The following is a 57671-nucleotide window of genomic DNA, read 5'->3' on the forward strand; positions in this document are numbered from 1 at the left end:
CGCGGTTTCCCTTGGTTTCCCCCACTACATTTTAGATATTAGAGAAGAATTTGGTGATTCTGTCATCGATTATTTCACGAATGAATACATCGAAGGTCGCACGCCTAATCCTTGCGTGATGTGTAATACGCATATTAAATGGGATGCTTTATTGCGCCGTGCGGATCAATTAGGCTGTGAATTTATTGCGACAGGCCACTATGCCCAGATAAGAGAAGAGAATGGTCGGCATATAATTTCTAAAGGTGTAGACGTGTTAAAAGATCAGAGCTATGTGCTTTGGGGTGTCTCGCAAGAGAGTTTAGCCCGTACGATTTTACCTCTAGGTCATTTAACAAAAGCGCGCATACGTGAGATGGCGACAGAGCGCGGCTTTGTGGATTTAGTAAACAAGTCCGAGAGTTACGAAATCTGTTTTGTACCAGATAACGATTACCGCGGATTCTTAAAAAGACGCGTCCCTGAATTAGAGGAGCAAGTAAAAGGTGGAAATTTCATCGATACGGAGGGGAAAATTATTGGTAAACACGAGGGTTATCCTTTTTATACAGTAGGCCAAAGAAAAGGACTCGGAAAGGCTTTCGGCTATCCAGCCTTTGTCATCGAGATTCGAAAAGAGACCAACGAAGTGGTCATTGGTAAAGTAGAGGACTTAAATCGCACGGGGATGTGGGTAGGTCAATTAAACCTACAAAAATATGCTTCTATTCCAGCTGAGGGAATTGAGACCATCACTAAAGTACGTTATAAAGATGCAGGAACTGCCGGACACATCGAGCAGCAAGGGGATCGCATTAAAGTAGATTTCGCCTTTGATGTTTCCGGAATTGCCCCAGGACAAGCGGCCGTATTTTATGAGGGCGACGATGTCGTGGGCGGTGGCTGGATCTTAAAATCCTACCAGAAAGGTAGCATTTTTGAAAACATACAATCCTTTCAGACTACTTAATCTTCGTGTGAATGCGGGGCATTTGAATTAGCTCCATATCAAAAATCCGCTTACCATCAATCTTGAATTGTAATGCTGTTTGCTCGGAGTGAAACCCGTGTTGTCCGGCAGCGCCTGGATTCAAGAAGAGCATCTGGTTGCGATTCTGATCCCTTTTGACCTGCAAAATATGAGAATGGCCGCAGACAAAGATCATCGGAATCCCCATCGAAAACGTCTCTAAAGCGTCTGGTTTATAGGACGAGGGTGCCCCTGCTATATGCGTCATAGCGACAGTCACTTGCTCACAGGTGAATCTGGTAATTTTGGGAAACATATTCCGAATCGTTCGGTCGTCAATGTTCCCGTATACCCCGTAAACCGGTTTACCAAAACCTATCAAGGTATCAGCGACTGCCACAGAGCCCCAATCTCCCCCGTGCCAAATCTGATCGCAAGCTTCCACATGTGGAATCAAACGAGGATCAAGGTAGGAATGAGTATCTGAAAGGACTAAAATTTTCTGCATTTACTTTTTGTGCAAAGAGATTAATTGTCCTGTTGAAATCAAGGTATTAGACTTCCAAAGTGCTTTCTCTGACTCAAAGGCTGCCTTCTTTTCTGCGCTAATTTCCTTTGTTACCCAGGTAGGTGAACCTGCATCTTTCCAAGCTGAATACCAAAAAGACGCCACCCGATGGGAGGATTGAATCATACGTGATTGAATCGAAGTACCTAATTTAGCTGCATAGGCTTGGATAAATTCATCCGTATAATAACGTTGCATTTTGCCATAACGCTCCACCATTTTGAATGATTTATCTTCTCCTAAGGCTTGACGAACCTCCGTTTCTGCTTTAAACATTTCCGGTAGCATGGCATGAGATTCTAATAACACTTGGAAGATGAAATCCTGCGGTTTGGCAATATATTGAGCCGATTGTGGTTGGTATAAGGCATAATTCTTTAATTGAGCCTCTGGAACAAGGGATTCCCAAAGAACATGCATACCTTTTTGATTCGTTAATTGTCCATCGTGATTCTTAGTCGTATGTAACGGGACGTGCGCATCTGACACGTAATGACCTAAATCCGCTGCATAAAATAAAACAGAATCACGCATCTCCTTTTTAAACGCATTGACTAATAAACCATATACACGATTCACTTCCCAAGGCACTAAACCCTCTTTGCGTAAACTATCAATGGAGTATTTAGCCACGGCTTGTTTGAAATCATGCGGAATTTCTGTCCGGTAATTTGGGCCAAAAACCGCCGCATCCATATCCAAATAATGCTTCGAGTCTTCCGTCTTGTCGTCTTTTCGGCGCACATCTGGGCGAATCGATTGCTGAACAATGTAATCCTGATTCGCATAGAAAAATAGGCCTAAGTCTGCTGGCAAGGGATAAATAGCGATTTGTTGCAGTGTTTTGTGAGCTAGGAAGCCCCAAGACACTAAGAAACCACAAACCAGTACAAGTGATAATTTGCGCATATTAATTTTTAGTTATAAATGTTTTAGGAGAATGTCCATATTGTTTTTTAAAGGCACGGGTAAAATAAGCAGGGTCATTGAATCCTACCTGGTAGGCTACTTCTGACACATTTAATGAACCTTTTTCCAAAAGTAATCTAGCTTGTTGCAAACGAATAGAGCGAATAAATTCGTTTCCAGCCAACGAAGTTAGCATTTTCAATTTACGGTACAGCTGCATCTTGCTCATATCCATCGCCTGTTCTAAATGCTCTACATCAAAATCAGCTTCCTCTAAATGCTCAATAACCACCTGCGTCGCTTTAGCAAGGAATTCGTCTTCAAAAACAACCTCCTGTTGCAAATCTTGCTGTAAGATAGAATCTTGCCAACTTTTTCGCAAACGTTCCTTTGCCTCTAGCAATTTCGCCACACGTAACTCTAATATATCTGCATGGAAAGGCTTCGAGATAAAATCGTCTGCTCCGGATTGCATTCCCTCTATTTGGCTTTCTTGAGAGCTTTTGGAAGTCAAAATAACGACCGGAATGTGACTGGTTTTTGAATTCTTTCTAATCTCTTTGCACAAATTCACTCCAGACATGCCCGGCATCATCCAATCTGTTATGACTACATCAGGCAAGTAGGTTAAAGCCATCTCCAACCCAGTTTCTCCTCGATCCGCCTCAATGACCTGAAAGGAATCTTCAAAAATCTCCCGAATAAAGGCCCTCATTTCGGCGTGATCTTCTACAATTAATAAAATCTGCTTCTCTTGTTGAATAACCTGGGCTGAGTCGACTTTTTGACTTATTGACTCTTTGACTTCTTTCGACCCCGACTTCACCCACGCCGGATCAAAAGCCGATTCAGTCACAGGAAAATTAATTTTAAAGTCTGAACCAGCGCCTAAATCACTTTGAACCTCTATCGTCCCACGATGAACTTCCATTAATTCCTTGCATAACGAAAGCCCTATCCCTGTGCCTACCCGATCTACTTTCTCCGGAATTTGGTAGAATCGATCAAAAATATGCTGAATATGTTCCGTACTAATCCCCTTTCCGGTATCAGAAACGTGAATCGAAACTCGATTGATTGATTCTGATGAACCTTGGTACACCTTGTGCAACTCTAAACGAAGACCGATGATTCCTTCCTCAGGAGTGAATTTAAAGGCATTCGATAACAGATTCGTGACGCACTTTTCGATGATGTCAGCGTCGTAGTACACTAACAAAGATTCCACCGGTGCATCCCACTTTAGCTTAATCTGCTTTTGCTGAGCGTAAGCGTCGAAACTTTGTTTGATGGAATGCAATTGACGAATCAAATCGTGCTTCTCCACGAGGGGCTCTACGTTTCCTGATTCGATTTTAGACAAATCAAGTAACTGATTGATGAGTCTCAGCAGTTTTTGAGCATTTTGGTAAATCGAATTAATCTTGGTCTTTTGGTCTTTATTCAGGCTCGCATTCGAGATGAAATATTTTTCTAATGGACTGGTAATAAGGGTCAAAGGTGTCCGTAATTCGTGCGATATGTTTGTAAAGAAATGCGTCTTCACCTGCTCTAATTCCTGAATACGTTCCTTCTCGATCTCCTTTAAACGCAAATCCGTCCTAAAGGCTTCTCGTACCCTAACCTCTCGAACAAAGGCATAAATTATCGCTGCTAGGCTTAAAGCATATAATAAATAAGCCCACCAGGTACGATACCAAGGTGGTAAGACCGTAATCTTTAATTCATAGGGTTTTTCAGCCCAAATTCCATCCGAATTACTCGCCTTTACTTTAAATATATAATCACCCGGACTTAAATTCGTGTAGGTTACGCTTCGCTGGGTACCTACTACATTCCAGTCCTTTTCAAAGCCCTCTAAATAGTAAGCATATCGGTTATTCTTTGGCCTTTGGTATTCTAAAGCGACAAAATCCAAACTAAAGACCGTTTGATCCGGCTGCAGAATTAAGTGCTTAGTAGACAATATATCTACTAATAAAGGGGAATTTTCTTGTCCAGCTTCTACGTCTTTATTGAATATTTTCAGTTTTGTAAAATACACAGGTGGAACATCTAGTCGCATTCGCAAACTATCTGACTTCAAATAATTCAACCCATTAACGCCCCCAAAAAACAACCAATTCTGACTATTCTTTGCTACCGCATTAGTCATAAATTCTTTCCCCTGCAGTCCATCCGCTTCTTCAAAATTGACGAATTTCAATGTTTTGGCATCCATTTTTGATATACCTCCATTGGTGGTAAACCACAGATCCCCTTTCGCATCTTCCACCATTCCTCTCAAGGAATTACTGCCTAAGCCATCATTAACGGTATACACTTTAAACCCTTTATCAGGCCCTACATATTGATTTAAACCCCCTCCTTGGGTCATTACCCAAATACGCCCCTGACGATCTTGATGAATCTTATTAACATGATTATAGCTTAAGGCTCCTGCTTCTGTAGATTTCACATAGTGGCGCAATTTCCCAGACTTAATATCAAAGACATACAAACCAAAACCAACCGTTCCCACCCAAATTTCATTTCCATTCAACACGCGAATGGCTGAAATCGATTTATTTAAAAAATTTTGTTTGCCTAATTCCGGAAAAGGAACTCGGTATTTCTGAGTGAATGGGTTAAAGGAAACAACTCCTACACCTGCTGTTCCTAACAAAAACTCAGAATGAAAGGCTTCTAACGTATTAAAATTAGCTTCTCTTAGTCCTGGTTTGAATGGATAATCAATCAGCTGATGATCTTTCGTAAATAAATTAATCCCTTTACCCCACAAACCTACCCAAACCCCTCCGTCCCCTGCAGGATAAATAAAATTAACGTCATAGGTCTCGGTAGAATTCAATTTGTTCGTAGAAGCACTTTTTAAGTAATGCGTTACTTGACCTGTTTTATGGTTAAAATAGGACAACCCTACATTACTACCTACCCAAACTCCCCTTTCTCCATCCGCTAGTAACGTACTAACTTTATTGCTAAGTAAGCCTTGCAGCGTATTAGGTTTATAACGGAGAACGGCAAAACGCGGCTTTTGGAAGAACGAAATATTTAAACCCGCTTCCCAGGTTCCCACCCAGGTATTTTGATTCGAGTCCGTAAATAAACTCATGATGGAGTTAGAAGATAGACCTAATTCTGGATCTGGATTAGAAGGAATATTGGTATAAGAGTTAAAGTCTTCCCCTTTCAATTTATACACCCCATTATCCGTACCAATCCATAAATTTTTTAGCGCATCTTTCGCTAAAGATGTTACAATGTTTTGACGGGATAAAGGATCGGATGCCTGGTAAAAGACCACCTTAAATTGTTGCGTCTTGGGCGTAAAACGATAAATACCACGCCCGTCAGTCCCAACCAAAATATCCCCATTTTTAGCCTCAAGTAAGGCACGTACTCGGTAATTATTTGCCCCAAACTGGTATGGAATAAAACTATGTGCATTTAATTGAGAAAGCAGATATCCTGTCCTTGTTCCCATCCAAACTGTCCCAGATGAATGCCTGTGTAATCGCGAAACCTCTTTTACATATGGGTTATTCCATTCCGATTCCTCTTTTATCAGTTGATTCGTACGCACATTAAAAACTAAATAACCTAAACCCAATACAGCGACGCCTACCTTGCCTCTTCCCAAATTTAGGATACTAGGAATACTAGAATTAGACAAATCCTGCCCAGTAGGTCCTTTTGTAAATCGAGTAATTTTACCCGTCGCTAATTCTATTTTATTCAAACCAGAATTACGCGTTCCTACCCATAAATTCCCCAAATCATCCTCCGCTACCGTAAATATCTCACTCCCACTTAAGGTTGTAGGATCACTCGGATCATTGCGGTAAATCTTAAAGTTGTGGCCATCGTAGCGATTCAAACCATCGCCTGTCGCAAACCAAAGAAAGCCTTTCTTGTCTTGAATGATTTTATAAACCGAACTTTGGGATAATCCAGAAGCCGTACTTAAACGTTCATAGCGCGTCTGCTTTTGAGCCTGAAGACTCAAAACACTGCACAAAGCCAGGAAGAAAAATAGCCTTTTCATTCGAATCTTAAAATTAGGGAATTATACCAGGAAATTGGACGGATTTGTCCTGAAATACCTATTTGCAAGAATTGTCCTCGAATTTGAAAGATTCGTCCTATGCTACACCATGCCATCACTGTAATTTTGGGACAAGAATTTTTCTTCGATATGAATAAAACATTTGTTTCATTTAACGTAAAGAATTCAGGAAATAAAATCCCGAAATACCAGCAACTAGTGAATTCACTCTTGCAGGATATTGAGATGGGAGAATTAAAACCTGGCGAGCGATTGCCGTCCATCAATGAGGCATCGGAAGAATGCTATCTTTCTCGGGACACCGTGGAAAGAGCCTACACCGAGTTACATAAGATGGGTGCCATCACGTCCATTTTCCGCAAAGGTTATTTCATCTCAGAATCGAGCTTGAAGGTAAAGACGAAAGTTCTTTTCTTGATCGGTCGGATGACAGAAACAAACCAAACCTTGTACAATGCGTTTCTCGATCATTTTGGCAAAAATGTCATGGTGGATATTTATACCTACCAGTACAAGCCCAGAGAGTTTAAAGAGATCATAGGACAGCAATTAGGAAACTACCATTACTACCTAATTCAACCGCATTTAATCGATGAGGATGAGGAAACGGTGAAAATATTACAGAAAATAGCGGGGGATCGCTTGATTTTATTGGACCAAAACTTCGGAACCATCCGTCACTCTAGTCTCATCTGCCCACCTAACCCATCGCTAAAGAAGATTTTTAATACCCAACTAAACCTGTTTAATAAGTACCGCAGTCTTAATTTAGTGTTGAGCGAAGATGAATACTTCGATCCTGAATTAATCAATGCGTGTAGTGAATTCTGCGAAGCGAATTCATTGAAATTCCAAGTATTAGATGGCCTAGAAGAGGACGATTTTCAACAAAAGGAGATTTATTTCACTTTGTCTGATACCGATCTTTTCCAGGCTATCAAATACGCGGACAAAAAGAACTGGACTTTAGGAAAAGATATTGGCATCATCTCCTTGAATGATCATCCATTCAAGGAAATAATTGCCGGAGGCATCACAGTAGTGAGCACTCATCCGGAGAAATTAGGCCAGAAAGCGGCCGAAATGATCCTTAACAATCAAAAGACGGCAGAGGTTATCGAACCTAGCTTACTTATACGGCTATCACTTTAGGGTTTTATTTTGCTTGAAAAGGGCCGTGGTTTCACGGCCTCTTTTTTTTCAAGTAATCGATGTTTCGTTGAATCCCTTTCAGCTTGGTACGCTTTATCGCAGAATAGTGAAATAAGGTCTGAAAAACTTCTTCAGATAATCCCTCCCAATCGACATCGTGTAATTTAGTTTCAAATCTGGGCTCTTCATGCGGCTTCGAAAAGCGATTCCAAGGACACACATCTTGACAGATATCACAACCAAAAATCCAGTTTTGAAAATCCCCCTGCAAACTGGCCGGCATCTGATCCTTTAATTCGATGGTAAAATAGGAAATACATTTGCTCCCATCCACCACATAGGGCGTTATGGCATCCGTAGGACAAGCATCAATGCAACGAGTGCAAGTGCCACAAAAGTCTTTGATGGGTCCATCTGGACTTGCGGGCAAATCAATCAGTAACTCAGCTAGGAAATAAAAACTGCCCTTTTTCGGAATTATCAAATTCGCATTCTTCCCTATCCAACCCAAACCAGACTTCTTCGCCCACGCTTTTTCCAACACAGGCGCAGAATCGACAAACATTCGACCTGAGAACTCCCCTACCTCATTTTGCAAAGTATCCCATAATCCTTGCATTTTATCTTTGATCACCCGATGGTAATCTTCGCCATAGGCATATTTAGAAATCTTGAAATCATTTACCGCGATTTCTTCCGCTGGAAAATAATTGTAGACGAGAGAAATGACGGTTTGACAACCATCTACCAGCTTTCGAGGATCCAAGCGTTTATCGAAATGATTCGCCATATAGGCCATTTCACCGTGCTGATTCGAATTCAGCCAAGCTTCTAAATGAGGAGCCTCATCCTCTAAGAATCCCGCTTGTGAAATACCGCAAAAAGCAAAACCAAAAGATTGTGCTTTGGCTTTAATAAGACGTGAAATTTCTGCTGGACTTTTTGACATTAGGTTAAAATTACAAAGGCCAATTCATTTATGCCAAAGTGTCAGAAAATTGTTTTTGGTATTGAATTTGTAAAGGGAAGAACGCAATCGTAATTTTGTACCATGAAAAAGAAAGAAAACGAACAAACGCCTGAGGAAGAAATTATCAATCAACCAGAAGAAACAAGCACAGAAACGGAAGAAACAGCAGAATCTGCCCAAGTAGATGAATTAGCTGAGATGAAAGAGAAATACCTACGTTTGTATTCTGACTTCGAAAATTTCCGCAAACGTACGTCTAAAGAGAAAATAGAACTCATCCAAACCGCATCGGAACGTTTAATCGTTGACTTATTACCTGTCATCGATGACTACGAACGTGCATTAGCGAATGCTCCAGAAGGAGAAATCTCTGAAGGAACGCAATTAATCTTCACCAAAATCGGTAACATTCTACAGTCCAAGGGATTAAAGGAATTACCCGCGAAAGGCGAAGTATTCGATGCCGAAATTCATGATTGCATTACGCAATTCCCTGCGCCATCTGATGAGGAAAAAGGCAAAGTGGTCGAGGTAGTTGAAAAAGGATATACATTGAATGAAAAAGTCATCCGCTTTGCGAAAGTGGTGGTTGGAAATTAATAGATAATGGCGCAAAAAAGAGATTATTACGAGATTTTAGGAGTTTCAAAATCCGCATCGGAGGACGAAATCAAGAAAGCATACCGCAAAATGGCGGTCAAATACCACCCAGACAAGAATCCTGACAATAAGGAGGCCGAGGAGAAATTCAAGGAAGCAGCAGAGGCCTACGAAGTGTTAAGTAATTCCCAAAAGAAAGCACAATATGACCGATTCGGTCATGCTGGAATGGGTGGCGCTGCTGGCGGCGGTTTTGGTGGTGGCGGAATGAATATGGAAGATATCTTCTCACAGTTTGGAGATATTTTCGGTGGTGGCGATGATAGCCCATTCGGCAGCTTCTTCAACCAAGGTCGCGGGGGTGGAAGACGTCAACGCAGAGGAACAGATCTTCGTATCAAATTAAAGCTAAACTTAGAAGAGATCGCCAACGGCGTCGAAAAGAAAATCAAAGTAAAACGCCACGTAGCTTGTAAAACATGTTCTGGGAATGGCTCTAAAAACGGTACTGACCTAAAAACATGTGGCACTTGCCAAGGTTCGGGCCAAGTTCGTCAAGTACAACAAACAATGCTCGGCCAAATGGTCACTTCATCCACGTGTCCTCACTGTAGTGGAGAGGGTAAAACAGTAGGTTCAAAATGTGGAGATTGCTTCGGTGAGGGCCGCGTATTGGAAGAAGAAATCATCCCAATCAAAATCCCGGCTGGTGTTTCAAACGACATGCAATTGTCAATGTCTGGCAAAGGGAATGTTCCACCTCGTGGTGGAGTTGCCGGTGATTTGTTAATCGTCATTGAAGAAGAAGCACATGATCTATTGCACCGAGACGGAAATAATGTGATCTTCGATCTTTATGTAAACTTTGTAGATGCTGCCTTAGGAACTTCCGTTGAAGTACCTACTATCGGTGGAAAAGCAAAAATCACCTTAGATGCAGGAACTCAAAGCGGTAAAATTCTACGTTTAAAAGGTAAAGGGATTAAAGAATTAAACGGATACTCTATCGGAGATCAATTAGTTCACGTAAACATCTGGACTCCTAAACAAGTGAGCAAAGAGGAAACCGAACTACTTGAAAAACTGCGTGCCTCTCCTAACTTCGCACCACAACCTGGGAAAGCGGAGAAAGGGTTCTTTCACAAGGTGAGGGATATGTTTTCATAGAAAAGCGAAGCTTTTCAAAGCATAAAGAATAAAGCACAAAGAATAAAGTTTGTATCGCCTTCGGCGATGATTTTATGAAGTGTTTTGATTACTGAAACATAAAAAGAGCGGCAATTGCCGCTCTTTTTATTCCATCATTATTCTTTATGCTTTATACTCTATCCTTTACTGCTGCAACCGTTCCAACTGCTTATTAAACTTCGCATCCAATTCCTGGTATTTTGCAGGATTCACTTTGGATGCTTTCAAAGCAGAGACGACTAAATTCATTTCGTAGATCGCAATTTGAACATCACGTTCATGAGAATTGTAACGGCCATCTAAATAATAATCTAATAATTGATCGTCGCGATTCACGATTTTAGAGGCCATTTTTAGTGCAGATTTCGAATCACCTACTGCTATATATAATTCCACCATGGAAGCAGAGAATTGATCATAAGGAATAACTTTATCAGGCATTTTCTTGTCTAAATAATCTAAGACTTTTTTCGCCTTGGCGTATTTTCCCTCCCGAACTAACTGGTCTGCAAGTCTGTATACACTTAAACGAGCTGTTACAGATGGAATTCCTAAATAGAAATCTCCATGGTAATAGATTTTATCATCATTAAGACCTCGCCAATACATCTTTTTCATCAAGTTATTTGACATGATATCGGTATTCACATACCCATCAGTAGCGCCAGGAATCTTGAATGGCATTAAACGATACGCATAACCCTCTAATTGCATCGATTCTTTAAGACCAAGGTATTGGTCATTTGGCAAAGTAGACGCGAAATAAATAGGACGTTTCCAGCCAGATGTCGCATTGTTTGAGATGATCTCAAGCTGTATTAATTCCGCTTTAAAAATATTATGGGATGGTAATTTCCATCCTAATACTGGTGACATATAGGGAATGAATTGCTTAGGAAACCAGCTCGTTCTGGCTACCGCTGCTATATCCACCGGGATAACAACAGAATCTGTTGGGAGCGTATTGATAGTCTCCCCCAATTGAGTTTGCTCTTGAATAGATGGACTGTCTTTGTGTAATAAATCCAAATAATCAGGCAAAGACATCGCATTCAAGCCCTCTTTAGGGTTATATAAAATCTGGTCATTGATACCCTCCATTAACTGATCCTTAGTTAATTTGATAGGTAATGGTTGTGATTCATAAGTTTTACGCTTCATTTGATCAATGTACCAATCTGTTCCTAAAAGAGACAAATTACATACTCGAACATCTGTTCTGAAACCCTCTACTTCTTGAACATACCAAAGTGGGAATGTATCATTATCCCCTCCCGTAAATAAAATCGCATTTGGCGCACAAGAATTCAAGAGATTTTTGGCAAAATCAATCTGGTGGTAACGATCACTACGATCATGATCATCCCAGTTTTGTTGTGCTAAAATAGCTGGAGCAGTTAAACCTAAAATAGACACAAGAGCCCATTTCGCCTTATCTGCTTTCAGGATTTTCTGAACAACCTCCAAGATTTGCATCACCGCAAATCCTGCCCAAATAGACATAAAATAGAACGATCCTACGAAGATATAATCCCTCTCACGTGGTTCGGTTGGCGGTGAATTCAAGTAAACTGTTAAAGCCACCCCCGTTAAAACAAACATCAAAATCGTCACTAAGAGATCCTTATCATTCTTACGTAATAGGTAAAAGAATCCTAAAAGCACGAATATGATAGGTAGGAAAAAATAATTATTTCGTGCTTTATTATTGCGTAAAATGTCTGGCAATTTTGATGAATTCTCAAATGAATTAATGGCCCAAGCATCTTGTAAATCACTTTCTCGACCTACGAAGTTCCACAGTAAATAGCGCATGTACATATGCCCTAATTGATGTGTAAATAAGAATTCTAGGTTCTTGCCAAAGCTTGGCTTCTCCCCAGCTGGGATGTCTAACATCTCTTGGTATAACTTCACGTGATTCGCTTGATTCGAATAGACACGTGGCAATAACATCATTTGGGTCTTATCGTATTCATACACCGGCTTTTTTGTGTATTCTACGTATTTCCCGTCTTTCATCTTATATACCGGAGTTTCTGCTCCCTCTTTATAACCCGTCACCTCTGCTGTATAAACAGGGCCATAGATCAAAGATCGCTCACCATATTGCTCACGCTTCAAGTATTTCAAAAAGTTCAAAATATTGCTCGGATCATTCTCATTAATCGGGGTATTGTAGCCTGAACGAACTAAAGCAACGGTATAGGTTGAATAACCTATCAAAAGGAAAACGAAAGAGAATAAGGCTACATTGAGAACTTCCTTGCCTTTAGCATAAGAAAAACGAATCCCAAAAACGACAGCAGCTATCAATAAAATCAAGAAAACAATCGCTCCAGCACCATAAGCGAATCCTAAAGTATTGACAAAAAACAGTTCAAACTGAAAGGCTACACTGGGTAAACCAGGAATGATTCCCGCATTAATGATGCCTAAAATAAACAAGGCAACGAAGATCGAAATAACCCCACCTGTCAAGGTAGGCTTATCATAGCGTTTGAAATAATACAATAATCCCAAAGCCGGAAGCGTCACCAAATTCAATAAATGGACACCGATGGATAAACCTACTAAATAAGCAATAAACAAGATCCAGCGATTTGATTCTGCGCGATCTTCTACTAATTCCCACTTAAACGCCGCCCAAACCACAATGGCAGTAAAGAAAGATGACATCGCGTACACCTCCGCTTCGACAGCTGAAAACCAAAACGTATCTGAAAAAGTGTAAATCAATGAACCAACCACCCCAGAAGCTAATAAACCAAAACGTTCATTGGCATTCAAGTCTTCAAAGGACTTATTGATCACTTTGCGACCAATCATCACGATCGTCCAATGCAAGAATAAAATAGTCAAGGCACTACTCAAAACCGACATCATGTTCACCCAATAGGCTACTTTCGTCACATCGCCCAAGGCTAATAAAGAGAACATTCTCCCTAACAACAAGAACAACGGTGCTCCCGGAGGGTGAGGTACTTGTAACTTATAGGCACAAGCGATGAACTCTCCACAGTCCCAAAAAGAGGCCGTAGGTTCGACAGTCAATGTATAAGTAACCAAGGCAATGAAGAAAACTCCCCAGCCCGTCCAATTATTTATTTTTTTAAAACTCCACATAGGTCAGATTAATTAAACTGTTTTAAGAAACGTACGTCATTCTCTGTAAATAGACGTAAGTCTTTGATCTGGTATTTTAACATGGTAATACGTTCAATACCCATTCCAAAAGCAAAACCATTGTATTTCTTCGAGTCAATTCCCACATTTTCTAAGACATTGGGATCCACCATGCCGGCCCCTGCAATTTCTACCCAACCAGCTCCTTTGCAGACATTACAACCATCCCCTTTGCACAATAGACAGGTAATGTCCATTTCTGCACTCGGCTCAGTGAAGGGGAAATAAGATGGACGGAAACGGACTTTCGTATCTTTCCCAAACATTTCTTTGGCAAAATGATACAAAGTGTCTTTCAAGTCCTTAAAACTAACTTGTTCGTCCACATAAAGTCCCTCCACTTGATGGAAAAGGCAATGCGCACGAGCAGAAATAGCCTCATTACGATAAACACGCCCTGGCATAACCGAGCGAATCGGCGGCTTCTGGTGCTGCATCAACCGAATTTGCACATTAGACGTATGCGTACGCAATAAAACGTCGTCCTGAATTTCACCTGCCCCTTTTTCAATAAAAAAGGTATCCTGCATTTCGCGTGCCGGGTGATTTGCTGGAAAATTCAACGCAGTAAAATTATAAAAATCAGTTTCGATTTCCGGTCCATCCGAAACAGAGAATCCCATGCGATTAAATATCTCTAAAATGCGCGCTCTAACCTTAGTCAAAGGATGTAAACTACCTTGTGAAATCGGATTATATAGCGTTAAATCAGACGGAACTTCAAAGTCCGCCGCATTACCAGCAAAAGCTTCTTGAGCCTCTGCAAATTTAGCTTCCGCAGCATTCTTCAAGCCATTTAATGATTGACCTACTTCTCGGCGATTCTCAGCTGCCACATTTTTCAACTCATCAAATAGCGCAGCTAAACGACTTTTGCGACCGACAAATTGATTTCTAAAAGATTCTAATTCGCCCTCGTTTGAAATGACAAAAGAGTCAATTTCATCCTGAAGAGCCTTTATTTGTTCATTCATTTGTAAAATTATAAAATGCGAAAACCAAGAGTTGCCTGGTAATAACTAGGTTTTTGAGAATAATTAAATCCACTAGGAACAGACAACGTATTGTTTAATTCTGACATAGCTCCCTCATAACGCAGGTCTAAGGACAAATTCAGGATGTCAAAACCCACCCCTGCTTGGTATGAAAAATTCGAACGGTTAATAATTTCCTGGGACGTTCCAGAAAAATAGGATTTAACGGCAGCATCTGGACTCGTGGACGCACTAATCGCATAAGTGGCCACAGGACCAGCTAATACACGAATAGGACCTAATTTAAGGCCTACCAAAATAGGAACATCTAAAGATTTTTGAGAAAACCCTACCACACCTTGATTCGTTGTCAAGGAATTAAGCACGTCTACATTCACTTCTTTTGCTGAAAAATAGACCTCAGGCTGGATAAAAACCGTACGACCGATGCGAGCAAATGCCCCGAATTGATACCCTGATTTATTTTCTAAGTTTGTACTTAGGCTGGCTACTTTTACGGAAGAAAGATTAACACCTCCTTTAAGTCCAATTCTAAAATAATCAGCACGGGAGTGTTTTTGAGCTGTGGCAGAAGTAACGATTCCTACGAAAAGGACGATCATCCATCCTAAATTGAATGCTTTCATCATGGTTGTCATTATTTAACTTGTAAAATTATCCTTTTTCATCCGAAAAAAAAGAAAAAACCAAAATCAAAACGTATTTTTGACTACAAATCGTATAAACGTGGCTAAAGCTAAAACCTCCTTTTTTTGTCAATCCTGTGGACATTCTGCCCCTAAGTGGCTGGGCAAGTGTCCCTCTTGCGGAGAATGGAATACGTTCGTGGAGGAATTAGTGGAACAGGCGGTTCATCCGGCGGAAGTTTGGAAGACTAAAGGCAGTCCGAAATCAGCCGCGAAGCCTAAGTTATTAAATGAAGTAAGCTTCGAAAACTTACCTAAACTAACTTGCTCTGACCCTGAATTTAATCGGGTTTTAGGCGGAGGTATCGTTCCAGGATCACTCGTATTAATCGGTGGAGAACCAGGTATCGGAAAATCAACCCTTTTACTTCAAGTAGCACTTTCTTTAACCCAGACACGTGTTTTATACGTCACTGGGGAAGAATCGGAACAGCAAATTAAATTGAGAGCAGATCGTCTAGCGGCGAAATCAGACTCTTTATATATTCTAACAGAGACAAATACACAATCCATTTTTAGGCATTTAGTAGACCTAGAGCCTGAATTAATCATTGTGGATTCAATACAAACTTTGTTTTCTGATCAAATAGAATCTGGCCCTGGTTCCGTATCACAGATACGGGAATGTGCGCTGGAATTAATGCGCTTCGCGAAAGAAAGTGGCACGCCCATCTTCTTAGTAGGTCACATTACCAAGGAAGGTTCCATCGCCGGACCTAAAGTCCTAGAACACCTAGTGGATACTGTTTTGCAATTTGAAGGCGATCGCCACATGATCTACCGTATTTTACGCACGACAAAAAACCGGTTCGGTTCAACTTCCGAATTAGGTATCTATGAAATGCTAGGAAGTGGATTACGACCAGTGACGAATCCGTCAGAAATTTTGTTATCACAACGAGATGAACCCTCCTCAGGTATTGCCATTGGAACCTTAATGGAGGGGAATCGCCCACTATTAGTGGAAATTCAATCCTTGGTGAGCGCCTCATCTTATGGTAATGCCCAACGAACCGCTAACGGTTACGATGGAAAACGCTTAAGCATGTTGATCGCCGTTTTAGAGAAAAGAGGCGGCTATAAATTAGCGACCCAAGATGTATTCTTGAACATCACGGGCGGAATACGGGTAGATGATCCTGCACTTGATTTAGCGACTTGCCTATCCTTAGTCTCTTCATATGAGGATAAAATAATTGATTCCTCCATCTGTTTTGCAGCAGAGGTTGGACTTGGAGGGGAATTACGTTCTGTAACGCGAATCGATCAACGCATCGCAGAGGCAGAAAAACTAGGCTTTAAGGAAATCTGGATCAGCAAGTACAATTTGAAAGGACTAAATTATAAGCCCAATAAAATCAAAGTACAATCGGCAGCGACCCTATTGGATGTTATCTTGCACATTTGGCGTCAAAAATAGTCACCGGATATTCCACTTCTAAGAGATGTAATCCGTGAGCAGGAACGGCGCGACCGGCTTTGCAGCGGTCTTTTGAATCCAATATTTCTTGCAATTGCGTTTTATTCAAGCGCCCCTGCCCTACTTCAAGCAGCGTACCAACCACAGCGCGAACCATACCACGCAAGAAACGATTTCCTTGAATCGTAAAAATAAGTTCTTCTCCTCTCCGTGCCCAAGATGCCTGCATTATCGTGCATTCAAAGGTCGCAACTTCTGTTTTAACTTTGGAAAAACATTGGTAATCCGTGTGCTGAAAAAATAAGGACGCAGCCTGATTCATTGCTTCCACATCTAATTCAACACCGAAACGATAAGCATAGGCAGCATTAAAAGGACTTTTCGTAGGACTTATGCGGTATTCATAGGTACGTGACAATGCGGCGAAACGCGCGTGAAAATCATCAGCCACCTGGTAAATTCCTTGAATCGCTAAAGAATCAGGCAACATGCGGTTTAACCGAAATACCCAATTTTCTTTTACCTTTTTACCCTCAGGTAAATCGAAATGAGCAAACTGTTGGTGCGCATGCACCCCCGTGTCTGTGCGTGAACTACCCACAATTTCCAGGGTTTCCCCTAGCAGTAAACTTAATTTATCTTGCAAAACCGACTGAACTGTCGTTGCGTTGGGCTGAATTTGGTAGCCATGAAAAGAGCCGCCATCGTACGAAAAAGCGAGTAGATAGCGGCTCATTTTACTTATTTCATTAAAGCAGTTTCTAGTGCTGTATCAAATGATTGATATGCAGCAGCCACAGAGCTCAAAACAGCACCATCCGCCACCATATCCGATCCTTGAACAGATCCTAGCGCTGAGAATTTAACTCCATGTGCCTGTAAAGCAGACTCAAAGGCCGCTTTCTTCGCAACATCCACTGAAACGACCACACGGGATTGTGCTTCTCCGAACCAGAAAGCATCCTGACGAATCGCCTCATCTGAAGTCACATTGAATCCAAGTCCACGAGGGAAAGAAGATTCCGCTAATGTCACTAACAAACCTCCGTCAGATACATCGTGAGCTGATTCGATCAATTTATTGGTAATTAAAGCCGAAATCGCTTTTTGTACCTTTTGTTCTGTAGCCAAATCAAAATGTGGTGCAGGAGTTGCTTTGATACCTTTGTAAGAATATACATATTCTGAAGAAGCAATATCATTCACAGATTCACCCACTAAATAGATAACATCACCCTCTTTTTTGAAGTCTAATGTCATCTTATTCGCTGGATCCTCTAAAATACCTAACATACCAATGGTAGGCGTAGGGAATACAGGACCCTCGTCAGAAGACTGGTTATAGAAAGAAACGTTTCCACCGGTAACTGGCGTTTCAAATGCCTCACACGATTTTTTCATCCCCTTAATGGCACCCACAAATTGCCAGTAAACTTCTGGAACGTATGGATTACCAAAGTTCAAACAGTTCGTAATCGCCACCGGCACACCACCTGAACATACGATGTTACGAGCAGCTTCTGCTACTGCCATCGCACATCCCTCTTCCGGATCAGCGTTAACATAACGCGAATTGCAGTCTACGGTAATTACAATCGATTTTTGAGAACCGTGTACTTTCACAACAGCAGCATCCGAAGGTGCATTTGTATTGCGATTTGCACGGCCAATCGATGAATCATATTGTTGAGCTACCCACTTCTTAGAAGCGATGTTCGGGTGATTCATCATATAATTCAACGCCTTAGGCAATTCTTCCTTAGGCAAATCAGCTACTGAATCAATCTTAAATTTCTTAAATTCTTGAAAGTAAGCAGGCTCTTTGTACTCGCGGTGGTATACCGGAGCACCTCCACCTAATACTAAATCATCTGCAGGAACATCAGCCACTAAAACTCCGTCTTGATAGAATTCAAGGCGTTTAGTATCCGTCACGGTACCAATTTGCTCGCAATTTAAATCCCACTTATCAAAAATACGTTTCGCTTCGTGCTCACGACCTTTCTCCACGACGATTAACATTCGCTCTTGAGACTCAGATAACAAGATTTCAAATGGCTGCATGTTGGGTTGACGCGTAGGAACTTTGGAAAGATCAATAATCATTCCATGTTCTCCTTTCGCAGACATTTCTGAAGTCGAGCAAATAATACCCGCCGCACCCATATCCTGAATACCGATCACACAACCCGCTTCGATGATTTCCAAAGAAGCCTCTAACAATAATTTCTCCTGGAATGGATCCCCTACTTGAACCGCGGGTAATTTCTCCGACGACTTCGCCGTAATATCTTCTGATGCAAAACTTGCACCGCCAATTCCATCTTTACCCGTAGCAGACCCCACGATAAACACCGGATTGCCTACGCCATACGAGATGGCAGAGGCTTGAGTACCTACTTTTAAAATACCCGCTGAAAACGCATTAACTAGCGGATTTACATTATAACAATCATCGAATTGAACCTCACCACCCACGGTAGGGATTCCAAAGGCATTCCCATAATCTCCAATCCCTTTCACCACACCTTTCACTAACCACTTCGTTTTCGCTAAATCAATATTACCAAAACGTAAGGAATTCAATTGCGCAATCGGACGCGCACCCATCGTGAAAATATCACGGTTGATACCACCCACCCCTGTTGCCGCACCTTGGTAAGGCTCTAATGCAGACGGGTGATTGTGTGATTCAATCTTAAAAGCGCAACCTAAACCGTCTCCTAAATCAACCAAACCGGCATTTTCCTCACCCGCTTTTGCTAGCATACGTGGTGAGTCTTTAGGCAAAGTCTTCAACCAAACAATTGAATTCTTATAGCTACAATGCTCAGACCACATGACAGAGAAAATCGACAATTCAGTAAAATTAGGCTTGCGACCTAAAATCTCCTGAATGCGATCATACTCTTCGGGCAATAATCCTAATTTTTTGGCTGTTTCGACGGTGGGATGGGTTCCGATTGATTCCACTTAATTGAGTTTAAAATTGAAATACAAAGATAGGAAATCTTACGCATTGAGCATAAAAATTAAAGCATAAAGCATAGAGCACAAAGCATAAATTTGGAATAAAAAATGGCTGAAGCCCATTTTTTATAATAAGAGTAGGGAAAAAAAATTGTAACAACACATTTCTAAAGTCATTCGCGAAGCGAATACCTACTTTGTGCTTTGTGCTTTACTCTTTGTGCTTTAGATTTAAAGAAAGTCTGCGACTTTCTTTAAATCCCCCAATACTCCCGATCTTCCGGCACATCAACATCTCTAAATTTGTCGGAAAAGTGAATGATTTCGCAGAGCATCGGATTTTGGCGCCAAAATTTTCCCAAACCTTGATCCCCACTCCAAGCTTTAAATAAAGGCCTTAAGCTAGATGGAATAAGAACTGGGGGCGAATTGACCCCTTGAAATGAGGCCACTATCGCTCTTTCGGTATTCGCCAAAGAGATGATATTTTTCATGTGCGCATTCGTTAAGAAAGGTAAATCGCACAATAAGACTAAAACGTCTTTATTCTGATCTATCGCTCGAAGCCCCACTGCCAGCGATTCCCCCATTCCTTTGTCCCAATTTTCAACCAGGACATAAGATAAGGACATAAACTCTTTTTGTAAATTCTCAATGATGCAAATGGATTGTTCTACCTCAGCACCGAGACACACGACTACTTCTTTGCAAACGCTGAATGATAAGCGAATAGACCGCTCTAAAAGGCTTTGGCCTTGATAAACTAATACTTGTTTTGCTTCCCCTAAACGGGATGAGGCACCAGCTGCTAAAATTAACCCTGTCATTTGATCTATTGAATTTCACTAATTTAAATAAAAATAATTAAAGCTTAGGTGCTAATTTTAGGGAATGCTTCGAGAAAACGATATCCGATTTATTCAAGAGAACCTCCAAAAGGATCCGGTTGCGATTGCACTAGAAGCTGCAAAATACCCAGAATTGAACATCCCTGTCTTAGTGGGCCAAATAAAAGCTAGACAGAAACTCAAAGACAAAATGCCACAATGGGTGGCCAATGAAAGGGTTTTCTTCCCGCCTGTTTTGGCACTAGAACAATCCTCTTCAGAAGAGACGGCTTACTTTAAGGCCTCCTTAGTACAGGGGAAAGTCGTAGACTTAACTGGCGGGATGGGCCTAGATTCTTGGGCCTTTGCAAAAGCAGGTTGCGAAGTAGATTACATCGAAAGACAGGCGGATCTGGCAGAAATAACCGCCTTTAACCATACACAATTAAACGCAGGAAAGATCCAGCACCATACCGGAGATAGTATAGAATGGTTAATAAACCAGGCAGAAAACATTGATTTCATTTACATAGATCCCGCCAGACGAGATGGCTCAGGCAACAAAGTCATCCTTTTGCAGGATTGCGAGCCTAATGCGATTGAATTAGTTCCCTATGTCAATAAAAATACAAGTTTACTGATTAAAACGAGTCCATTACTTGATTTAGATAGAGCCGTTCAAGAATTACAAGGAGTGGAAAAAATTTATATTGTCTGCTTTAAAAATGAAGTCAAAGAATTACTGTTTCTTAAAACCACTCATTCCACAGAAGATCCGGAAATACAGGTGATTGAATTGAATGCAGAGAATCCGCACTTGTTTCGACAAAAAAAATCTATTGAATTAACTACCTCCATATCGCTTAGCGCCCCATTAAAGTACTTATATGAGCCTCATGCAGGCATATTAAAAGCTGGTTTCTTTAAGTCGATAGGCCATAATTTAGCGAAAATAGCGGCAAATACCCACCTGTACACCTCGGATGTGTTGGACACTCATTTTGCGGGTAGATCGTTTGAAATTTTGGCGGAGGGTTCATTAGATAAAAAATGGATACAAACTACTTTACCAGGAATGAAAGCGAATATATCTACCCGAAATTTTCCGTTGAACGCAGATGAAATTAGACATAAATTGAAAATCAAGGATGGAGGAGAATTTACCTTATTCGCCTTTCGAGATCAGTCAAATAAAAACAAGGTTGTCCTAGCTAAAAAAATCTTATAACTTTATTAAAAATTTCATCCTATGAAAAAGTTACTTATCCTATTCGTTCTTAGCTTATACGTATTCCAAAGTCATGCGCAAGTATTTACGGGCATGTCTGAAATAGACAAATCAAAAAAAGAGGGGGTTTATACTTTTGTAAATACGCAAGAGAAATTTGCTGCAGCCAGCTGGAAAGCTTATTTAAGCAAGTTTGGTAAGGTGACAGAAGGAAAAAATGGCAGCTTTTCGAGTAATGATTTAATGGTTCCTAGCATTTCAGAAAAACCCTTGCTAGTGGTTTCCAAGGTTTCAGAGGAAAATAAAAAAGTGAAATTATTTATCTCGATGGCGACGGGAAGTGACGAGTTTGTCCAAACGGGACACCCTAAATTAACCGAAGCTAGCACTTGGATTGAAGCGTTTTTAAAATTGGTGGATTTAGAAGAAGCGGTGAGAGTAGAAGAGAAAAAATTAGCTGAATTAATCAATGCTCAAGCTAAAATCAGCAAGCAAACAGAACGTCTAATTAGAGAAGTGGATTCAAATCAACGCCAAATCAATAATTTAGAGGAACGCTTGAAAGAAGCTAAGGTGGAGAAAGAAAAAATCTTAACCAATCAAGAGCAGAATAAATTAGACCAAAAGTCTAAAGAGGACGAAATTGCCGCACAAAAAGTAGCTGTTGAAGCAGCCAAACAAAAAATTAAATGAAAAAAGGAATAATCGCATTTTTGACGATTGTGTTTTTCTGCAATTTTGGTCGAGTAGAATATTCTGCTTTAAACCCTAAGGCAAAAACCATTCAATTGGATTCTACCGTTAAGTCAGCATCCGTCTCTACCTCTACGGTAGAGAAAACGGATACAGTGCAAACAGAACAAGATTCGGCAGACGCCACGGAAGAAAACTTGGGTTGGTCTACCTATTTAGTTTTAGGTATGAAAACAATAGTGGCGACATTGCTTAAGCTGTTGGTAGCCTAATATGCTATCCTACTCCATTTCCACCCCTATTCAAGCGCCCATTGGACACGTTAAAGAACTCTTTACCGCTGACTTATTGTTGCGATTATCACCTCCGTTTCCACGTGTTTCATTGAAACGCTTTGATGGATGCTTGAAAGACGACACTGTCATTCTAGAGATCAACTTAGTCTTCACGAAAGTAACTTGGAGCTCATTAATCACGGAAGATAAATCAACAGAGGATGAATGGTATTTTATTGATCAAGGTGTTAAAATGCCTTTTGGCCTACACTTCTGGCAACACAAACATCGAGTAAAGAGAACCTCCGACGGCGCATGTGAAATTATAGATGAAATTTCATTTGATACCCGCATCGCATTTTTGAATTACCTACTTTTCCCCTTTCTTTGGGGAATGATTTTCTATCGAAAACCATTTTATAAAAAATATTTATCCCTCGTCAACCCGCTATGAAATTAACCTTAACGAATAAAATTATCATTGGATTCATCTTAGGTCTAGTACTAGGCGAATTCTTTTTCCTCTATTTTTCCCCAGAAGTTAGTCATGATTTAGGGGCTAAAGTCCAAATCGTTTCGAAGATTTTCCTACGTCTTATCAAGATGATCGTGGGACCATTAGTATTCTGTACGCTAGTGGTGGGGATTGCCAAATTAGGGGATTTCAAAGCCGTAGGACGGATTGGGATTAAAACCATCGGTTATTTCTACTTCGCTACCATTCTTTCTTTAGTAACTGGCTTAGTGGTGGTAAACATTACCCAGCCGGGTAGCTTACAAAGCTGGCCTAAACCGGCAGCTGGTACAGAAACGGGTATCGATGCCTCCAAAGCCAAAACAATGGAAGATTTCATTTTACACATCTTCCCAGACTCCTTTTTTAAAGCGTTAGCCGAGAACGAAATTCTCCAAATTGTCATCTTCTCCTTATTTTTTGGGGTAGCCTTGGGTTCTATTGGAGAAGTAGGGAAACGCTTAATTCACGTTATAGAAAATCTAGCAGAAGTCATCTTTAAAATGGTGAATTACGTGATGGAAGTGGCTCCTTATGCCGTATTTGCCGCTATGACAACCGTGGTAGCAAACAAAGGGTTGAGCATTTTGATTAGCTACGGCTATTTAATGCTTTGCTTTATGGGAGGTCTTTTATTCTTTACAGTCATCGTTTTATGGGTTATCTGTCTAGTGAATGGCATCCCTTATTGGAAATTACTGAAGGAATTAAAAGAGGCTTTATTAATCTCCTTTTCTACGGCGAGTTCTGAAGCATCTTTTCCACAGACCATTGCCGCCTTGGAGAAATTCGGTTGTAGTAGACGAATCGTTGGCTTTGTGCTACCCTTAGGATATAGCTTTAATCTAGATGGTTCTATGCTTTATATGACATTTGCAACAGGTTTCATTGCGCAAGCCTATGGGGTTCATTTAAGTCTAGAACAACAAATTACGATGTTATTAACCCTAATGATTACGTCCAAAGGTATAGCAGGAGTTCCCCGCGCTTCCTTAGTCATCATTGCTGGCACATTAACGATGTTTAATTTACCAGCAGAGGGCATCGCACTTTTATTAGGAGTAGATCCTTTCTTAGATATGGGTAGAACGGTAACATCTGTTGCTGGAAATGGCGTTGCCACTTGTGTTGTTTCGAAATGGGAGGGAGAATTTAATCCGCCTTTGGCTGATTAAAAGTCATTTGAACAGCCTTTCTAGCCGGAATAATAGAGGCTAAGAAAGTAATGACAATGACCACTAAGGAGGTCATTAAAAAGTCAAACCATTCCATTTGGATAGGATAGGCATCAATCAAAGCGTTCGGGATTCCTAATGGGATAATTCCGAACGTTTGTTGTATCCAGCCTAACCCAAAACCAAGTCCCATTCCAACTAGGGCACCAGAAAAGCTGATAAACAAGCCTACGGATAGAAAAATGCGCAACAATTGCTGTTGTGTTATACCCATGGCTAATAAAGTTCTCAAATCCTTTCGCTTTTCAATCACTAAAAGCGAAAGTGCATAGAAAAGAGTAAATGAAGCGATACCCATAATAAAGGCCATCAGAATGAAGACAAAAAGCTTCTCAATTTTTATCGCGCGCAAAAGAATGGCATGCTGTTGATCTCTTGTTTGAACGTCAAATTTCGATCCAATCACCTGTTGAACTTCCTTTTGAATCTCTAATTCATTGGCTCCATCGGCTAACATTAACTCCATTTTGGACACGGATGTCGTATCCGATAAGGTTAAATCCCGCATCCACTGAAGTGGGACTAAAATCATTTGGTTATCAAAAGTTTGCTCTACTTGCAAGACACCTGATGGGAAAAATCCCTTTTGATTAGCGGCATCTACGTTAACTTGAAACTTGGCTAAGGCTTTTTGATTCGGATACCAAGCCTCAATGGGATGATACACATCTTCAAAATTCATTCCCATCGCCATAAATACACCAGCCCCGACTAATCCATACGGATGACCCTCGTATTCGACTAAATAATCCCCATCGACTACTTGATTCTGTAAACGCTTAGAAGCGATAAAGGAGGAATCAACCCCTTTCAAGGTGACCACAAGTTGTTTCCCATTATAGCGAATCAACGCTTGGTCTTCTAAAATAGGTTGCACGGATCGAACACCCGCTATAGCTGCAATTTGCTTAAGTTGACTAGTAGGTAGGGGAAACCGGGAATCAGATCGAGAAATGATCGTTAAATCCGGATCAAACGTTTTAAACAAACCCCTTTGGAAATCTTCTAACCCATTAAATACGGATAGAATGAGAACAAGAGCCATCACCTCTACCCCTACTCCTATCATCGAAATACGGGATATCAAGGTGATAAAACTCGCCTTAAATGGAGAAAAAAAATACCTTTTCGCAACAAATAAGGAAATACTCATGGTATTAATCTATTTCGTCTGCCACCCGATTAGGCACATCACCCTCAGCTGGAGGAATGACTAAACCCTCGAATAAAGCTTCAATTTTTGCCGCGTAAGCAGCGGTGTCATCTAAGAAGAAGACCAAGCTTGGAATGATACGAACTTGCTTGCGAATTCTGTTAGCCAAGGCATTACGAATAGCTTTATTTTGTAGCTCAATCTGATCCATCACGGCTTCACGATCGTCTATTAGTAAAAAACTTAAATAACAACGGGCCACTGAAAGGTCTGGACTGATTTTAACCTCCGTCACAGTCACCATTCCATTGCCAAAAAGCATTTTAAATTCTTTTTGAAAAATATCACTTAAATCTTTCTGTATTTGACGGCCAAATTTTTGCTGACGCTTCGTTTCCATTTTACCTTTCTTTTTGCTTTGCGTTTTTAACTCAAAAAACACGTACAAATTTCATAATAATAATTGGAAACACCGTAATTTAGAAGTTCGTTTAGCTAAATATGTTACAATTTATTAAATCCAACAGTCTTGTTGCCATGCTATTTTTCGTAGTGGTGGGTGGATTTTTGGCTTTTCTGCAAACTCAACAAGGTTTATCCTATTTTCCGTGGGAGATTAAAAATTACTTAATTGGCCAAAAACTAAACGAGGGCTTTCGTTTATACAAAGATATCCGAGATAATACAGGACCATTTGCGACCGGATTTTATCAATTACTTGATTTATTGGGCATATCGCTCGCCTCGAATCCCTACCTAGCCTTTGGTATTATTTGTTTACAGGCGTATATATTTCAAACGACTATTGTAAAATTTGATTTAATGCCTCAATTAGGCGGTCTTGCCTTTTGTATCTACATCATTCTATTTCACTTAACAAGAGAATTTTACGTTCCAGATCCAGCGCTTTTAGGACTCACCTTTCTATTATTGGCTTGGAAAGGAATCATTCAACAGCAGAAGACTCTTTTAGTGAATGACAGCGTATTTTTAGTAGGCATTTATTTAGCCGCGGCGACCTTACTTTTTCCGGCATATGTCTGGTTATTGCCCTGGGCTATACTCAGCTTACTATTCTATTCTGGTATCAGCATTCGCCAACTCATTTTAGTGATTATTGGCTACTTATTTGTATTAGCTATCACCAGTTTAGTATTTTCATTTCGTGGAAATCTCGCCTATTTATGGCAAGTTTACCGCAACTCAGCTTTCGAATTTCAGCTGATTTCTTGGAACGAATCCAAACGGGTTTTACTCAGTTTTGCACCGGCTATTTGTATAGGGGTTTGGGGATTATATAAAGTAGTAGGTAATCCGAAAATCAGAGCTCATGCCCAAAAAGCGCAACAAACAACTATCATTTGGTTCTTTTTTAGCTTTATCGCAATTGCTAACTTCCCCTCTTACCACCGAATCAATTTCGTGTTGTTATTGCCACCATTGGCTTATTTCGGATTAAATCTATTTTACTTAATCAAAAAGAACTGGCAAAAAGAGCTCGTAATGGTGGGATTATTACTCGCCGTATTTTTTACGTCAAAACAAGATTCTTCTGTTGAAAATCAACCTGTCTCACACCTGCCTATTCAGGGAAAGAGTTTGCTTGTATTAGGCCCAGAAATTCAAGAATACTTACATAATAAAATGGCCGGCCCTTTTGTCAATTGGGAATTAGCAAAGCCTCTACTAAACGAATTGAATAGCTATAAAAATGTAATTATTGTCCAGGAGTACTTTGACAAAGATCAACCTGTCTATATCTACGATTCAGCTGGATATTTTTCCAAATTAGAAAAACACCTCCCAGCTATCACGCAACAATACGAGTTAGTAAGTCCAAAATTGTACAAAAAGAAATAGCTTAGCAGCAAGAAATTTTGTTCACCCGCCCTTGGTGACGACCACCCTCAAAGGGCGTTTCTAGAAACACCTGTAAACAAGCTTTTGCTTCTTCTAAGGAGATAAATCGGACTGGAAGACATAACACGTTCGCATCATTGTGTTGACGAACTAAAGCAGCGACCTCCGTATTCCAAGCTAAACCAGCTCGAATACCTTGGTGTTTATTGGCTGTTATAGCTACACCATTTGCGCTTCCACACAATAATAAACCAAAACTCACCTCCCCTTTTTCTACCGCATCAGCCACAGGATGGGCAAAATCTGGATAGTCCACAGAATCAGCAGAATAGGTACCGCAATCTTTTACCGAGATGCCTTGGGCCTCTAAAAAAGCGATCAAATCATTCTTGTAATCAAAACCAGCGTGGTCACCGCCTACTGCGAAACTTAAAGGAGCATTCATGAAATTATGATTTATTTTTTTGCAAAGGTAAAAGGATTAGTCCTACATTTAGGAAACAATTAGTAAAAATATGACGGAGAATAACTGGAAAGAGGAAGAAGAGAAAATCAAACAAGCTTTTGGTGACAAAACCTGGGCTCAGATTAAATCAGAAGAGTCTTGGCGTATTTTCAAGATTATGAGTGAGTTTGTAGAGGGTATCGATAAATTATCCAAGATCGGGCCCTGCGTTTCCATTTTTGGATCTGCTCGAACTAGCCCAGAAAGCCCCTATTACAAGATAGCAGAAGAGATTGCCGCTAAATTAGTACGACACGGCTATGGTGTCATCACCGGTGGTGGACCGGGAATCATGGAAGCTGGAAATAAGGGAGCTGCCAGTGAAAGAGGCAGAAGCGTGGGTTTAAACATAGAATTACCTTTCGAACAAACCCCTAATCCTTATATTGATTCCGATAAGAATATCAATTTCGACTTCTTTTTCGTGCGCAAAGTGATGTTCGTGAAATATTCTCAAGGATTTATTATTATGCCGGGGGGATTCGGAACGTTGGATGAGATGTTTGAATCTTTGACCCTAATCCAAACCCACAAAATAGGGCGTTTCCCAGTAGTTTTAGTAGGAAAAGAGTATTGGGGTGGTTTAATCGACTGGATGAAAAAGACGATGGTCACCGCAGGAAATATCCATGAGGAAGATTTGGAACTATTTGCTTTAGTAGACACCCCCACAGAGGCCGTACGCGTAATAGACGACTTCTATGCGAAGTATTTACTGAAACCGAATTTCTAGTTTTTAGCGAAAAAGTTATTGATATCGGCCAAAGACAGAGCGTTCAAAGTCAATTCTTTCAACAAACCTCCCTTACGCCCCACTTTGACCCCCCATTCCATATCCTGTAATCCGGCTATGGCGTGGGCATCTGGATTGATAGAGACAAAAACCCCTTTATCCATGGCTTCGTAGATGTGACGCCAATCTAAATCTAATCGATACGGACTCGCATTTAATTCGATGCTCACCCCATTCGCCTTACAAGCGTCTAAGATCTTGGACATCTGTAAAGGAAAACCTGGTCTTGCCAGCAACAATCGGCCCGTAGGATGGCCTAAAATAGACGTATAGGGATTTTCAATCGCTTTGATCACCCTCGGCATCGCCTTTTCTAGATCCATCGTTAAGCCAGCGTGTACGGAGGCCACCACATAGTCAAACGAGGCTAAAACCGAGGAATCGTAATCTAAACTCCCATCGGGCAAGATGTCCGATTCAATTCCTTTTAAGATCTGAAAATCGGACCACTGCGTATTCAATTGATCTATTTCTTCGTGCTGACGTTGCACATCCTCCTCTTTCAAACCACCTGCATAGGCCGCATACTTGGAGTGATCTGCAATCCCGAAATAACTTAGTCCTAAATCGCGGCAGGCTTCAGACATTTCAGTCAAGGTGTTTTTTCCATCGGAATAGGTCGAGTGATTATGCAAACAACCGCGCAAATCGGCGTGTTGAATTAACGCCTTATCACCGTGTTTTGCGTGCCAATCAAACTCCTGTAAACCCTCCCGCATTTCAGAAACGATATACGGCAAAGTTTGAGATGTGTAGATTTCTGATTCTTCTTTCAACTCTTTTCCCTCAAATCGTTCATAAAAGTGAACTTGAGCCAAGTGCTCCGGCGAAGCTGATAGGGCAAATAATTTTGTCACCCATTCTCCAGCAGAAGCAAAGTGAATTTCGATGGGAATCAAATGACCCTTTGCGAATCCTCTCCAAGTAAAAGGAGATGATTCTTTCAGATCTTCTTCTAACCTATCCACTGATTGCAGCAGCCCTGAAGCTCCAAATAAATCATCCGTTTCCACTAAAAATACAAGTGAGTTAATTACTTCACAATTTCGGCGTAATTCCCCTGCAATGGATACTTTAGAGAAAAAAGCCATGAGTTCTTGTGCGATTTCATCCGCTAAATCTTGCGCTTTATTAATACGCAATTTGCTAGAATTTGATTTAATAAAATGAATATTCAAGGTAACGCTTTCCACCACAGCCCCACCAAAACCTTTTAAATTAGCTAACCGTCCATCTTCGCAGGCTGCTAACAAATCATCAATTTCAGTTATTTGCAATTCTTGCCAAATGGTACGCACTTTTTTAGGACCTAAACCCTTTATCTTCAATAAGGTCAGTAAACCAGGAGGTGTTTGTTCAATTATTTGTTCTAAATCAGGACAAGTTCCTGAAGCAGCGATATCTTGGACAATTTGAACAACCACTTTACCTACACCCGGAATCGCTAACAATTCCGACTCAGGCAGGGCGGAAATTAAACCCGGAAATTTATCGAGGCCACGCGCAGCAAAGGCTAGATTTTTACTCTTAAATTCATTTACGCCATGCAAGTCCCACAGTTTCACCAACAGCTCAAGCGCATCTACAATTTGATCATTATCCATATACAAATATAAACTAAAATAAAGTGGCTCCCTCTTTCGCTAACAACCATTCCTTACGCCATAATCCACCGCTATACCCGACCAATTTACCCGTTGAACCGATAACCCGGTGACAAGGGTTGAAAAGTAAAATCGGATTTTGTCCATTCGCATTTCCAACTGCCTGGGCGGCTTTGGGTATTTCTAAGCGTTTTGCAATCTCAGCATACGTAACAGTAGAACCAGTGGGAATTTCTCTCAACGCTTCCCATACTCGCTGCTGGAAAGGTGTTCCAATCGCAGGATCCATAGGAAAATAGGCTAAATCACCTGTGTCAAAATAGACCTGCAAAATCCCCTTTATTTCCTGTACTTCAGTCGGATGTAAAATTAAGTCATTGGAAACCTCATCAACAAATGAACAAGATAGCAATCCTTGATCTGACAAAAGAAGATGTAGATTCCCGATAGGGCTTATAAAATAAAAAGAGGAGACAGACATATTCTTTAATATCAGACAAAAAATGGTAAATTTCCAATAATTAAGAGGGTATTTTTGGAAATTTTGAAAATTACTAAAGTTTTGGAAAATCAAAACAGAAATAAAATTCTAAATTAAGATCATATCAAGCATTTTAAATCACAATACCATGAATTTCTCCTTTAACAACTACGAAACTGGCGGTTTTTTCGATGAAATGTTCGAGGCCGATGGACGTGTTCGGGCAGGATATGACCATTTCAAGGAACGGGTAGAACAGCTTTCTCAAGAAGAGTTCTTAAGCCGCCAACAATCCGCAGAAAGAGCCTTAATGGCGATGGGGATCACGTTTAATGTCTATGCGGAAAATGAAGGTACTGAACGCATCATGCCCGTAGATATTATTCCTAGAATAGTCGAAGCGAAAGAATGGGAAAAGATCGAAAAAGGGTTAATTCAACGCATAACCGCATTAAATCTTTTTCTAAATGATATATACTCTGATCAAAAAATCATCAAAGACGGTATCATTCCGGCAGAAGTGATTAATTCCTCTAAAGACTTTTTAAAAGCTTGCATTGGAATCAAACCTGCCAAAAACATCTATATACACATCACAGGTACAGATTTAATTCGAGGTAGCGATGGGGAATACATGATTTTGGAGGATAATTTACGCTGCCCATCAGGCGTATCCTATATGATGGAAAACCGGGAACTATTAAAGCAAACATTTCCCGAAGTAGTTGCAAAAACACGCATTAGACCCATTTCTGATTACCCTAATAAGTTATTGGAAATGTTGCGATTCATTAGTGATCGACCAGAACCAACGGTAGTCGTTTTAACCCCAGGAATCTATAATTCCGCCTATTTTGAGCATTCTTATTTAGCTCAACAAATGGGTGTGGAATTAGTGGATGCACGTGATTTAGTCGTTCATGAGGGCTATGTCAAAATGCGCACGACCAAAGGTTTCCAAATCGTCGATGTCATTTACCGACGCATCGATGACACTTTTCTAGACCCTACCGTCTTTAATCCGGATTCGATGATAGGTATACCAGGTATTTTTGACGTGTATAAAAATGGTAAAGTAGCCATTGCAAACGCCCCTGGCACTGGAGTGGCAGATGATAAAGTAATTTACGCCTATGTGCCGCGCATCATTAAATACTATTTAAAGGAGGAGCCAATTATCCAAAATGTCAAAACCTATATTTGTTCAGAGGAAGACGATCGCAATTATGTCTTAGCCAATATCGAAAAATTAGTGGTTAAAGAAGCTAACGAAGCGGGTGGTTATGGCATGCTAATCGGCCCAAAATCTACCAAAGAGGAACAAGAAAAGTTTAAAGCTTTAATTCTAAGCAATCCCAGAAATTACATTGCACAGCCTACCATATCCTTATCCCGCGTTCCTTGTCTGATCGATGACCATGCAGAAGGCCGACACGTGGATTTACGCCCTTACATTTTATATGGTGACGGAGTGAATGTTATGCCGGGTGGATTAACACGCGTTGCATTGAGAAAAGATTCATTAGTGGTTAATTCCTCGCAGGGAGGTGGTTCGAAGGATACGTGGGTTATGTATTAGGTCTTCGGGTTCTGAATCGTCGACAGGTCAAATGATTCAGAACCCGAAAACCTACTACATGTCTGGAAAAATTAAGAATCAAATAATTTTGCCGCTGAATAATCAATACATATCAGGGGAATGGAGAGTATTTGAGAGTAGACACGGAATACTGACCACAGAAAACTAGCTATTAATTACTACTTGAATAAACTCATAATGCCGGCTGTGTCATAGGCTAACCACTCCTGCACAATTTTCCCATTTTTTAGCTGGTCCACTGCACTTATAACCACTTTTATAGATTTGTCACCCTTAGTTAATACAGCATATTGGTAGGATATCACGTAATTGTTTGCTTCATTCATATTTTTGTTCTTGTGCACGTATTCCCAGATAGGAGCTACTTTTTCAAATTTTACAGAAATTCCATTCGCTTTTAAAACCTTGAGAAAAGCCACATTCTGAGTTAAATTCTTTTCCTCAAGATTATCGTGAAATTTCACCTCAGGTGCATAAAAAGATTTGTAAGTAACGGTATCCAACGCTTCTAAGGCTTTAATAGAATTTAAAACCAATTTTGTGTTTGGCGATTTCTCCAAGTTATACCCTGAATTAAAACCGGTTTCGGCATTACCCTCATTTGAAACGGATTGACCAGATGCAAATGCTGAAATGGTCAAAAATACAAAGACTAATTTTTTCATTTGAATAAAGATTTTATGTTTAACAATGACGCAATTTGGAAAGAGGAAAGAAAAGGAAGGTTCGAAAATGATTCATTTATGTTCCACTTTGCGAGGATGGAACAAAACGAATTACTATTTTTTTATTTATCTTGAATTTGAATCGACAAAAACGTTTTCATTATGGGTATTATATTTCCCTTATTTGGCATATTTACCTCTTTTTTGCTAATCTATTACTTAAGTTCATTAAATAGATCTAATGCTTTTTTAGCTCTATTTTTCTTGTGCTGTAATTTGGTGGTTCTTGTTTATTATGGGTTACATTATACCCAAAATTTATTCTGGGAAGGTATTTGTTTTGTCCATTTCTTACCTCTCTCCTATTTATTAGGTCCATTTTTATTTTTTTACGTAAAAACGCTTGTAACAGATCAGCGGAAACTAGAAAAATTTGATTTTATTCACCTAATTCCTGCTGCATTTATTGCTATTAATTGCCTGCCTTTTACCACTTTACCTTTTGAGCAAAAAGCTAAAATCGCCCACGAAATCATTAATATAACGGAGAGATATACCCTAGATTTCCAATTTGTTTCCTTTGAATTTATTCTGGTATCTAGATCATTACATTTACTTGCCTATTGCCTTTTCTCCCTAATCTATTTTACAGTTCATTCCCAACGAACAAAGACTAAATTTGGTCAGTTGTCAACAAATCACGGGATTTTAAAAAGATGGATCTATTTACTTTGTGCTATTCAATTCGTCATATCAAGCAATAGTGTCTTACATATGTTAACAGTAGTGGGTATTTATTTTGATTTTCAAAGCGATGCCTACACACAAATTTTCACTTCGAAACAACACTATTTTGCTGTGGCCGGAGGAGGCTTTTTTCTTCAAAATTTATTCTTGTTTTTATTTCCAAAAATTCTCTACGGCAACATATCATTTATTCCAGACAAAGTCAGAGGTAACTTAATACGTGACCTTAAATATAGTCTTCCGAAAAAAAGAAATTTTGTAGAAACCAACCTTGAATTCAAGGAGGAAATAGCCATCTATTTGCTTTCGCTCCCTTTTACAAAAAAGGAATTTTCTATAGCACAAATGTCCTTTGATTTAAAAATTCCTGAAAGAACACTATCGCTTTATTTTAACACGTCACTTGGTTTATCATTTAGTGAATGGAGAAAAAAAATACGCATTGACTATGCGATTGTCATGATCGATTCAGGAGATTCTAAAAAAATCACCATTGAAGCTATCTCTTCTAATGCCGGTTTTGCCTCTAGGTCAAAATTCATTGATGCCTTTAAGGAACAGATGGGTATAACTCCATCTGCCTACATTAAATCGTTGGAAAAATAGTACGGACTTTAGCGGTTTAGTAGCTCCCAAGTATTGGCTACTCTTGATTACGTAGTATATCTTCTAAAGTCTCTCTCTTCCGAATCACCCGCGCAACACCACCATCCACCAATACCTCAGCAGGTAAGAAACGCGAGTTATAATGCGAGGCCATCGTGAATCCATAAGCACCTGCATTCGCGAGAGCAATAATATCGCCCTCTTGGACTTCGTTTAAAAGTCGTTCGTTTTGTTTGCCTGTGAAGTCAAAGGAGAATGTATCCGTTTCACAGATATAACCAGTCACGCGATACTCTTCTTGCTTCGAGGAATCTTGATTCGAAGCATTAAAAATATAGTGATACGAACCATACATCATGGGACGAATCAAATGATTCAATCCCGAGTTAATTCCTACAAAAGTTTTGACCGGATCGCGTTTAACCACATTCGTTTCAGTCAAGAATGTGCCTGATTCACTCACTAAAAATTTACCAGGTTCTACCCAAAGGCGTAGTTCACGACCGTATTTTTCACAAAAGGCGCGAAAGGCGTTGCTCATAATTTGGCCTACTTCTTGCATATTCACTCCTGGATCCTCTGGAGAATAAGGTACTTTGAAACCTCCTCCCAAATCGATAATTTGTAAATCTTTGAAGTCATAAGCAAAGTCAAAAAGGGCTGATGCCGCTTGCTCGAACGTCTTTCCGTCTTTGATATCTGAACCAGTGTGTTGATGTAAACCGATCACATTGATTTTGTATTGCTCAACAATAGCTAGAATTTCAGCTTTTTGATGGATTGAAATCCCAAACTTGGACTCCGGATGGGCCGTCATAATCTTTTCATTTCCCCCACCAAAAACATGTGGTTTAATGCGAATCAAACAAGGCTGCGAGGAACCGTAGGTCTGTCCAAACCTTTCTAAAACGGATAGATTATCTAGGTTGACAATTGCCCCTTGGGAAACGGCATATTCGATCTCAGAAAAATGAACTCCCGATGGCGTAAATGTAATGTTTGAGCCAGTGTATCCCGCGATTAAACCTAACTCCAATTCTTGAGGAGAAACGACATCCATATCTACTCCATTCTCCCGCATTAAGCGCAAGATCGACAAATTCGTATTTGCCTTAGCGGCATATTTAATCGTCAAATCAATTCCCTCAAAAGCGGCTCTTAAAACCGAGATTTTTTCCCTAATTTTGTCAGCATCGTATACATAAAGTGGTGTACCAAATTCTTTGGCCAAATCTGTTAAAGGAATGTTCTGAATAGAATAATATGCCATAGGGTAAATTGTAAGCCACAAAGATACTAATCTAACAAACATGAAAAGAATATTTATCACCTTATTCCTACTGTCCCCGCTTTTAGTGCTGGCACAAATCAAGAGTGGTCCCATGTTAGGCTATTCTGAAATGAAAGAGGTATTGGTTTGGGTTCAGACGGAGAAACCAGCGGATGTTAGTATTCAATATTGGGAAAAAGGCGATAAAACGGTTCATAAAACAGACCCTGTTCATACAGAAAAGACCACAGCCTACATCGCTCGAATCATTGCTGACGAAGTTACAATGGGCAAAAAATACGAATACGAGGTACTGGTGAATGGTAAAAAAATGGCTTTTGATTATGCACTAGAATTTCAAACACAAGACCTTTGGCAATACCGTCATGATCCTCCAGCATTTTCTTTCATTTTCGGAACTTGTAACTATGTAAATGAAGAAGCAACTGATCGACCAGGTCGAGGATATGGTGGTGCAGACGAAGTGTACGCAGCTATGCACGCTAAGAAACCAGATTTCATGCTGTGGGGTGGAGATAATTTTTATTACCGCGAACCAGATTACACCAGAACGGGGATGATACACCGCAATGACCATGCGCGTGCCGTAAAATCTATGCAGCCTTTATTAGCAAATGTGCACCACTTTGCCATTTGGGATGACCATGATTATGGACCGAATGATGCAGATCGTTCTTTTCCTTTGAAACATACCTCTCTAGAGATGTTTAAAATGTATTGGGGTAATCCGAATTTTGCTTTCCCGAATGAAGGAATTACCGGAAAATTCCAGTGGGCCGATGTCGAGTTCTTTCTAATGGATGATCGGTGGAACAAGGCTCCAAACGAATTGAATGACCCGAATAAAGATTACTGGGGCGCGAAACAAATGACTTGGTTATTAGATCAATTGTCCACTTCTAGGGCTAGTTTTAAAATAATCGTCAATGGTGGCCAGGTGGTTAGCCCAGCCAAAGTATTCGAAAACATGGCGAATTATGAGTCCGAAAGAACGTTTTTATTGAAAGAATTAAAGAATCGAAAAATTTCTGGTGTTCTCTTTTTCACAGGCGATCGCCATATCTCTGATTTGAACAAATTAGAGCGCGAAGGCACGTATCCATTATATGATTTGACGGTTTCTCCCATGACGGCAGGAAAGGCTGATGCGGTAAAGCTAGATTATAACGAGACTTTAGTGCCTGGAACGTTGGTACAGGAAAGAGCATTCTCTAAAATTGAGGTAACTGGACCTTTAAAGGACCGTACATTAACCATTACTCTTTTTAATGTAAAAGGCGAGGTTATTTGGACGAAAGAGCTTAAATCCACACAACTAAAATAACCCATGGAAGTAGTATTAAACCGCTTAGATCAAGATTTTCATTTCGAGGCCAAAGGCTCCTCTCCCATTCCGGTACATATCGATGCAGCGGAGGGAATTGGAGGTCATAATGCCGGTGCTCGTCCCATGGAGCTCCTTTTAATGGGCCTAGGAGGCTGCACTGCAATAGATGTCATTCTCATCTTGAAGAAGCAGCGTCAAATCGTAGACGACTTTCAAATTCGGGTTCAAGGGGATCGCGAGAAGATAGAGGGTACAGAGAAAACACCTTTCCGTCAAATCAACATCCAATTTGAATTAAAAGGCCAAATTGACGGCAGCAAAGCCCTTAAAGCAATCCAAATGTCCATGGACAAATACTGTTCCGCCACCGCTCAATTAGAGCCTAGCTCAACCATTACTCATACCTTAGTTTTAAACGGGGAAAAATTCGACGCATAACATGCAAGCATACTTAGATTTATTAAACCACATCAAGGAAAAAGGCACATTCAAATCTGATCGCACAGGAACGGGAACAACGAGTGTTTTCGGCTACCAAATGCGCTTCAACCTAGAAGATGGCTTCCCTTTAGTCACGACAAAGAAAACCCACTTAAAATCAATCATTCATGAACTATTGTGGTTTTTGAAAGGCGAGACAAATATTGGCTATTTAACAGAAAATAGCGTTCGCATTTGGGATGAATGGGCAGACGAGAACGGCGACCTAGGTCCAGTGTATGGAAAACAATGGAGGAGCTGGGAAGGTGCAAATGGTGTGGTCATTGACCAAATCAAAGAAGCTGTTGAAACATTGAAAAAGAATCCAGATTCTCGTCGAATTATCGTGAGTGCTTGGAATGTAGCAGACTTGCCTAAAATGGCCCTAATGCCCTGCCATGCTTTCTTCCAGTTCTATGTAGCAGATGGCAAGCTATCTTGTCAACTATACCAACGTTCAGCGGATGTATTCTTAGGGGTTCCTTTCAACATCGCCTCTTATGCCTTGTTAACCATGATGATCGCCCAAGTTTGCGATCTAGGCTTAGGTGATTTTATTTGGACTGGTGGCGACACCCATTTATACAGCAATCACATGGAACAAGTGGAATTACAATTATCCCGAACTCCACGTGCATTGCCAACGATGAAAATCAATCCGAATGTAAAAGATATCTTAGATTTCAAATTCGAAGACTTCACCTTAGAGGGATATGATCCATATCCAGGAATTAAGGCGCCGGTGGCGGTCTAATTAGATTATAGAGGAGAGATTATAGAGTATAGAGTATAGATGTAAAGCATAGAGCAAAAAGCACAAAGAATAAAGTTCGAATCCCCATCGGGCATGAATTCAGAAATGAATTTTTCACCATACATATTAAAAAAGGGAGCTTCGCTCCCTTTTTTAATGCCACCTTTATTCTTTAAGCTTTGTGCTTTAAATCTATACTCTCTTATCTACTCTCTATAATCTTTACTCTATTATTTCTAATCTCAACTACTCCCGTTCCTGCACATCCTCAAGTATCCGACAATCCATATACTCCTCATCAATAAAGATAAATACATCATCTTTCGCTTTCATAAACCACTTTTCGATAGCGTTGTTCTTTTTACGAGACAGTGTAATCTGAGATAGCTTTTGATAATCATCTTTCAGATTCGCAAAATGTGGCGGGTGCTTCGCTTTGAAAAACAAAATACGCACGGCAGATCTACCATCATCTGTACGGAAAGGAATGGGAGCTGAAATAGTTCCCACTTTCATTGAATCTAGAGCAAAGAAAAGAGCTGGATCCATCGTGCCGTCATAGGCAAGACGATTCGCCCCACTGGTTGCATCCATAATAACACCACCGGCATCTTGTGTAGCTTTATCTTCTGAGAATTCTTTTGCCGCTTTTTCAAAAGTAGTTGAATCACGTTGAACCAGTACCCGAATACTATCCAAAAACTTCGTAGGCTCAGTCAAATCTAATTTTTGGTAATCAGGTCTTAATAAGATATGACGAGCATGGTATTCTTGACCACGGATCTCCAGTAATTGAATTAAGTGAAATCCAAATTCCGACTCAACAACATCTGACATTTGATTCGGTTTTAAACGTAAAGCCGCTGCTTCGAATGGGGCAACCATGGCGCCACGTTTAGCAAAACCTAAATCCCCTCCTCTTTTACCAGAACCTAAATCTTCTGAATGTACCTTAGCTAAATCTTCAAAACTCTCCCCTTTATCCACTCGGCGACGAAAATCTAATAACTTAGCATATAATTCTTCTTTCTGATTTTTATTCGGTTTTGCGATGCGAATGATATGACTAATTTCTACTTCTGCAGGCAAATAAGGTAAAGAGTCGCGTGGAATTTCATTATAAAAGGCCGCTACTTCTTTAGGGGTGATTTTTACATCATCCGTAATTTTATCTTGCATTTTGCGGCCAGTCAACTGTTCTTTCAATGATGATCGCAAATCTTCTTTAAGGGTAGCAATTGACTTACCGTACGCCTCAACGATGTTCTTAGCGGAGCCATACTGGCCCTCCATCTGTTCCATTCGGCTATTCAATTCAGCTTCAATGCGCTTATCCTCTACGATAACGGAGTCAATTTCAGCTTTGGCCAACATCAACTTATTGACTACTAAACCCTCCAAAATTTGGCAACGATTAGGCGTATTAGCCTGACCACTGGTGATATATTGCTGGTATTGATTCTCTACTTCTGATTTTAAAATAAAGTAATTATCAACCTTAACAATAATGCGATCTAACACATTTTTATTGCCAACCTCTTGCGAGTATGCGGATAAACTCCCTACAAGTAAACACAAACCTAAAACCCAACGAGTCAATTTCATAAATTTAATTTTTCAGTATTTTTTCTAATTCGGCATCATTCACTAGCACGGGATATTGTTGCCTTAATTTAACAACCCATTCTTTTTCTAATTGTTCTTGATAGCCTCTAATCACTAATCCACGCGCTTCTTCAAAACTACGTAAACGCTCTGGCTCTATTTTCTTGACCTCTACAACGGCAAATTTACCCGTTGTTTCCCATGCTTTAGTTCCAGCAGTCCAATCGATGGCATCAATGATAGGAGAATCCCCTTTCTTAAAATACCCCTCTTTAACTTCAACACTTTTGGGCTTTAAGGCATTAAACCTTTTGACTAAATCCCCTGTGCTGGTCGATAAAAAACGGAATGAAACACGTGCGTTTTTTTCTTTAACAGTTTTAGACACAGGTTTTAAACTTGCTTCATCTTTCTGAATAATGCGATTCACAGCGATACCTCTAAGCTTGAGATAATTTACCACCTGTGCTGATCTAATTTCGGATAAACTATCTGACTCAGATGCATCTCTGTGCCCAGCAATCTCAATTTGATATTCAGGATTTTTAGCCAGGGTTGCGTAAATTTCATCCAAAATCTGCCCCGATGGCTCCTTGTAGACAATTCCACCTAAGTTAAAAATTAAATCTGCCACTTTCTTATTCATGGCAAAAGTAGTCTGTTTTAGTTGATCTAATACGTCCGTTAGGGTTTTCTTAGAATCAGCGACAATCAGTTTCGCTTCGATTCGAGCAGGTTGAATAAAAGAGGCACGATGTTGTACATAATAGTTACTTTGACCAAGCGAGTCTAAGGACTTACTTATAATCTCTCGATCGATCATTTTACTATACAAACTACCTGTATAAAATTCTGCCATTTGCTCTTTAAAGGCTGGATATTTATTTTCTAAATGCTCCTCCTCTGCTTGCAATGTTTCTTTTTCAATACATTCATCTAGGTATTTTTGCTCTGATTTAGCTGGCAAATAACCTAAGGCTTTTATACTCTTTCTTTTTTGGGATTGAACAAAAGTATAATAATCACCTACCGTAAATGACTTATCTAGAATGGTAAACAAAGGTTCTTTTAAGAAAGGCTCCTCTCCTGTTCTTTCCACACTCATTCGCTCAAAAGCAGCTTTTTTCGTAGCCTCCTGGATAGAAACCTTGTTCTCAACTCGAACACGTTTCATAAAAGCATTTTTAATCAACTCTTTTCTATCCGGATCCGTTAATACTTTTTGCTTGATGAACTCAGACATGTCCTCAAATGTAAGCAGTGGTTTTTTATCTAATAATTTAAATATTTGCCAGCCCAAATTCGTACGAATGGGTTTAGAAACATCCCCTAATCGTTCTAATCCAAATAAGGCATCTTGTAGTTCTTCGCTTAAATCAGATGAAAAGTACCAACGTCTGATTTCGCCACCACGACTTCTGGAAAAAGGATCATCTGAATAATTTTTACAGACTAATTCGAAAGATTCCCCCGCTTTTAAATAGGCTTCCACTTGTTCTATTTTCTTTTTCGCATCTACTTGTACATTGGTGGGCGCATCGACCGCAGCAGAAATGATAATATGAGCTAAACGGATTTTACCAGAATTAGGTCGCTGATTGACCACTTTAACAATATGGTAACCACTTGCTGTTCTAAATGGCTTGGAATATTCCCCTATTCCAATGGAATAGATGGCATTCTCAAAATCATACAACGTTTGTAGTGAGGTAATATAACCTAGGGCACCTCCTTTCGGGGCAGATAATTCATCTTCTGAAAACTTAGAGGCTACCTGGGCAAAATCTTCGCCTGACTTTAATTTCTGATATAGATTCTCAATTTTTTGAAAAGCAATAATCGTATCTGCCGGACTAGGGTTTTCACTTAGTTTAACTAGAATTTGGCTTATTTTTTTCTCCTCTTTCATTCGTTGATAAGCCTGCTTCACTAGGTTGTCCGCAGTAGGCATATCTATCAAATAAGGCGTAGCTAATTCTTTACGAAAACTCGCATATTCTTCTTTAAATTCAGACTCATCCGAAATTTTCGCCTTTTCTGCCGCCAAAATTTTTAATTGATAATCAATATAATCAGCTAAAAAAGCTGATCGATTTTCTTTATTCACACTATCTATCTCCACTAATGAATTATAGGTCTTCAGAAATTCTTCTGCTGAAATATTTTTGCTACCTAGTTGAATAGGCGAAATACCTTGTGCGAACGAGGCAAGTGGTGCAATCAAGAAAAATAATAGGATAAACTTTACTTCTTTCATACTGACTAATTAAGCTAATAAAATTACGAATAATCCCTGACAAACCTGATTATTCTACATTTATTTGAATCTTGTATTGATATTCATAAGCGTCAATCAGTCTACGACCTCCTATCCATTTTCCTGTCCTTTCAGTAGAGAGAACGGAATCATAATCCCACTGCGTCTCTGAAACTCCTACTAAATCTCGCTTATCTATTTCACTCACCCAGTCTAATCCCAAAGATCCAGCTTTCATTCCCCATAAAAACCAAGATACTGGATTTTCAGCCGAGGTTAAAGCCAAAGGAATGGCTAAAACGCCACTCACTGCATTAAATCGATTTACCCATTTTTTTGTAGGCTGATAATCTTCTATTTCGAAGAGAGAAAGTTGAAAGCTGGCTTTTTGGCCTGACTTTAAACGCACTTCTACTGGCTTTATTGTGTCCAATCGAATGACCTGCCCAGACTTCACCCTACCTAAGTAGGTGGAAAAAACCTGAATAGGCTTTATTGTGTCTCCCTCCATAATACCAATGGCACCTACCAATACTAATTCATCGCCTAATACCTCTTGCGTCTTCACCACATTCAAGCTTTGAAGTTTGACCTGTAGCCGCTTTTCCTTTTGCACATTTTGATCCACCACCACAGGCGAGGCAGATTGACGAGCACAAGAGAACAAACCCAGAAAAGCAAATAAGGTAATTATACGCATGCGGCAGGTTCTTGCTGGGTCAAACAATGAAAACTTCCTTGACCCCAAATAATCTCTCGAGCAGACAACCCAATGACGGGACGATCCGGGAATAATTGTCGTAATATTTCTAAGGCTATTTCATCTTGTGAACAATCAAAAATAGGCACTAATACACCCGCATTACAAATATAAAAATTTGCATAGGAGCCGGGAGCCCTAAAACCATCAATTACCACGGCATCTGGCATGGGAATTTCTATGATAGTTAAAGGCGAGCCGTCTAGCAGCGTCATTTGCTTTAATTCCGCCAAATTAGCGGCCAATACCGCATGATTATCATCCGCTACGTTCGGTTCCACCATCGCGATAACCGTATTTGCATTGACAAAACGCACCGTATCATCGATGTGACCATCCGTATCATCCCCTACAATACCATCAGATACCCAAAGTACTTGAGACACACCATAGTAATTTTTCAAATATGTTTCAATCTGCTCTTGCGTCAGATGGGGGTTACGATTCTTATTTAAGAGACAAGAACGACTCGTTAACACGGTTCCGGCTCCATTAAAGTCCACCGAACCTCCCTCCATAATGATACCTGGAGAAACAGATAATAGAGATAAACAAGATGCAATCGTTTGGGGCAATGCATTGTCATCCGAAAAAGGCGGATATTTACCTCCCCATGCATTGTATTCCCAATCTACCACTAATCGATCACTACTATCCGCTTTCACTAAAAAGGCCGGCCCGTGATCACGACACCACGCATCATTCGTAGGTTGAACATTGAATTCGATTTTAGCTGGATCAATGCCATAAGCAGGCAATTGACTTTCGATAAAAGCCTGTAATTCGGGTGAATTTACATTAATTCGCACTTGTTCACCCTGTGATATCGCCTTAATTAAGGCGAAATATTCCGGGTACATCTGCTTTAATTTATCGTCCTGCCAGGAGTGATCGTTGTGTGGAAAAGTAATCCAGGTGGCGATATGTGGATGCCATTCGGCAGGAAAAAAGTATCCTTGATCTTTCGGAAACATCTTTTTAGGCTTTTAAACGTTCTGCAATTAGGCGCAAACCCTCTAATGTAATTAATTTATTTACCTCATCGAAATAAGAGGCTAATGGGGTCAAAATTGATGACAATCCGCCTGTTGCAACTACCTTTAAATCCCCTTTTTTATCTTCTTTAACTCGACTAATCATCTCTTTCACCATGCCCACATAGCCCCATAAAATTCCAGCTTGAATCGCAGAAACGGTATCAGTGCCTAAGTTGAATTCGGGCATTTCTAATGGAACTTCGGGCAATTGGGCGGTTTGAGAGAACAATGACTTCACGGCTGTTTTCAAACCTGGGGCAATCGAAACTCCCTCCATTTTTCCAGCTGCATTCACTAACGTGAAAGTTAAAGCGGTTCCAAAATCCACTATCAGTACATTCGATTTATAGTTTTCGTGCGCATAAACAGCATTAGCCACTAAATCGGATCCGATTTCCTCCGGCACAATCACTTGGATGGCTAAGGTCTCATATAATTTTGGGCGCATGACAGCTGGCGAATAGCCTAGCCATAGAGCCAATCCACGCTGAATTTGAGGCGAAATGGAGGGTACTACGGAGGAAATTAAGGCCAAAGATGGTAAGGTTTCCCCTAGTTCTTTAGCAGCCCACTCTTTCTTGATCCAATTCACTACCCCATTCGCACTCCAAGGCTGGTGCGTAGGAGTTCTCAAAACTGCTTTCCAGGTTTGATCCTCATAAAAACCAAACACGATATCCGTGTTCCCCACATCCACAACTAATAACATCTGCTTATTCGTGTTTTGTTTATATATCTTTTTCTAATCCCGCTGATAAAATCGGGAAACGCAACCAACTCTTTGGATCTAAACTGTAATCGTCTACGTGGAATCCCGGCGCATAGCGCTCTCTTTTCCACTGATTTCGCGCCCAAAGACGGAAGAATCTGCGAACGAATTCTTCGAGCTTTTCTTTGGCAAAAACCGAACCATAACGGGCATTAACCGCTTCTAAACATTCATGAGGCGATAACAAATCATAGAACGCCAAACGCTCTATGGTGTTTAAAATCGGATAAGGCATCAAATCTTCCTCATCCACCTGCTTTTCAGAGAGTGGACGCAATTCCGCACTCGGCTCTAAACTATTGACTAATTGAAGCCCTATAAAGCCCTGCGCTTCTAACCAAAGCAGCCAAGTCCGTATGAAACTCTTATCAATACCAGAAATAGGCGAAATCGAGCCAGAGGTATCGCCGTCCATCGTCGCATAACCTACACTCGCTTCCGAGCGATTCGACGTCGCGAGTAATAAGGCATTTTTGATATTAGCGAGCATCCAGGCGCTAGGGGCACGGACGCGAGCTTGTACGTTTTGGAGGGTAATATCATCCTGCTCCCAGGTCAAAGATCTGCCGATGGCATTTTCTACCAATTCACGGTACCCCTGCACGATCAAATCAATTTCAATGACATAATGGGTTGATCCAATCCATTCCGCTAATTCACGGGCAGAATCGCGCGTATTTTGGGAGGAATTAACCGTCCCTTGGTAAATAGTCGTTAATAAATCAGACATCGCCTTATCGGGCGTAGTCAATGGGATATAAGAAAGCTTTTTCTTCATACCCTCCCAGCCTAATTCATCTATCCCATATTGAACACTCAAGGCGCACAATGACGCGATAGCAGATGAATCCGCTCCACCGGAAAGAGATAAAACCCAACCTTGCGAACGGGATTTGCGTAAATAATCAAATAGACCTAAGGACACGGCGTGTGAGAACTCTTCCTCTTTTTTCGTTTCTGAACTTTCCCAAGCCGGTACTTCGGAAGTTTTTACTACATGCGCTTCGGGAAGATGAATTTCAAACGATACCACATCCTCTCCACTCTCTTCTCTTGTATCTACCGTCATTTCGTGGGAAACTAAGGTAAAATCTTGGAAGGAAAAACGGGGTGTTTGAGCTAAAATAGAACCCTGATGAACAATGTAAGCATCTCCATCAAAAATGATTCGACCTGCTTCATTTCCCAGTAAATTCGCGAATAGATAAACTCCATTAATAATTCTAGCGCCTTCTAGGCATAATGTCTTTCTAATTTCTGCTTTTCCAAAGGCGAAGTGTGACGCTGTTGGATTACAAATCACCGAAACGCCACGACAGGCTAAATCATATGCGGGTCTCTTCTCCCCTTCCCAGGCATCCTGGCAAATCTCAATTCCTAGTGTAATGCCAGCAAAATGAACACGATAATCACCTAAGGGAATTCCTTTATACATTTTCCGATGACCTCGAGGCCATGGTTTGAACCAACGCGGTTCATAATGCACGCCATCATCCGCTAAAAATTGCTTGGGAATCAAGGCTTGTATTTTACCATTCGATAGAATAGCTGACACATTATATAGATTACCCTCAAAAGGTAAGGCCAAACCAACGACTACGACCATTTCTGGCACTTTTGAGGCTATCAATTCAAGCGACTCCCACGATTTAACTGCCGTAAAAGGGGCCAAAAACTGATCCTCACAACCGTACCCTGAAATACATAATTCGGGCAAACACAAAAGAGCCGCACCATCAGAGGTCGCCTGTGCGATTGCCTCCAAAATGCGCTGGCGGTTTCCCGACCAATCCAAAGGCAACTGATTTAGCGCCCCTGCGGAAAAAACTACGGTTTGCTTCATCTGGATTTCTTTTTATTTTGATCAGCACGAATATGCTTGTATCGAGGTGTCCACATCCATGAAAAAGCGACATTGGGGCGATAATACCCTCCCCCATGCCGATGCTCCACTTTAACTCGACAGGTTTCATGAGGACAACGCGCTGACCAGCAAGCGGATAACAAGCACACGGTGCCTAGTAGCCCTAAAGCAAGAAATAGTCGATTTTTTGCGTTTGCTGGATTCATCTATTAGTTAAATTACAATTCTAGACTTAATTTTGCTATTCAATTTTAGTCTAAATGCAATCCAATCTCAAAGATATAAAAACCGACGTAAAAAGAGCTGAATTTACTTATCCAGTAATGGAATCTTTTTACACTCTACAAGGGGAAGGTAAATACCAAGGACATGCCGCTTATTTCATTCGACTAGGTGGATGCGATGTGGGTTGCCATTGGTGTGATGTGAAAGAATCATGGCCAATAGATACCCATCCCGTAAAAACAGTTGAAACCTTAGTGAATGAAGCGCTGGAGAATCCAGGTCGATTAGTAGTTATAACAGGGGGCGAGCCATTGATGCATGATTTAGGTCCACTAACAGAGGCATTACAAGCAGCAGGATTCAGAACACATATAGAAACTTCAGGTGTGGCAACGGCCATCACTGGGACTTGGGATTGGATCTGTTTTTCTCCTAAAAAATTCAAAGCTCCTAATGAGGGCATTTTAGCACTTACAAACGAACTAAAAGTGGTTGTCAATCATCCATCAGATATTACTTGGGCACAAGAATGGGCAGATAAATTACCAGATTCGGCAGAATTATACTTGCAACCAGAATGGTCCAAGCAAGAGCAGATGAATCCTTTAATTGTCGATTTCGTAAAAGCGAATCCGACGTGGCGCATTTCAGTTCAAACGCATAAATTTCTGCAGATTCCTTAAAACCGATACAACCTAAAACAAAAAAGCCCCCGAAATCGGAGGCTTTTCGTTTATAAAGAAAATTCTATCGTTTTGCCATATCGACAAACGCACGCGCAGGAGAACCTACGTAGATTTGACGAGGACGACCGATAGGCTCCTTGTTTGTCATCATTTCTTGGTGTTGAGAAATCCAACCTGGAAGACGTCCGATCGCGAATAAAATCGTAAACATATCCGTAGGGATGCCCAAAGCGCGGTAAATGATACCTGAGTAGAAATCTACGTTCGGATATAATTTACGAGCAACGAAATACTCATCACTTAAAGCCGCAGCCTCTAGTTCTTGAGCGATCGTCAAAACGGGATCCTTAACGCCCAAAGCCGTTAACACATCATCCGCTGCTACCTTAATAATACGAGCACGTGGATCGAAGTTCTTGTAAACACGGTGACCAAAGCCCATCAAACGGAAGCCCGAAGTCTTATCTTTGGCCATAGCCACAAACTTAGACGTATCACCACCCGCTTGCTTGATTTCTTCTAACATTTCAATCACCGCTTGGTTCGCTCCACCGTGTAATGGACCAAACAACGCCTGGATACCACCTGAAATACTAGAGAATAAACTAGCGTGAGAAGAACCAATCAAACGAACAGTTGAAGTAGAGCAGTTTTGCTCGTGATCTGCGTGTAAGATTAATAATTTGTTCAATGCCTTAGAAACGATTGGATCTACTTTGTAATCTTCGCCTGGTTTAGCGAACATCATTTTCAAGAAGTTCGAGCAATAATCTAACGATTGGTCCGGAGCCACTAAGGCTTCTCCGATTGATTTCTTGTAATTCCAAGCCGCGAAAATAGGCAAGGCAGCGATCAAACGTAAGATGTTTTCTTTCGTTTCCGCTGGATTATATTGTCCCTCCATTAAACCTACTAGAGCTGACAATTCGCTCATTGGGTGTGTAGACGTCGGAATAACTTGTTCAATTTTCAATAAAACTTCATTCGTCACCGTGTATTTCTTCACATCAGCTTCGAACGCATCTAATTGAGATTGTGTAGGCAATTCGCCATTTAATAATAAATAAGCCACTTCTAAGAAGCTAGCTTTATCGGCTAACTCTTCGATGCTATAACCACAATGTCTTAGAATTCCTTCTTCGCCATCTAAAAAAGTAATCGCACTTTTTGTTGCACCCGTGTTCTTGTAACCTGGATCATACGTTACGTATCCAGATAAATCGCGAAGTTTCGCAATGTCGATTGCCTTTTCATTTTCGGTTCCTACTAGAGTAGGTAATTCGAACGTTTGGCCATCGAGGTTAATCACAGCATTTTGAGACATAGTTGTAAGCTTATAAAATTCAAGGCACTAAGATAATACGTAATTCTGAAAGGTGTATTACCTTTATAAATCCAACAGAAATAAATTCAATAAAGACAATTATTTCTTCTAATATTTCAATATAAATCCATTTTTATGCCGCAGCTCTCGGAATTGATTCAAAAATACGCCTTCACATCGCAAGATCGTTTTCTTGACTATGTCCAAATAGACACCCAATCCGACCCCCACTCGAGCAGCAGCCCCACGACAGAAAAACAAAAAAATCTGGGAAAGGTTTTGGTTAATGAGCTTCATTCTCTAGAAATTTCCAATGCTCACCTAGATGAACATGGCTACGTATATGCGAACATTGCCTCTAATGTAACACACGAAGTACCCGGCCTTTGTTTTTGTGCTCACATGGATACATCTCCGGATTGTTCCGGTGAGGGAGTGAAACCCCTTGTTCATCCCTACTACCATGGACAAGATTTAGTTTTACCAGACGACCCATCCGTTATTATTCGTTTACGCGAGCATCCCGACTTAGCAGAACAAATCGGCAATGATATCATTACAGCCAGCGGAACCACACTTCTAGGGGCTGACAATAAAGCTGGAGTCGCTGAGATTATGGACGTCGCTGCCTTTTATGCTGCACATCCCGAAGTTCCTCACGGCCCCATTACGATTCTTTTCACGCCGGACGAGGAAGTCGGCCGCGGAACGGATCACGTGGATATGGAGAAGATTAATGCCCAATATGGCTATACCTTAGATGGTGAAAAGCGCGGACATTTAGAGAATGAAACGTTCTCCGCGGATGGATTTGTGGTAAAAATTCAGGGTATATCTCAGCATCCGGGTTTTGCCAAAGGCCGTATGGAAAGCGCCCTTAAAATAGCCGCAGAAATCGTCAACACCCTACCTAAGGATCGACTTAGCCCGGAAACCACTGAGGGAAAAGAGGGCTTCATACACCCCACAGACATGTATGGAAGTGTGGAAGAAGCGACGATCGAATTCATCATCCGCGATTTTGACACCGAAAAACTACGCGAATACGGATTTATCATCCAACAAATTTCCGAAATGGTCTTGCGCAAATACCCTAATTCAACTGCGACCTACACCCAAACAGAGCAATACCGCAATATGAACGAAATTTTAGTCGATCACCCAGAATGTATCGACCTAGCGATGGAAGCCATGCGCCTAGCCGGCCTTAAAGCCGAAACGACCAGCATTCGCGGCGGAACGGACGGGTCCCGCCTAACTTTTATGGGCTTACCTTGTCCCAACATCTTCGCTGGCGAACACGCCTTCCACAGCAAACAAGAATGGGTTTCGGTGCAGGACATGCAGAAAGCGACGGAGACGGTTCTTTATTTGGTTGATTTGTTTCAAAATCTAAAGCAAAAAGAATAAAGCACAAAGAATAAAGATGGCATTAAAAAAGGGATCGTATTCGATCCCTTTTTTAATACGTACAAGAAAAAATCACTTCTGAACTTATCCCCAGCGGGGATTCCATCTTTATGCTTTATTCATTGTGCTTTACCATGAAATAAATTGTTGTGTGATGTGAAGAAAATATTGCGCAGCACATTTTCGAACACACACAACAATTTATTCCCACTCAATCGTAGCCGGCGGCTTACTCGAAATATCATACACCACGCGATTCACGCCTTTCACCTTATTGATAATCTCATTCGAAATGCGACCTAAGAATTCGTAAGGTAAATGGCACCAATCAGCGGTCATTCCGTCCACACTTGAAACGGCACGTAAAGCCACCACTTGCTCATACGTACGCTCATCCCCCATCACGCCTACGGATTGGATTGGTAAAAGGATAGCGCCTGCTTGCCAAACTTGGTCATACAAACCATCCTCCTTTAAACCATTGATGAAAATGGCATCCACTTTTTGTAAAATATCTACTTTCGCTGGCGTGATATCGCCTAAAATACGGATACCTAAACCTGGACCAGGGAATGGGTGACGGCCTAAAATGTCTTTAGGCACACCTAAGGTTTTACCCACTAAACGAACCTCATCTTTGAATAAGGCATCTAATGGCTCTACCACTTTTAACTTCATGAAATCTGGCAAACCGCCCACGTTGTGGTGCGATTTGATGGTCGCGCTTGGTCCTTTTAGGGATACGGATTCGATTTTATCTGGGTAAATCGTGCCTTGGCCTAACCAAGAAACGCCTTCAATTAAATGTGCCTCCTCATCGAATACCTCAATAAATGTTTTTCCGATGGCTTTGCGCTTGTCTTCTGGATCTGTCAAGCCTTTAAGGGCATCGTAGAAACGTTGTTTGGAGTTCACTCCTTTTACGTTTAGGCCTAGTGTTTCGTAGGATGCCAAAACTTGTTCGAATTCATCCTTGCGCAACAAGCCATTATCTACGAAGATGCAATACAGGTTTTTGCCAATCGCGCGGTGTAATAAAACCGCAGCCACTGAGCTATCAACCCCGCCAGAAAGACCTAGAACGACTTTGTCATTCCCTAATTTGGCCTGTAACTCTGAAACGGTTCTATCTACGAAAGAATCCGATGTCCACGTCTGAGCGCAGCCACAAATTCCCACGATAAAGTTCTTGATTAAAATGCTTCCTTCCGTCGAGTGCGTCACTTCTGGGTGGAATTGAATACCGAAAATAGGCTTAGAAACGTGTGCAAATGCCGCTACACGTACTGTCTCCGTTGAACCAATTAATTCGTATTCAGACGGCAATTCCATAATCGTATCGCCATGTGACATCCAAACTTGACCAGTGGCAGATAAGCCATTCAATAATGGACTCTCTTTTACACTCGTCATGTGCGCACGACCGTATTCGCGGTGACCTGATGCTTGAACGGAGCCTCCGCCTTGGTGCGCTAATAATTGCGCTCCATAGCAAATACCTAAAATGGGTAAAGAACCAAACAGACTTAAATCTACGCGAGGAGAATCTTCATCTCTCACCGAGCAAGGGCTACCAGAAAGGATAATTCCTTTCACCGATTCGTCGATTTCTGGGATGTGATTAAAAGGATGTATTTCGCAATAGACTTGCGCTTCTCTGATGCGACGCGCAATTAATTGGGTCACCTGAGAACCGAAATCAAGAATAAGGATCTTTTCCGCCATGTTTGTTTTTGCTTAAAAATAAACGGCAAATGTCGGAATTTTTTGCCTAATTCTAACGATAAAGCAGGTAATTTTGGCGCATTTTTCGGTATTGAACTAATCCTGGCTCCCAAGAATCCCGAATATCCTTCTCTGATTTACCCGCAATGATGGCTAAACGCAATTGATCTGTGCCTGCAAGTTTATCAAAGAAAGCTGGTGACGTAAAGAACTTCTCGCCTAAACCTGATTTGCCGTAGAAATACAAAAGGTACTTCAGGCTGAAGCCTAAATTTCGTGCAGGCAAAGTAGACAGGTTATACCCATAACATTTTTGATCTTTTAGAGGAGGATCCATCGCGCCTGGTTTTGGTACCGGCGTAAAAGTATAATCACCCAGGCCGGAGATATTGGTTCCGGCTACCTGAAATTGCAAATCCGTTCCTCTGCCGATACTCACATTCGTTCCTTCAAACAAGCAAAGTGATGGATACAAGGCGATAGATTGATCGTTTGGTAAATTAGGCGAGGGCGCTATGGCCACATGGACTGGGGATGCGTGGGTATAATTCGCGACAGGAATGACATTCAGGGCGGCTTTGGCACTATTCGCTAACCAACCTTCCCCATTAATCATGCGCGCTAATTCTCCTAAGGTACATCCGTGCACGACCGGTATCGGATTCAAACCCACGAAAGACGCCTGCGCCTTTTCAAGTACGGGTCCATCCACATAATGGCCATTCGGGTTCGGACGATCTAAAACCGTTAAAGGCACCTTATTCTCCGCACAAGCCTCTAAGACATAATGCAAAGTGGACGAATAAGTATAGAAACGCGCACCTACGTCTTGAATATCAAACAAAACGACGTCAATTCCTTGCAAATCCTCTGGCGTAGGTTTCTTATGTTTACCATACAAAGAAATAAGGGCGAGACCCGTTTTGCGATCGACCTCGTTATCTATGTGAGCACCGGCATCTGCTGTCCCTCTGAAACCGTGTTCTGGAGCAAAAATCTTTTTCACTGATACGCCTAGTGACAATAAAGTATCGGCTAAATGCGTCTTCCCTACCACGGAGGTATGATTAACTACTAAGGCAACTTGTTTGCCTTTTAGGGCTGGCAAGTAAGCGGGGAATTGTGCGGCACCTGGAATGAGCGTTTTTTGACCCAATCCGGTAAATGCCAAAAGGCAGAACATTAAAACAATACTATTTGATTTACGCCCCATTCGTGTTTTCTTTGCGGTTCAGAATTGAAAATCAAATCTAATGAATTTCCCTCTTTTTGTTGCTAGGCGTATTCGGAAAACTCAGGACACCTCCTTTTCTAAAACGGTGACCTATGTGGGTATCGGTACAGTGGCGGTAGGAACGGCGATTATCTTGGTGGCGTTTGCGATTCTTTTTGGTTTTAAGACGACCATTCAGGACAAATTGACCAGCTTTTCAGGGGATGCGCGCGTTTCACAGATTTCGGGGAATCGTTCTTTAGCGGAAAGTCCTCTGACACGTAATCGGAATTGGGAAACTCAAACTCTACAGCGCCCGGAGATTGATCACATTCAAGCCCACGTGCAAAGGCCTGGCATTATTGTGGGGAAAGAGGGATTAGCCGGCATTGTCGTAAAGGGAATTGGGAAAGATCTTCCGGCGAAGCAATTACAGAAAAACATAAGCAGCGGCTCTAATAGCATAAATGGTCCACAGGAGGTTATTTTAAGTGAGGCTTTGGCCAAACAATTAAAGGTCAAAACAAATGGTTCACTGATTCTCTATTTCCTCAGCGCTCCCGAGAGACCGCGTAAAGTGAAAGTCGCCGGCATCTATGAGACGGGACTGGAGGAATTGGATAAAATATTTGTCCTAGCTGATCGGGATTGGGTTCAAAAGATGAACGGTTGGACGGCGGACTCGCTAGGCACTTATGAGGTCTTCTTTAAAAGCAAGGAGAATCTAGAAGCAAAAACTAATGCGCTGGCTAAAACCATGCCACCTGAATGGCGCATTCAACCGGTGACAGAGATCTATCCAGCACTTTTTGACTGGATGACGATGCTCGACCGTAATATTGTCATTTTTATTAGCCTCCTCTTTGTGGTGGCCTGCTTTAATCTGATCGCCACGCTTTGGGTACTTATTATGGAACGAGTTCCCATGGTAGGATTATTAAAGTCTATGGGAGCCTCCGCGGCTCAGATACGCCGCATATTTTGGTGGAATGGTCTATTCATCTTAGTGCGCGGATTACTCATTGGAAATGCCATTGCCTTTTCGTTCTGCTACTTGCAGTCAAGCTACCACCTAATTCCGTTGGATCCTGAAAGTTATTATATGAGTAGTGTTCCTATCGAATGGGATCTAGCGACTTGGGGAATTGTGAATGGGCTTACCATTCTTTTGGTGAGCTTTATGATGAGTATCCCTACCCTACTGATTACTAAAATAGAGCCAAATGAGGCCCTGAATTTCAAAAATTGATGTTAAAAAAACTCCTATTACTCTTGTGCTTTGTTTATAGTTTATCTGCACAAGACAGCCTCCGCTATTCCATTGACTTGAATCGACTTGAAAACGATCGCTTGCGGGTGGAGGTGAAATTGCCACAGGGCGTTAAGGAGTTTTGTTTCCCCAAAATGGTTCCAGGCACCTACGCCATCTATAATTTTGGGCGCTACGTGAGCAATTTACAAGCCTTCGATGCCTCTGGAAAAGTAATTTCAGTCGTTCGCAAAGACACGAATACCTTTGTATTTAAAAATGCCTCCTCACTAAGTTACGAAGTGGACGACACCTGGGATAGTCCAGAGATCAAGGGGACCTATATTTTTGAACCTGCAGGCACGAACTTTCAGGCTGACACCCTATTTGCCTTGAATACCCATGCCCTTTTGGGATACATTAAAGGCCGTGAGCAAATGCCTGTGTCCTTGCATTTGAATACTCCAAAAGGTTTAGTGGCCTCTTCCTCCCTAGTTACCCATGCCGGCAATTACGTAGCCTCCTCCTACCAGAAATTAACCGATGCCCCCATTTTAGTGGCCGCGGCTGATACGGTTCACCTCCGGGTGGGTAATGCAGACATTCTGATTTCTGTTTATTCCCCAAATGAAAAAATAAAGGCTTCAGAAGTGGCAACGCAATTAAAACCTTTATTGAAAGCACAACTTACTTATTTGGGAGGCCATTTCCCCGTGAATAATTATGCCTTTTTGATCGTAATGTCCGCTCACTTAAAGAATGGAAGTTATGGGGCATTAGAACATGCGCAGTCTTCTTTCTATTATTTACCAGAAGACTCTATTGCTGTCATGGGCCCTATCATTCGAGATGTAAGTGCCCATGAATTCTTTCACATACAAACTCCACTGAATCTACATTCAAAAGAGATCGGTTCTTTTGATTTCCAAAACCCTCAGATGTCGAAGCACCTTTGGCTCTATGAGGGTCTGACAGAATATGCTGCCCAACACATGCAATTGCAAGGAGGTTTGATAAGTCTACCGCAGTTTTTAGAGCGAATGACGGAAAAATACCGAACCAGTAACTTTAGCTATGACAATGCTATTCCTTTCACCAAAATGAGCAAAGGAGTACTGGGTAAATACAAAGAAGAGTATGGGAATGTATACCAAAAAGGAGCCTTGATTGGCCTTTGTTTAGACTTATACCTCCGGAGCGAAACCAATGGCCGCTATGGAACACAGCAACTTATTAGAGATTTATCTGCTCGTTTTGGCCCGGAAAAATCCTTTGCAGATGATGATTTATTCAAACTCATTGTGGAGACGACACAAGTGAAAGGAATCGAACAATTCTTCTCCTACTATGTCAGCGGAAGCAAAGAATTACCCCTTGCCACCTTATTATCCAAGGTCGGATGTGAATTACGCAGTATCGATGGCAAGAAAGACAAAGTCGCTTTTTTAGATGCGATGAAGCAAGAATTCAAAGAAATAATAAATCCAAGCCCAGCCCAATTACAATTGAGACAGGCTTGGATGAATCCCTAAATACTTTGCGCTTCTACCACCGCAATCGCGACCATATTCACGATCTCGCGAACAGACGCACCTAGTTGCAATACATGCACCGGTTTACGCAATCCTAATAAGATAGGCCCGATGTACTCGATGTCTGCCGCTTCTTTCAACAAGTTATAGGCAATATTCGCTGAAGATAGATTAGGGAAAATAAGCGTGTTCGCAGTATCGTTCCCTAAGGTCGCGAATGGATAGTTTTGTTGTCTGAGTTCCTTGTCAAAGGCTAAGTGTGCCTGCATCTCCCCTTCTATTACCCAGTCTGGATGCTTCTCTTTCAAAATAGCCGTCGCTGCGCGCATCTTCAAGGCGTCATCTCCATCTGCTGAACCAAAATTCGAGTAAGACAACATCGCGATTTTTGGCTTTAAATTAAAGCGTTCAACCGCCTCCGAAGTCAATTCCGTAATCTCCACAACATCAGCTACTGAGGGTGAAAAATTAATCGTCGTATCTGAGAAGAACAAGGGCCCTTGCTTACTTAATAACAAGTACATACCCGCTACCTTGGTTACACCCGGCTTTTTACCGATGATCTGCAAGGCAGGACGAATAGCATCTGGGTAGTTTTTGGTCAAACCAGAAATAACCCCATCTGCTCGATTCGTTTCTAACATCATCGCCGCAAAGTAATTACTCTTGCGCACTTGCTTTTCAGCCTCCCATTTCGTGAAGCCACGGCGCTTTCGCTTCTCGTAGAATAACTCTGCAAATTCGGCCAATAAGGCTGCATTATCAGGGTGTTTGAAATCGAAGATCTCAATATCCCCTAAATCGATGTGGTGCTCCTCGCAGATCGCATCAATGTTTGCCTTGCGACCTAATAGAATCGGCTTAGCGATTCCTTCGTCTAAGACCTCCCGAACTGCCTTTAAAACTTTCAAGTTCTCCGCCTCAGCGAAAACAATCCGTTTCGGATTCGACTTCGCGCGCTTCAAAATGAACTTCATCACCTGGTTATCTAAGCCTAATCGTTTTGCTAGCTGATTCTCATATACATCCCAGTTCTTAATCGGCTTCGTAGCTACGCCGGATTCCATGGCCGCTTTTGCCACCGCCATCGAGATCGTCGTGATTAAACGTGGATCGACTGGTTTAGGAATAATGTATTCTGGGCCAAAGCTTAACGATTTCTCATTATAAGCCAAATTCACAATATCCGGCACCGGCTTCTTCGCTAAGCAAGCCAAAGCCTTTGCCGCCGCCAGTTTCATCTCATCATTAATTTCTGAAGCACGCACGTCCAAGGCTCCTCTAAAGATGAAAGGGAAGCCTAAGACGTTATTCACTTGGTTAGGGAAGTCAGAACGACCTGTCGCCATGATCAAATCATCTCGTACCGCCTTCGCCTCTTCATAACCAATCTCCGGCGTAGGATTCGCCATCGCAAACACAATCGGATTAGCGGCCATCGTCGCCACCATCTCTGGCTTCAAGATTCCACCTACCGAGAGGCCAAGGAACACATCCGCTCCTTTCATCGCCTCAGCTAAGGAGGTATTTCTACCCGCCTTACCCGCTAATGGGGCTAGATAGCGATTCAGATCCGGACGGTCTTCTGATACTAATCCATCCTTATCGAAAATATAAAAATTCTCGATGCGCGCACCGAGTTTCAAGTACAATTTCACACATGAAATAGCCGCAGCTCCAGCGCCTGAAATTACAAATCTCGTCTCCTCGATCTT

General features: G+C 41.1%; 48 protein-coding genes (2 of these 48 cut by a window edge). 21 read left to right on the top strand and 27 right to left on the bottom strand.

The window, feature by feature from the left end; genetic code table 11:
* A protein-coding gene (mnmA, locus tag SKC37_RS04750) for a tRNA 2-thiouridine(34) synthase MnmA (RefSeq protein ID WP_377980353.1) crosses the window boundary here: on the top strand, nt 1-949 show its 3' portion. 194 nt of this gene lie to the left of the window's left edge; only the last 949 of its 1143 coding nucleotides appear in the window; the start codon falls outside the window, past its left edge; the stop codon is at nt 947-949.
* Here the strand turns inward: mnmA and SKC37_RS04755 are convergent.
* The 3 genes from SKC37_RS04755 to SKC37_RS04765 are packed head-to-tail and all read right to left on the bottom strand — an operon-like array spanning nt 942 to nt 6474.
* Complete coding sequence (locus SKC37_RS04755; RefSeq protein WP_377980354.1) at nt 942-1457, bottom strand: metallophosphoesterase family protein; 516 nt, start codon at nt 1455-1457, stop codon at nt 942-944. The genes mnmA and SKC37_RS04755 overlap by 8 nt on opposite strands.
* A complete protein-coding gene (locus SKC37_RS04760; protein ID WP_377980355.1) occupies nt 1458-2426 on the bottom strand; it encodes a zinc dependent phospholipase C family protein in 969 nt (322 codons plus the stop codon). It abuts the gene before it with no gap.
* A 1-nt stretch (nt 2427) separates the two neighbouring features.
* The gene (locus SKC37_RS04765; protein ID WP_377980356.1) at nt 2428-6474 is read right to left on the bottom strand and encodes a hybrid sensor histidine kinase/response regulator transcription factor; all 4047 of its coding nucleotides are present in this window, start codon (nt 6472-6474) and stop codon (nt 2428-2430) included.
* A gap of 150 nt (nt 6475-6624) precedes the next feature.
* Between SKC37_RS04765 and SKC37_RS04770 the strand changes: the two genes are divergently transcribed.
* Nucleotides 6625-7647, top strand: a complete 1023-nt coding sequence (locus SKC37_RS04770; protein ID WP_377980357.1) for a GntR family transcriptional regulator — start codon at nt 6625-6627, stop codon at nt 7645-7647.
* A 31-nt stretch (nt 7648-7678) separates the two neighbouring features.
* Here SKC37_RS04770 and queG read toward each other — a convergent pair whose 3' ends face one another.
* Entirely contained in the window at nt 7679-8596 is a 918-nt protein-coding gene (gene queG / locus SKC37_RS04775; RefSeq protein WP_377980358.1) for a tRNA epoxyqueuosine(34) reductase QueG, read from the bottom strand.
* A 102-nt stretch (nt 8597-8698) separates the two neighbouring features.
* Here queG and SKC37_RS04780 point away from each other — a divergent pair, with 102 nt between their 5' ends.
* Entirely contained in the window at nt 8699-9217 is a 519-nt protein-coding gene (locus SKC37_RS04780; protein WP_377980359.1) for a nucleotide exchange factor GrpE, read from the top strand.
* Between the two features lie 6 nt (nt 9218-9223).
* A complete protein-coding gene (gene dnaJ, locus SKC37_RS04785) occupies nt 9224-10384 on the top strand; it encodes a molecular chaperone DnaJ (RefSeq protein ID WP_377980360.1) in 1161 nt (386 codons plus the stop codon).
* 165 nt (nt 10385-10549) lie between these two features.
* Here the strand turns inward: dnaJ and SKC37_RS04790 are convergent, their stop codons facing one another.
* From SKC37_RS04790 to SKC37_RS04800, 3 genes are read right to left on the bottom strand one after another with little or no spacing between them, the layout of a single operon-like run.
* Nucleotides 10550-13531, bottom strand: a complete 2982-nt coding sequence (locus SKC37_RS04790; RefSeq protein WP_377980361.1) for a DUF2723 domain-containing protein — start codon at nt 13529-13531, stop codon at nt 10550-10552.
* An 8-nt stretch (nt 13532-13539) separates the two neighbouring features.
* A complete protein-coding gene (gene pheS / locus SKC37_RS04795; RefSeq protein WP_377980362.1) occupies nt 13540-14565 on the bottom strand; it encodes a phenylalanine--tRNA ligase subunit alpha in 1026 nt (341 codons plus the stop codon).
* An 8-nt stretch (nt 14566-14573) separates the two neighbouring features.
* Nucleotides 14574-15215, bottom strand: a complete 642-nt coding sequence (locus tag SKC37_RS04800) for a porin family protein (protein WP_377980363.1) — start codon at nt 15213-15215, stop codon at nt 14574-14576.
* A gap of 97 nt (nt 15216-15312) precedes the next feature.
* On the opposite strand from SKC37_RS04800, the gene radA reads away from it, so the two are divergent.
* Nucleotides 15313-16692, top strand: coding sequence for a DNA repair protein RadA (gene radA / locus SKC37_RS04805; protein ID WP_377980364.1), 1380 nt, complete (start codon nt 15313-15315; stop codon nt 16690-16692).
* Here radA and truA read toward each other — a convergent pair.
* From truA to SKC37_RS04820, 3 genes are all read right to left on the bottom strand, one after another.
* Entirely contained in the window at nt 16664-17428 is a 765-nt protein-coding gene (gene truA / locus SKC37_RS04810) for a tRNA pseudouridine(38-40) synthase TruA (protein ID WP_377980365.1), read from the bottom strand. The genes radA and truA overlap by 29 nt on opposite strands.
* Before the next feature lie 5 nt (nt 17429-17433).
* Nucleotides 17434-19665: a phosphoribosylformylglycinamidine synthase subunit PurL gene (gene purL / locus SKC37_RS04815; RefSeq protein WP_377980366.1), complete on the bottom strand. Its 2232-nt coding sequence runs from the start codon at nt 19663-19665 to the stop codon at nt 17434-17436.
* Between the two features lie 251 nt (nt 19666-19916).
* Nucleotides 19917-20489 (bottom strand): nucleotidyltransferase family protein, encoded by a 573-nt coding sequence (locus SKC37_RS04820; RefSeq protein ID WP_377980367.1) that lies wholly within the window; start codon nt 20487-20489, stop codon nt 19917-19919.
* A gap of 64 nt (nt 20490-20553) precedes the next feature.
* Between SKC37_RS04820 and SKC37_RS04825 the strand changes: the two genes are divergently transcribed.
* The 5 genes from SKC37_RS04825 to SKC37_RS04845 are packed head-to-tail and all read left to right on the top strand — an operon-like array spanning nt 20554 to nt 24374.
* On the top strand, nt 20554-21717 hold the full coding sequence (locus tag SKC37_RS04825; protein WP_377980368.1) for a class I SAM-dependent methyltransferase: 1164 nt from the start codon (nt 20554-20556) through the stop codon (nt 21715-21717).
* Nucleotides 21718-21738: 21 nt separating this feature from the next.
* Nucleotides 21739-22410 (top strand): hypothetical protein, encoded by a 672-nt coding sequence (locus SKC37_RS04830; protein WP_377980369.1) that lies wholly within the window; start codon nt 21739-21741, stop codon nt 22408-22410.
* Nucleotides 22407-22682 carry a hypothetical protein gene (locus SKC37_RS04835; RefSeq protein WP_377980370.1) on the top strand — a complete coding sequence of 92 codons (276 nt, stop codon included), beginning with the start codon at nt 22407-22409 and terminating at the stop codon, nt 22680-22682. Before SKC37_RS04830 ends, SKC37_RS04835 begins: the two co-directional genes overlap by 4 nt.
* A 1-nt stretch (nt 22683) precedes the next feature.
* Complete coding sequence (locus SKC37_RS04840) at nt 22684-23139, top strand: hypothetical protein (RefSeq protein ID WP_377980371.1); 456 nt, start codon at nt 22684-22686, stop codon at nt 23137-23139.
* Nucleotides 23136-24374 (top strand): dicarboxylate/amino acid:cation symporter, encoded by a 1239-nt coding sequence (locus SKC37_RS04845; RefSeq protein ID WP_377980372.1) that lies wholly within the window; start codon nt 23136-23138, stop codon nt 24372-24374. Before SKC37_RS04840 ends, SKC37_RS04845 begins: the two co-directional genes overlap by 4 nt.
* On the opposite strand, the gene SKC37_RS04850 is transcribed toward SKC37_RS04845, so the two are convergent.
* Together SKC37_RS04850 and rbfA are read right to left on the bottom strand one after the other, a co-directional pair.
* Nucleotides 24352-25587, bottom strand: coding sequence for an ABC transporter permease (locus tag SKC37_RS04850; RefSeq protein ID WP_377980373.1), 1236 nt, complete (start codon nt 25585-25587; stop codon nt 24352-24354). The genes SKC37_RS04845 and SKC37_RS04850 overlap by 23 nt on opposite strands.
* 4 nt (nt 25588-25591) lie before the next feature.
* A complete protein-coding gene (gene rbfA / locus SKC37_RS04855) occupies nt 25592-25987 on the bottom strand; it encodes a 30S ribosome-binding factor RbfA (protein ID WP_377980375.1) in 396 nt (131 codons plus the stop codon).
* 101 nt (nt 25988-26088) lie between these two features.
* On the opposite strand from rbfA, the gene SKC37_RS04860 reads away from it, so the two are divergent.
* Entirely contained in the window at nt 26089-27447 is a 1359-nt protein-coding gene (locus SKC37_RS04860) for a DUF6427 family protein (RefSeq protein ID WP_377980376.1), read from the top strand.
* Nucleotide 27448: 1 nt separating this feature from the next.
* Here SKC37_RS04860 and rpiB read toward each other — a convergent pair whose 3' ends face one another.
* Nucleotides 27449-27892, bottom strand: a complete 444-nt coding sequence (gene rpiB, locus SKC37_RS04865) for a ribose 5-phosphate isomerase B (protein ID WP_377980377.1) — start codon at nt 27890-27892, stop codon at nt 27449-27451.
* Between the two features lie 70 nt (nt 27893-27962).
* Here rpiB and SKC37_RS04870 point away from each other — a divergent pair, with 70 nt between their 5' ends.
* Nucleotides 27963-28685 carry an LOG family protein gene (locus SKC37_RS04870; RefSeq protein ID WP_377980378.1) on the top strand — a complete coding sequence of 241 codons (723 nt, stop codon included), beginning with the start codon at nt 27963-27965 and terminating at the stop codon, nt 28683-28685.
* Here SKC37_RS04870 and SKC37_RS04875 read toward each other — a convergent pair.
* Nucleotides 28682-30349 carry a PHP domain-containing protein gene (locus tag SKC37_RS04875; protein WP_377980379.1) on the bottom strand — a complete coding sequence of 556 codons (1668 nt, stop codon included), beginning with the start codon at nt 30347-30349 and terminating at the stop codon, nt 28682-28684. The genes SKC37_RS04870 and SKC37_RS04875 overlap by 4 nt on opposite strands.
* Nucleotides 30350-30362: 13 nt before the next feature.
* Nucleotides 30363-30830, bottom strand: a complete 468-nt coding sequence (locus SKC37_RS04880) for a methylated-DNA--[protein]-cysteine S-methyltransferase (protein WP_377980380.1) — start codon at nt 30828-30830, stop codon at nt 30363-30365.
* 148 nt (nt 30831-30978) lie between these two features.
* On the opposite strand from SKC37_RS04880, the gene SKC37_RS04885 reads away from it, so the two are divergent.
* Nucleotides 30979-32409 carry a circularly permuted type 2 ATP-grasp protein gene (locus tag SKC37_RS04885; RefSeq protein WP_377980382.1) on the top strand — a complete coding sequence of 477 codons (1431 nt, stop codon included), beginning with the start codon at nt 30979-30981 and terminating at the stop codon, nt 32407-32409.
* A gap of 179 nt (nt 32410-32588) precedes the next feature.
* On the opposite strand, the gene SKC37_RS04890 is transcribed toward SKC37_RS04885, so the two are convergent.
* The gene (locus SKC37_RS04890) at nt 32589-33095 is read right to left on the bottom strand and encodes a hypothetical protein (RefSeq protein ID WP_377980383.1); all 507 of its coding nucleotides are present in this window, start codon (nt 33093-33095) and stop codon (nt 32589-32591) included.
* A 162-nt stretch (nt 33096-33257) separates the two neighbouring features.
* Here SKC37_RS04890 and SKC37_RS04895 point away from each other — a divergent pair, with 162 nt between their 5' ends.
* Nucleotides 33258-34448 (top strand): helix-turn-helix domain-containing protein, encoded by a 1191-nt coding sequence (locus SKC37_RS04895; RefSeq protein ID WP_130896920.1) that lies wholly within the window; start codon nt 33258-33260, stop codon nt 34446-34448.
* A gap of 37 nt (nt 34449-34485) precedes the next feature.
* On the opposite strand, the gene lysA is transcribed toward SKC37_RS04895, so the two are convergent.
* On the bottom strand, nt 34486-35718 hold the full coding sequence (gene lysA / locus SKC37_RS04900) for a diaminopimelate decarboxylase (RefSeq protein ID WP_377980384.1): 1233 nt from the start codon (nt 35716-35718) through the stop codon (nt 34486-34488).
* A 40-nt stretch (nt 35719-35758) separates the two neighbouring features.
* Here lysA and SKC37_RS04905 point away from each other — a divergent pair, with 40 nt between their 5' ends.
* Genes SKC37_RS04905 through SKC37_RS04915 form a run of 3 tightly spaced genes read left to right on the top strand, consistent with a single transcriptional unit; the run spans nt 35759 to nt 38300 of the window.
* Nucleotides 35759-37063: an alkaline phosphatase D family protein gene (locus SKC37_RS04905; protein ID WP_377980385.1), complete on the top strand. Its 1305-nt coding sequence runs from the start codon at nt 35759-35761 to the stop codon at nt 37061-37063.
* Between the two features lie 3 nt (nt 37064-37066).
* Entirely contained in the window at nt 37067-37504 is a 438-nt protein-coding gene (locus SKC37_RS04910) for an OsmC family protein (protein WP_377980386.1), read from the top strand.
* A gap of 1 nt (nt 37505) precedes the next feature.
* On the top strand, nt 37506-38300 hold the full coding sequence (locus tag SKC37_RS04915) for a thymidylate synthase (protein WP_377980387.1): 795 nt from the start codon (nt 37506-37508) through the stop codon (nt 38298-38300).
* Nucleotides 38301-38546: 246 nt separating this feature from the next.
* Here the strand turns inward: SKC37_RS04915 and SKC37_RS04920 are convergent, their stop codons facing one another.
* Genes SKC37_RS04920 through nadE form a run of 6 tightly spaced genes read right to left on the bottom strand, consistent with a single transcriptional unit; the run spans nt 38547 to nt 46571 of the window.
* On the bottom strand, nt 38547-39905 hold the full coding sequence (locus SKC37_RS04920; RefSeq protein ID WP_377980388.1) for a peptidylprolyl isomerase: 1359 nt from the start codon (nt 39903-39905) through the stop codon (nt 38547-38549).
* A 4-nt stretch (nt 39906-39909) separates the two neighbouring features.
* Nucleotides 39910-42162: a peptidylprolyl isomerase gene (locus tag SKC37_RS04925; RefSeq protein WP_377980389.1), complete on the bottom strand. Its 2253-nt coding sequence runs from the start codon at nt 42160-42162 to the stop codon at nt 39910-39912.
* 49 nt (nt 42163-42211) lie between these two features.
* Nucleotides 42212-42862 carry a hypothetical protein gene (locus tag SKC37_RS04930; RefSeq protein ID WP_377980390.1) on the bottom strand — a complete coding sequence of 217 codons (651 nt, stop codon included), beginning with the start codon at nt 42860-42862 and terminating at the stop codon, nt 42212-42214.
* Complete coding sequence (locus SKC37_RS04935) at nt 42853-43896, bottom strand: agmatine deiminase family protein (protein WP_377980391.1); 1044 nt, start codon at nt 43894-43896, stop codon at nt 42853-42855. Before SKC37_RS04935 ends, SKC37_RS04930 begins: the two co-directional genes overlap by 10 nt.
* A gap of 4 nt (nt 43897-43900) precedes the next feature.
* Nucleotides 43901-44668 carry a type III pantothenate kinase gene (locus tag SKC37_RS04940; protein ID WP_377980392.1) on the bottom strand — a complete coding sequence of 256 codons (768 nt, stop codon included), beginning with the start codon at nt 44666-44668 and terminating at the stop codon, nt 43901-43903.
* Between the two features lie 19 nt (nt 44669-44687).
* Nucleotides 44688-46571 carry an NAD(+) synthase gene (gene nadE, locus SKC37_RS04945; RefSeq protein WP_377980393.1) on the bottom strand — a complete coding sequence of 628 codons (1884 nt, stop codon included), beginning with the start codon at nt 46569-46571 and terminating at the stop codon, nt 44688-44690.
* A 281-nt stretch (nt 46572-46852) separates the two neighbouring features.
* On the opposite strand from nadE, the gene SKC37_RS04950 reads away from it, so the two are divergent.
* A complete protein-coding gene (locus SKC37_RS04950) occupies nt 46853-47500 on the top strand; it encodes a 7-carboxy-7-deazaguanine synthase QueE (protein WP_377980394.1) in 648 nt (215 codons plus the stop codon).
* A 64-nt stretch (nt 47501-47564) separates the two neighbouring features.
* Here SKC37_RS04950 and SKC37_RS04955 read toward each other — a convergent pair whose 3' ends face one another.
* On the bottom strand, nt 47565-48827 hold the full coding sequence (locus SKC37_RS04955) for a citrate synthase (RefSeq protein WP_377980395.1): 1263 nt from the start codon (nt 48825-48827) through the stop codon (nt 47565-47567).
* A gap of 135 nt (nt 48828-48962) precedes the next feature.
* Here SKC37_RS04955 and pepT point away from each other — a divergent pair, with 135 nt between their 5' ends.
* On the top strand, nt 48963-50237 hold the full coding sequence (gene pepT / locus SKC37_RS04960) for a peptidase T (RefSeq protein WP_377980396.1): 1275 nt from the start codon (nt 48963-48965) through the stop codon (nt 50235-50237).
* A gap of 201 nt (nt 50238-50438) precedes the next feature.
* Here pepT and guaA read toward each other — a convergent pair whose 3' ends face one another.
* Together guaA and SKC37_RS04970 are read right to left on the bottom strand one after the other, a co-directional pair.
* Nucleotides 50439-51962: a glutamine-hydrolyzing GMP synthase gene (gene guaA / locus SKC37_RS04965; protein ID WP_252623225.1), complete on the bottom strand. Its 1524-nt coding sequence runs from the start codon at nt 51960-51962 to the stop codon at nt 50439-50441.
* 52 nt (nt 51963-52014) lie between these two features.
* The gene (locus tag SKC37_RS04970) at nt 52015-53175 is read right to left on the bottom strand and encodes an exo-beta-N-acetylmuramidase NamZ family protein (RefSeq protein ID WP_377980397.1); all 1161 of its coding nucleotides are present in this window, start codon (nt 53173-53175) and stop codon (nt 52015-52017) included.
* Between the two features lie 40 nt (nt 53176-53215).
* Here SKC37_RS04970 and SKC37_RS04975 point away from each other — a divergent pair, with 40 nt between their 5' ends.
* Nucleotides 53216-54424 carry an ABC transporter permease gene (locus SKC37_RS04975; protein ID WP_377980398.1) on the top strand — a complete coding sequence of 403 codons (1209 nt, stop codon included), beginning with the start codon at nt 53216-53218 and terminating at the stop codon, nt 54422-54424.
* Nucleotides 54424-55956, top strand: coding sequence for a M61 family metallopeptidase (locus SKC37_RS04980; protein WP_377980399.1), 1533 nt, complete (start codon nt 54424-54426; stop codon nt 55954-55956). Before SKC37_RS04975 ends, SKC37_RS04980 begins: the two co-directional genes overlap by 1 nt.
* Here the strand turns inward: SKC37_RS04980 and SKC37_RS04985 are convergent.
* Nucleotides 55953-57671: the 3' portion of an NADP-dependent malic enzyme gene (locus SKC37_RS04985; RefSeq protein WP_377980400.1), read on the bottom strand. 555 nt of this gene lie beyond the right edge of the window; 1719 of the gene's 2274 nt are visible here — the last part of the coding sequence; the start codon falls outside the window, past its right edge — the gene reads right to left on this strand; its stop codon occupies nt 55953-55955. The two genes, SKC37_RS04980 and SKC37_RS04985, sit on opposite strands and share 4 nt — an antisense overlap.

The sequence above is a fragment of the Aquirufa esocilacus genome (genome assembly GCF_042715595.1).
In the GTDB taxonomy this organism is placed as follows: Bacteria; Bacteroidota; Bacteroidia; order Cytophagales; family Spirosomataceae; genus Aquirufa; species Aquirufa esocilacus.

Bases quoted from the DNA above. Each gene is read 5' to 3' on its own strand.
- SKC37_RS04930 (WP_377980390.1), bottom strand. From the start codon at position 42,862: ATGCGTATAATTACCTTATTTGCTTTTCTGGGTTTGTTCTCTTGTGCT.
- rbfA (WP_377980375.1), bottom strand. From the start codon at position 25,987: ATGGAAACGAAGCGTCAGCAAAAATTTGGCCGTCAAATACAGAAAGAT.
- pheS (WP_377980362.1), bottom strand. From the start codon at position 14,565: ATGAATGAACAAATAAAGGCTCTTCAGGATGAAATTGACTCTTTTGTC.
- SKC37_RS04840 (WP_377980371.1), top strand. From the start codon at position 22,684: ATGCTATCCTACTCCATTTCCACCCCTATTCAAGCGCCCATTGGACAC.
- SKC37_RS04755 (WP_377980354.1), bottom strand. From the start codon at position 1,457: ATGCAGAAAATTTTAGTCCTTTCAGATACTCATTCCTACCTTGATCCT.
- SKC37_RS04870 (WP_377980378.1), top strand. From the start codon at position 27,963: ATGACGGAGAATAACTGGAAAGAGGAAGAAGAGAAAATCAAACAAGCT.
- SKC37_RS04890 (WP_377980383.1), bottom strand. From the start codon at position 33,095: ATGAAAAAATTAGTCTTTGTATTTTTGACCATTTCAGCATTTGCATCT.
- SKC37_RS04955 (WP_377980395.1), bottom strand. From the start codon at position 48,827: ATGTCTCAAAATGCTGTGATTAACCTCGATGGCCAAACGTTCGAATTA.
- truA (WP_377980365.1), bottom strand. From the start codon at position 17,428: ATGAGCCGCTATCTACTCGCTTTTTCGTACGATGGCGGCTCTTTTCAT.
- SKC37_RS04835 (WP_377980370.1), top strand. From the start codon at position 22,407: ATGAAAAAAGGAATAATCGCATTTTTGACGATTGTGTTTTTCTGCAAT.
- dnaJ (WP_377980360.1), top strand. From the start codon at position 9,224: ATGGCGCAAAAAAGAGATTATTACGAGATTTTAGGAGTTTCAAAATCC.
- nadE (WP_377980393.1), bottom strand. From the start codon at position 46,571: ATGAAGCAAACCGTAGTTTTTTCCGCAGGGGCGCTAAATCAGTTGCCT.
- SKC37_RS04980 (WP_377980399.1), top strand. From the start codon at position 54,424: ATGTTAAAAAAACTCCTATTACTCTTGTGCTTTGTTTATAGTTTATCT.
- guaA (WP_252623225.1), bottom strand. From the start codon at position 51,962: ATGGCGGAAAAGATCCTTATTCTTGATTTCGGTTCTCAGGTGACCCAA.
- SKC37_RS04880 (WP_377980380.1), bottom strand. From the start codon at position 30,830: ATGTCTGTCTCCTCTTTTTATTTTATAAGCCCTATCGGGAATCTACAT.
- pepT (WP_377980396.1), top strand. From the start codon at position 48,963: ATGCCGCAGCTCTCGGAATTGATTCAAAAATACGCCTTCACATCGCAA.
- SKC37_RS04950 (WP_377980394.1), top strand. From the start codon at position 46,853: ATGCAATCCAATCTCAAAGATATAAAAACCGACGTAAAAAGAGCTGAA.
- SKC37_RS04925 (WP_377980389.1), bottom strand. From the start codon at position 42,162: ATGAAAGAAGTAAAGTTTATCCTATTATTTTTCTTGATTGCACCACTT.
- SKC37_RS04970 (WP_377980397.1), bottom strand. From the start codon at position 53,175: ATGGGGCGTAAATCAAATAGTATTGTTTTAATGTTCTGCCTTTTGGCA.
- SKC37_RS04895 (WP_130896920.1), top strand. From the start codon at position 33,258: ATGGGTATTATATTTCCCTTATTTGGCATATTTACCTCTTTTTTGCTA.
- SKC37_RS04850 (WP_377980373.1), bottom strand. From the start codon at position 25,587: ATGAGTATTTCCTTATTTGTTGCGAAAAGGTATTTTTTTTCTCCATTT.
- SKC37_RS04940 (WP_377980392.1), bottom strand. From the start codon at position 44,668: ATGTTATTAGTTGTGGATGTGGGGAACACGGATATCGTGTTTGGTTTT.
- SKC37_RS04875 (WP_377980379.1), bottom strand. From the start codon at position 30,349: ATGGATAATGATCAAATTGTAGATGCGCTTGAGCTGTTGGTGAAACTG.
- SKC37_RS04860 (WP_377980376.1), top strand. From the start codon at position 26,089: ATGTTACAATTTATTAAATCCAACAGTCTTGTTGCCATGCTATTTTTC.
- SKC37_RS04770 (WP_377980357.1), top strand. From the start codon at position 6,625: ATGAATAAAACATTTGTTTCATTTAACGTAAAGAATTCAGGAAATAAA.
- SKC37_RS04845 (WP_377980372.1), top strand. From the start codon at position 23,136: ATGAAATTAACCTTAACGAATAAAATTATCATTGGATTCATCTTAGGT.
- SKC37_RS04765 (WP_377980356.1), bottom strand. From the start codon at position 6,474: ATGAAAAGGCTATTTTTCTTCCTGGCTTTGTGCAGTGTTTTGAGTCTT.
- queG (WP_377980358.1), bottom strand. From the start codon at position 8,596: ATGTCAAAAAGTCCAGCAGAAATTTCACGTCTTATTAAAGCCAAAGCA.
- SKC37_RS04790 (WP_377980361.1), bottom strand. From the start codon at position 13,531: ATGTGGAGTTTTAAAAAAATAAATAATTGGACGGGCTGGGGAGTTTTC.
- SKC37_RS04780 (WP_377980359.1), top strand. From the start codon at position 8,699: ATGAAAAAGAAAGAAAACGAACAAACGCCTGAGGAAGAAATTATCAAT.
- SKC37_RS04905 (WP_377980385.1), top strand. From the start codon at position 35,759: ATGAAAAGAATATTTATCACCTTATTCCTACTGTCCCCGCTTTTAGTG.
- SKC37_RS04910 (WP_377980386.1), top strand. From the start codon at position 37,067: ATGGAAGTAGTATTAAACCGCTTAGATCAAGATTTTCATTTCGAGGCC.
- SKC37_RS04825 (WP_377980368.1), top strand. From the start codon at position 20,554: ATGCTTCGAGAAAACGATATCCGATTTATTCAAGAGAACCTCCAAAAG.
- SKC37_RS04975 (WP_377980398.1), top strand. From the start codon at position 53,216: ATGAATTTCCCTCTTTTTGTTGCTAGGCGTATTCGGAAAACTCAGGAC.
- SKC37_RS04935 (WP_377980391.1), bottom strand. From the start codon at position 43,896: ATGTTTCCGAAAGATCAAGGATACTTTTTTCCTGCCGAATGGCATCCA.
- SKC37_RS04830 (WP_377980369.1), top strand. From the start codon at position 21,739: ATGAAAAAGTTACTTATCCTATTCGTTCTTAGCTTATACGTATTCCAA.
- SKC37_RS04915 (WP_377980387.1), top strand. From the start codon at position 37,506: ATGCAAGCATACTTAGATTTATTAAACCACATCAAGGAAAAAGGCACA.
- SKC37_RS04820 (WP_377980367.1), bottom strand. From the start codon at position 20,489: ATGACAGGGTTAATTTTAGCAGCTGGTGCCTCATCCCGTTTAGGGGAA.
- SKC37_RS04800 (WP_377980363.1), bottom strand. From the start codon at position 15,215: ATGATGAAAGCATTCAATTTAGGATGGATGATCGTCCTTTTCGTAGGA.
- rpiB (WP_377980377.1), bottom strand. From the start codon at position 27,892: ATGAATGCTCCTTTAAGTTTCGCAGTAGGCGGTGACCACGCTGGTTTT.
- SKC37_RS04920 (WP_377980388.1), bottom strand. From the start codon at position 39,905: ATGAAATTGACTCGTTGGGTTTTAGGTTTGTGTTTACTTGTAGGGAGT.
- lysA (WP_377980384.1), bottom strand. From the start codon at position 35,718: ATGGCATATTATTCTATTCAGAACATTCCTTTAACAGATTTGGCCAAA.
- SKC37_RS04885 (WP_377980382.1), top strand. From the start codon at position 30,979: ATGAATTTCTCCTTTAACAACTACGAAACTGGCGGTTTTTTCGATGAA.
- SKC37_RS04760 (WP_377980355.1), bottom strand. From the start codon at position 2,426: ATGCGCAAATTATCACTTGTACTGGTTTGTGGTTTCTTAGTGTCTTGG.